General features: G+C 71.8%; 45 protein-coding genes. 26 read left to right on the top strand and 19 right to left on the bottom strand.

What is annotated here, in order from left to right; all coding sequences use genetic code 11:
• Positions 1-27 precede the first annotated feature (27 nt).
• Positions 28-1,368 carry a DUF4382 domain-containing protein gene (locus SM754_RS00225; protein ID WP_323674209.1) on the bottom strand — a complete coding sequence of 447 codons (1,341 nt, stop codon included), beginning with the start codon at positions 1,366-1,368 and terminating at the stop codon, positions 28-30.
• Between the two features lie 248 nt (positions 1,369-1,616).
• Here SM754_RS00225 and rnz point away from each other — a divergent pair, with 248 nt between their 5' ends.
• Both rnz and SM754_RS00215 read left to right on the top strand, forming a co-directional pair.
• A complete protein-coding gene (rnz, locus tag SM754_RS00220; RefSeq protein WP_323674208.1) occupies positions 1,617-2,552 on the top strand; it encodes a ribonuclease Z in 936 nt (311 codons plus the stop codon).
• Between the two features lie 76 nt (positions 2,553-2,628).
• Positions 2,629-4,644 (top strand): DUF460 domain-containing protein, encoded by a 2,016-nt coding sequence (locus SM754_RS00215; protein ID WP_323674207.1) that lies wholly within the window; start codon positions 2,629-2,631, stop codon positions 4,642-4,644.
• Positions 4,645-4,693: 49 nt separating this feature from the next.
• Here the strand turns inward: SM754_RS00215 and SM754_RS00210 are convergent, their stop codons facing one another.
• The 3 genes from SM754_RS00210 to SM754_RS00200 form a co-directional block, all read right to left on the bottom strand.
• Positions 4,694-5,023 carry a transcriptional regulator gene (locus SM754_RS00210; protein WP_323674206.1) on the bottom strand — a complete coding sequence of 110 codons (330 nt, stop codon included), beginning with the start codon at positions 5,021-5,023 and terminating at the stop codon, positions 4,694-4,696.
• A 109-nt stretch (positions 5,024-5,132) separates the two neighbouring features.
• A complete protein-coding gene (locus SM754_RS00205; protein ID WP_323674205.1) occupies positions 5,133-5,330 on the bottom strand; it encodes a hypothetical protein in 198 nt (65 codons plus the stop codon).
• A gap of 77 nt (positions 5,331-5,407) precedes the next feature.
• On the bottom strand, positions 5,408-5,626 hold the full coding sequence (locus tag SM754_RS00200; protein WP_323674204.1) for a DUF7470 family protein: 219 nt from the start codon (positions 5,624-5,626) through the stop codon (positions 5,408-5,410).
• 204 nt (positions 5,627-5,830) lie between these two features.
• On the opposite strand from SM754_RS00200, the gene eif1A reads away from it, so the two are divergent.
• Both eif1A and ligA read left to right on the top strand, forming a co-directional pair.
• On the top strand, positions 5,831-6,121 hold the full coding sequence (eif1A, locus tag SM754_RS00195; RefSeq protein ID WP_323674203.1) for a translation initiation factor eIF-1A: 291 nt from the start codon (positions 5,831-5,833) through the stop codon (positions 6,119-6,121).
• Positions 6,122-6,208: 87 nt separating this feature from the next.
• A complete protein-coding gene (gene ligA / locus SM754_RS00190) occupies positions 6,209-8,344 on the top strand; it encodes an NAD-dependent DNA ligase LigA (protein ID WP_323674202.1) in 2,136 nt (711 codons plus the stop codon).
• A gap of 60 nt (positions 8,345-8,404) precedes the next feature.
• On the opposite strand, the gene SM754_RS00185 is transcribed toward ligA, so the two are convergent.
• From SM754_RS00185 to SM754_RS00175, 3 genes are read right to left on the bottom strand one after another with little or no spacing between them, the layout of a single operon-like run.
• Positions 8,405-9,082: a hypothetical protein gene (locus tag SM754_RS00185; protein ID WP_323674201.1), complete on the bottom strand. Its 678-nt coding sequence runs from the start codon at positions 9,080-9,082 to the stop codon at positions 8,405-8,407.
• Positions 9,079-9,915 (bottom strand): ABC transporter permease, encoded by an 837-nt coding sequence (locus SM754_RS00180; RefSeq protein ID WP_323674200.1) that lies wholly within the window; start codon positions 9,913-9,915, stop codon positions 9,079-9,081. The genes SM754_RS00185 and SM754_RS00180 overlap by 4 nt, the downstream gene beginning before the upstream one ends.
• Positions 9,915-10,925, bottom strand: coding sequence for an ABC transporter ATP-binding protein (locus SM754_RS00175; protein WP_323674199.1), 1,011 nt, complete (start codon positions 10,923-10,925; stop codon positions 9,915-9,917). The genes SM754_RS00180 and SM754_RS00175 overlap by 1 nt, the downstream gene beginning before the upstream one ends.
• Positions 10,926-11,023: 98 nt before the next feature.
• On the opposite strand from SM754_RS00175, the gene SM754_RS00170 reads away from it, so the two are divergent.
• Positions 11,024-11,275, top strand: coding sequence for a hypothetical protein (locus tag SM754_RS00170; RefSeq protein ID WP_323674198.1), 252 nt, complete (start codon positions 11,024-11,026; stop codon positions 11,273-11,275).
• Here the strand turns inward: SM754_RS00170 and SM754_RS00165 are convergent, their stop codons facing one another.
• The 5 genes from SM754_RS00165 to SM754_RS00145 all read right to left on the bottom strand — a co-directional run bounded on the left by SM754_RS00165 (position 11,276) and on the right by SM754_RS00145 (position 15,502).
• Positions 11,276-11,491, bottom strand: coding sequence for a hypothetical protein (locus tag SM754_RS00165; protein WP_323674197.1), 216 nt, complete (start codon positions 11,489-11,491; stop codon positions 11,276-11,278). It abuts the gene before it with no gap.
• 130 nt (positions 11,492-11,621) lie between these two features.
• Entirely contained in the window at positions 11,622-12,464 is an 843-nt protein-coding gene (locus SM754_RS00160; protein ID WP_323674196.1) for an ABC transporter permease subunit, read from the bottom strand.
• Positions 12,461-13,510, bottom strand: a complete 1,050-nt coding sequence (locus SM754_RS00155; RefSeq protein WP_323674195.1) for an ABC transporter ATP-binding protein — start codon at positions 13,508-13,510, stop codon at positions 12,461-12,463. Before SM754_RS00155 ends, SM754_RS00160 begins: the two co-directional genes overlap by 4 nt.
• Before the next feature lie 272 nt (positions 13,511-13,782).
• Complete coding sequence (locus SM754_RS00150; RefSeq protein ID WP_323674194.1) at positions 13,783-14,094, bottom strand: DUF7967 family protein; 312 nt, start codon at positions 14,092-14,094, stop codon at positions 13,783-13,785.
• A gap of 127 nt (positions 14,095-14,221) precedes the next feature.
• Positions 14,222-15,502 (bottom strand): outer membrane protein assembly factor BamB family protein, encoded by a 1,281-nt coding sequence (locus SM754_RS00145; RefSeq protein WP_323674193.1) that lies wholly within the window; start codon positions 15,500-15,502, stop codon positions 14,222-14,224.
• 166 nt (positions 15,503-15,668) lie between these two features.
• Here SM754_RS00145 and SM754_RS00140 point away from each other — a divergent pair, with 166 nt between their 5' ends.
• The 14 genes from SM754_RS00140 to SM754_RS00075 all read left to right on the top strand — a co-directional run bounded on the left by SM754_RS00140 (position 15,669) and on the right by SM754_RS00075 (position 28,507).
• Positions 15,669-16,238: a hypothetical protein gene (locus SM754_RS00140; protein ID WP_323674192.1), complete on the top strand. Its 570-nt coding sequence runs from the start codon at positions 15,669-15,671 to the stop codon at positions 16,236-16,238.
• A 64-nt stretch (positions 16,239-16,302) separates the two neighbouring features.
• Complete coding sequence (locus SM754_RS00135; protein ID WP_323674191.1) at positions 16,303-18,078, top strand: excinuclease ABC subunit C; 1,776 nt, start codon at positions 16,303-16,305, stop codon at positions 18,076-18,078.
• Between the two features lie 116 nt (positions 18,079-18,194).
• The gene (locus tag SM754_RS00130; protein ID WP_323674190.1) at positions 18,195-18,689 is read left to right on the top strand and encodes an acyl-CoA thioesterase; all 495 of its coding nucleotides are present in this window, start codon (positions 18,195-18,197) and stop codon (positions 18,687-18,689) included.
• Positions 18,690-19,103: 414 nt separating this feature from the next.
• On the top strand, positions 19,104-19,691 hold the full coding sequence (gene cbiT / locus SM754_RS00125) for a precorrin-6Y C5,15-methyltransferase (decarboxylating) subunit CbiT (RefSeq protein WP_323674189.1): 588 nt from the start codon (positions 19,104-19,106) through the stop codon (positions 19,689-19,691).
• Complete coding sequence (locus SM754_RS00120) at positions 19,688-20,527, top strand: cobalt-factor II C(20)-methyltransferase (protein ID WP_323674188.1); 840 nt, start codon at positions 19,688-19,690, stop codon at positions 20,525-20,527. The genes cbiT and SM754_RS00120 overlap by 4 nt, the downstream gene beginning before the upstream one ends.
• Positions 20,524-21,456, top strand: coding sequence for a cobalt-precorrin-4/precorrin-4 C(11)-methyltransferase (locus SM754_RS00115; protein WP_323674187.1), 933 nt, complete (start codon positions 20,524-20,526; stop codon positions 21,454-21,456). Before SM754_RS00120 ends, SM754_RS00115 begins: the two co-directional genes overlap by 4 nt.
• A 3-nt stretch (positions 21,457-21,459) precedes the next feature.
• Complete coding sequence (cbiG, locus tag SM754_RS00110) at positions 21,460-22,461, top strand: cobalt-precorrin 5A hydrolase (RefSeq protein ID WP_323674186.1); 1,002 nt, start codon at positions 21,460-21,462, stop codon at positions 22,459-22,461.
• A gap of 1 nt (position 22,462) precedes the next feature.
• The gene (locus SM754_RS00105) at positions 22,463-23,485 is read left to right on the top strand and encodes a precorrin-3B C(17)-methyltransferase (protein WP_323674185.1); all 1,023 of its coding nucleotides are present in this window, start codon (positions 22,463-22,465) and stop codon (positions 23,483-23,485) included.
• Positions 23,486-23,487: 2 nt separating this feature from the next.
• A complete protein-coding gene (gene cobJ, locus SM754_RS00100; RefSeq protein ID WP_323674184.1) occupies positions 23,488-24,483 on the top strand; it encodes a precorrin-3B C(17)-methyltransferase in 996 nt (331 codons plus the stop codon).
• Entirely contained in the window at positions 24,473-24,778 is a 306-nt protein-coding gene (locus SM754_RS00095; RefSeq protein WP_323674183.1) for a ferredoxin, read from the top strand. The genes cobJ and SM754_RS00095 overlap by 11 nt, the downstream gene beginning before the upstream one ends.
• Positions 24,771-25,514, top strand: a complete 744-nt coding sequence (locus SM754_RS00090; protein WP_323674182.1) for a cobalamin biosynthesis protein — start codon at positions 24,771-24,773, stop codon at positions 25,512-25,514. Before SM754_RS00095 ends, SM754_RS00090 begins: the two co-directional genes overlap by 8 nt.
• Positions 25,511-26,761, top strand: coding sequence for a CbiX/SirB N-terminal domain-containing protein (locus SM754_RS00085; RefSeq protein WP_323674181.1), 1,251 nt, complete (start codon positions 25,511-25,513; stop codon positions 26,759-26,761). The genes SM754_RS00090 and SM754_RS00085 overlap by 4 nt, the downstream gene beginning before the upstream one ends.
• 29 nt (positions 26,762-26,790) lie before the next feature.
• A complete protein-coding gene (locus tag SM754_RS00080) occupies positions 26,791-27,162 on the top strand; it encodes a DUF3209 family protein (protein ID WP_323674180.1) in 372 nt (123 codons plus the stop codon).
• The gene (locus SM754_RS00075; RefSeq protein ID WP_323674179.1) at positions 27,155-28,507 is read left to right on the top strand and encodes an outer membrane protein assembly factor BamB family protein; all 1,353 of its coding nucleotides are present in this window, start codon (positions 27,155-27,157) and stop codon (positions 28,505-28,507) included. The genes SM754_RS00080 and SM754_RS00075 overlap by 8 nt, the downstream gene beginning before the upstream one ends.
• 18 nt (positions 28,508-28,525) lie before the next feature.
• Here SM754_RS00075 and SM754_RS00070 read toward each other — a convergent pair whose 3' ends face one another.
• The 4 genes from SM754_RS00070 to SM754_RS00055 all read right to left on the bottom strand — a co-directional run bounded on the left by SM754_RS00070 (position 28,526) and on the right by SM754_RS00055 (position 32,356).
• Positions 28,526-28,861 carry a (2Fe-2S) ferredoxin domain-containing protein gene (locus SM754_RS00070; RefSeq protein WP_323674178.1) on the bottom strand — a complete coding sequence of 112 codons (336 nt, stop codon included), beginning with the start codon at positions 28,859-28,861 and terminating at the stop codon, positions 28,526-28,528.
• A gap of 22 nt (positions 28,862-28,883) precedes the next feature.
• Positions 28,884-29,720 (bottom strand): CbtA family protein, encoded by an 837-nt coding sequence (locus SM754_RS00065; RefSeq protein WP_323674177.1) that lies wholly within the window; start codon positions 29,718-29,720, stop codon positions 28,884-28,886.
• 1 nt (position 29,721) lies between these two features.
• A complete protein-coding gene (locus SM754_RS00060; RefSeq protein ID WP_323674176.1) occupies positions 29,722-29,910 on the bottom strand; it encodes a CbtB domain-containing protein in 189 nt (62 codons plus the stop codon).
• Between the two features lie 148 nt (positions 29,911-30,058).
• Entirely contained in the window at positions 30,059-32,356 is a 2,298-nt protein-coding gene (locus SM754_RS00055) for a VWA domain-containing protein (RefSeq protein ID WP_323674175.1), read from the bottom strand.
• 34 nt (positions 32,357-32,390) lie between these two features.
• Between SM754_RS00055 and SM754_RS00050 the strand changes: the two genes are divergently transcribed.
• The 6 genes from SM754_RS00050 to SM754_RS00025 all read left to right on the top strand — a co-directional run bounded on the left by SM754_RS00050 (position 32,391) and on the right by SM754_RS00025 (position 40,722).
• Positions 32,391-36,332 carry a cobaltochelatase subunit CobN gene (locus SM754_RS00050; protein ID WP_323674174.1) on the top strand — a complete coding sequence of 1,314 codons (3,942 nt, stop codon included), beginning with the start codon at positions 32,391-32,393 and terminating at the stop codon, positions 36,330-36,332.
• Entirely contained in the window at positions 36,322-37,077 is a 756-nt protein-coding gene (locus SM754_RS00045; protein ID WP_323674173.1) for a precorrin-8X methylmutase, read from the top strand. Before SM754_RS00050 ends, SM754_RS00045 begins: the two co-directional genes overlap by 11 nt.
• Positions 37,074-37,904: a cobalt-precorrin-7 (C(5))-methyltransferase gene (locus tag SM754_RS00040; protein WP_323674172.1), complete on the top strand. Its 831-nt coding sequence runs from the start codon at positions 37,074-37,076 to the stop codon at positions 37,902-37,904. Before SM754_RS00045 ends, SM754_RS00040 begins: the two co-directional genes overlap by 4 nt.
• Positions 37,905-38,116: 212 nt before the next feature.
• On the top strand, positions 38,117-38,905 hold the full coding sequence (locus tag SM754_RS00035) for a sirohydrochlorin chelatase (protein ID WP_323674171.1): 789 nt from the start codon (positions 38,117-38,119) through the stop codon (positions 38,903-38,905).
• A gap of 70 nt (positions 38,906-38,975) precedes the next feature.
• Entirely contained in the window at positions 38,976-40,292 is a 1,317-nt protein-coding gene (locus tag SM754_RS00030) for a cobyrinic acid a,c-diamide synthase (RefSeq protein ID WP_323674170.1), read from the top strand.
• 277 nt (positions 40,293-40,569) lie between these two features.
• The gene (locus SM754_RS00025) at positions 40,570-40,722 is read left to right on the top strand and encodes a hypothetical protein (RefSeq protein WP_323674169.1); all 153 of its coding nucleotides are present in this window, start codon (positions 40,570-40,572) and stop codon (positions 40,720-40,722) included.
• 96 nt (positions 40,723-40,818) lie between these two features.
• Here the strand turns inward: SM754_RS00025 and SM754_RS00020 are convergent, their stop codons facing one another.
• The gene (locus SM754_RS00020) at positions 40,819-41,253 is read right to left on the bottom strand and encodes a universal stress protein (RefSeq protein WP_323674168.1); all 435 of its coding nucleotides are present in this window, start codon (positions 41,251-41,253) and stop codon (positions 40,819-40,821) included.
• The gene (locus tag SM754_RS00015) at positions 41,253-42,413 is read right to left on the bottom strand and encodes a TSUP family transporter (RefSeq protein WP_323674167.1); all 1,161 of its coding nucleotides are present in this window, start codon (positions 42,411-42,413) and stop codon (positions 41,253-41,255) included. Before SM754_RS00015 ends, SM754_RS00020 begins: the two co-directional genes overlap by 1 nt.
• Positions 42,414-42,849: 436 nt before the next feature.
• On the opposite strand from SM754_RS00015, the gene larE reads away from it, so the two are divergent.
• A complete protein-coding gene (gene larE, locus SM754_RS00010) occupies positions 42,850-43,740 on the top strand; it encodes an ATP-dependent sacrificial sulfur transferase LarE (RefSeq protein ID WP_323674166.1) in 891 nt (296 codons plus the stop codon).
• Positions 43,741-43,925: 185 nt separating this feature from the next.
• On the opposite strand, the gene SM754_RS00005 is transcribed toward larE, so the two are convergent.
• A complete protein-coding gene (locus SM754_RS00005; protein ID WP_008418277.1) occupies positions 43,926-44,132 on the bottom strand; it encodes a cold-shock protein in 207 nt (68 codons plus the stop codon).
• Between the last annotated feature and the right edge of the window lie 94 nt (positions 44,133-44,226).

Raw genomic sequence — 44,226 nt, 5'->3', positions numbered from 1 at the left:
CCCGCACGAACCGCCGCCGTCGGTCGGTCAGACTACCGCGTACCCGCCGACCAACTGGCCGTTCCCGTTCCCGTTCCCGTTACCGCCGCCGTTCCCGCCCTTGACCTTGCGTTCGAGTTCGACCTCGGCGTCGCCCGCGGTCACCTTGACCGCGAGCTCCTCGGTGTCGGGTACCTCGAACGCGAGCGTCCCGTCGGTACCGGTCTCGCCGACGGTCTCGCCGTTCACCGCGACGGTCGCGTTCGCGACGGAGCCGTTCGCGTCCGTCACGGAGAGCGTGACCGTCTCGCCGGCGCGGACCTTCCCGTCGAGCGTCGCCTCGAGGGCGCTCTCGGTCTCGGACTCGCTCTCGTTGGATTCGTCGTCGCCGTCATCCTCACCGTCGTCGGCCTTGTCCTTCCCCTTCGCGCCGCTGTTCCCGGGGTTCTCGGGCTTCCCGTTCTTGTCGACCTTCTCGATCTCGACCTGGTCGCCCGTCCCGGACTCGCTCACGATCGGACGGAGGATGTACTTCCCGGAGTTCCCCGCCTTGTGGACGTTGATGTCGAACACGAAATCCGGCGAGGAGTTCGCCGACAGCTCGAAGTTCTTGTTGAGCTGGAGCTTCTGGCTCGGGAGCTTGACGTTCACGCTCTCGCCGTTCGTGAGCGTCGCGTTGATGTCGCTCACGTACACGAACACCTTGTCGTACTCGCCGGCGGGCACCGACACGTTCGAGATGGCGGTCGCGTTCGCGGCCTGGAGCTTCGTCAGGTCGACGGTCGCGTTGTCGACGTCGTGCATGACCCAGCCGTCCTTCTCGGACGACTCGTCGCCCTCGGCGTCCTCGTCTTTGGACTCGTCGTCGGATTCGTCGGTCTCCTCGGAGTCCTCGGTCTCTTCAGGCTCTTCGGTCTCCTCGGTCTCTTCTGGCTCCTCCGTCTCCTCGGAGTCGTCGGTCTCGGTGTCGGTGTCGTTCATCTCGACGGTCGTCTCGTTCGGGTCGTCGACCGTCGTGGTCTCGACGTCGCCGAGGTCGGCGTTCGCGTCCGCTTCGGTCGTATCGTTCGCGGACGCACTGCCCTCGCTGTCCTCGTCCGCGTCGGTCGTCTCGTTCGCGGACTCGGCGTCGTCCGCGCCGTCGTCACCGCCGGCCTCGTGCAGGCCGATCTTCGTGATGGTGACGTTCAGGTGCTCGAAGTCCTCGATGGCGCCCGGGCGGTCGCTCACGTAGAACGTGAGGTCCGCCGAGTCGCTCGCGTCCATCGAGCCGGTATCGTCGGTCGTCGCCTGTGCTCCCGTGGTCGTCCCGGGTACCGCAGTGGAACAGCCCGCCAGCACGAGGAGGGCTGCCACGGCGATCGCGCCGATAGCGTTCTTCGTGGTCATCGTCGAGAGTACGTACACACTACTCGGTCATAACCGGGATAGAACGTTCGGCCTCGTTCAGTCGGCGTGAACGGTTTGAACGGACGCGAACCGTCGCCGGAACCGGCCCGCAGCGGCGACGTCCACGGTCGGTTCCGCATCGAGATTCGAGAGCGTGGGTTCGGACCGGTTCGGGCCCGGCGGCCGCGCCCGTCGACGCCGCCGTTCCGATACGGGTTTCCCGGTGGCCGCCCGAAAACCGGACGAGCATGTCCTTACGCGTGACGTTCCTCGGGACGAGTGGTGCCATCCCGACCACCGAGCGGAACCCGTCGGCGCTGTTCGTGTCCCGCGAGGGCGACGACCTCCTCTTCGACTGCGGCGAGGGCACGCAGCGCCAGATGATGCGGTACGGGACCGGCTTCGGCGTCGACCACCTGTTCGTCACGCACACGCACGGCGATCACGTCCTCGGAATCCCCGGGTTGACGCAGACGATGGACTTCAACGAGCGCGACCGACCGCTCGCCGTGCACGTCCCGGCGGGCGAACGCCAGACCGCGAAACGCCTCCTGAACGCGACCGGGAACGCTCCGGGGTTCCCCGTTCGCGTCAAAGAGGTGCGGGCGGGCGACGTCGCGCTCGACGGCGACGGGTACGAGGTCCGCGCGTTCGACGTGACCCATCGGACGAACGCGGTCGGGTACGCGGTCGTGGAGGACGACCGGAAGGGACGGTTCGACCGAGAGAAGGCCGAGACGGAGCTCGGTATCGAACCGGGTCCGAAGTACTCGAAGCTCCACCGCGGCGAGCCGGTCGAACTCGAGGACGGTACGGTCGTCGAGCCCGAGGAGGTCGTCGGCGACCCGCGGCCGGGGCGGACGGTCGTCTACACGGGCGATACGACGCCGACCGGGAGCACGGTCGACGCGGCAGCGGACGCGGACCTGCTCGTGCACGACGCGACGTTCACCGACGAGTGCGAGGACCGCGCCGAGTCGACCGCGCACTCGACGGCCGCGCAGGCCGGGAGTATCGCGCAGCAGGCGAACGCGAAGCGGCTCGCGCTCGTCCACATCTCCTCGCGGTACGCCGGCGACGCCTCCGCGCACGAGGTCGAAGCGGCCGAGGCGTTCGACGGCCACTCGTGGGTTCCCCGCGACGGCGAGACGTTCGACGTGCCGTTCCCCGACGCCGACGACTGATCGCCGGGAGCCGTCGGGTCCCGCGAAACCGGCACCCCCGCGGAGCTTTTACGCGTCTCGCCCCTACGACCGGGTAGTGAGTGCGAGAACCAGCGCACTGGACAGCGTCGTCTTCGGCGTGGACGTCCAGAGCGGGGACGTGCGCGGGGACGCGCCGTCGTACGCGCTCGTCGTCCTCGAGTCGAGCGCGGACGACGACGGGTACGACGTCGAGCGCGACGTCGTCACGCTGCGGAAGCTCCGGCGGCGCATCGCCGACGAGGAGCCGGGTATCGTCGCGACGGACAACATGTACGAGCTCGCCGCGGACAAGGACGCTCTGGTGCACTTCCTCGGCGAGCTGCCGGCGGGCACGAAGCTCGTGCAGGTGACGGGCGCGGAGCAGCCCGAGCCGCTGTCGCGCGTCGCGAAACGCCACGGTGTGCCCTACGGGAAGGACCCGATGCAGGAGGCCGAGGCCGCCGCGCGGCTGGCGGCGGGGAACGTCGGCGTGGAGGTGTCGGCGTTCACCGACGAGACGACCGTGAAGGTCGCTCGCGGCCGCTCCACGGGGAAGGGCGGCTGGTCGGAGGACCGGTTCACGCGCCGCATCCACGGGAGCGTGAAGACGCGCGCTCGCGAGGTCGGGAGCGAGCTCGACGACGCGGGCCTCGAGTACGAGCGCGAGGTGACCGAGAAGTACGGCGGGTTCTCGCAGGCGCTCTTCCACGTCGAGGGACGCCCGCAGGACATCCCCGTGAGCCGGCATCGGTCCGGGGACGTGCGCGTGGAGATCGAGCGCGAGCGCCGGGACGGCATCGAGTTCGAGCCGCTCGCGAAGCGCCGCGACCACGTCCTCGTCGGCGTCGACCCGGGGACGACGACCGCGGTCGCCATCGTCTCCCTCGACGGGAGCGTGCTGGACGTGCTGTCGACGCGGACCGCGGACACGGCGGCGGTCATCGAGTGGATCGTCGAACGCGGGCGACCCGTCCTCGTCGCGGCGGACGTGGAGCCGATGCCGAACACGGTCGAGAAGATACGGCGGAGCTTCGACGCCGCCGGCTGGATACCGGATAGCGACCTGCCGGTCGACGAGAAGCAGCATCGCACCCGCGAGGAGGGGTACGAGAACGACCACGAGCGGGACGCGTTGGCGGCGGCGTTGTTCGCGTTCGACGACCACGAGGACCAGTTCGAGCGCGTGGCGCGGAAGACGCCGCCGCGGCTCGACCGCGGCGAGGTGACGGCGCGCGTGGTCGCGGGCGAGGAGTCGGTGGAGGCGGTCGTCGAGGACCTCACGGCGAGCGACGGGGACGGCGGTGGGGACGACGACGGCAGCGAGCACGTCGAGCGCGAGCTGAGCGCGGAGGAGAAACGCATCAGGACCCTGGAGCGCCAGGTCGAGCGCCTCCAGGGACACGTCGAGGAGCTGGAGTCGGCGGTCGCAGAGAAGGACGACCGCATCGAGGAGTTGGAGGGCGAGCTGGAGGAGTCCCGGCGCGAGGAGCGTCGCGACGCCCGGGAGCGTCGGACCGTCTCCCGGTTGGAGCGCCGGAACGACGCGCTCGAACGGGACGTCGACGAGCGCGACGAACGCATCGAGGAGCTGGAGGGGAAGCTCGCGCGCCTGAAGGAGCTGTGGAAGCTCGATCACTCGAACTTCGCGGACGTCGAGGAGAAGAAGCAGGGGCTGGTGCCGGTCAAGCCCGTGGAGGAGTTCACGAAGGCGGCGATCGACGACGCGCACGAGGCGTACGGGCTCGCGACCGACGACGTCGTCTTTCTGCGGGACGCGGCGGGTGCGGGGCGGTCGACGGCGGAGAAGCTCGCGGCGTTCGAGCCGCGCGTGGTGCTCGTCGGCGACGGCGGCCTCTCGGAGATGGCCGACAGCGTGCTGTTCGACGCGGCGGTTCCGGTCGGGCCGGCCGACGACGTCGCGATGCAGGAGGTCGACGAGCTCGCGGTCGCGCGCGAGGACGACGTCGAGGCGGTCGTCGACGACTGGCACGACCGCGCCGCGGAACGCCGGAAGGAGCAGAAGGCCGAACAGCTCGACCAGCTCATCAGCGAGCATCGCGCGGAGACGAAGAAGGACCAGCGTCGGAGTTGAGCGCCGCGCAGAGACTATATCGACCGGTCCGTCCCGGGCGTGGAGCGTGCTACAGCCACCCGTCGGGGAGTTCGTCTTCGTGGTCGGCGACCAACTCCAGCAGCGGGCGTCTCTCCTCGAAGTGCCGGCCTTTCGACACCTCGTTGGTTTTCTGGTTCCAGACGATGAAGCCGTACTCCTCCAGTAGCGGAAGGTGGGCGTGCCGCATCTCGATGAGTCGCGTGAGTTCCTCGGCCGCCGATTGGTCCGCATCGACGACGACGGGCTCGTCGTCCTGTGGGTTGTGAATCAACGGTTCGCGCAGCAGTTTCCGGCGCTGGACGTGGGTGATGGCGTCGAGTAGGTCGTTGTGAGGCGGAACGGAGTGACAGCCGAGCACCGCAACGGCGCGGGGATGATGCCGACGCACGGAATCGGCGGGGCGCCCAGCGGACGGTCGGCATCGAACGGCGCACTCGGCCGGCCCGGACTGCGCGAGCGCCGGGTCGTCACTCCCAGACGGTCGGTGCGACGCCGAGCCGGACCACGGCGGGCCGGTACGCGAAGGCGATCGCCACGACGACCACCAGCTCCCCCCAGAACCCGAGGTCGCCGACCGCCGTCCGAACGACGGTGAGGACGGCGAAGACGAGGAGAATCATCGCGAGGTAGTGCGGGACGAGTTCCTTCAACTGGTCGGTATCCATACCGTCCCTTGGGCGAGGAACTGCATCAAACCACGTCTGCCGGCGGATACCGAGGGTGCCGTCGTGCTCGACCTCCCTCACATCATGCCGCCCATGCCCATCATCCCCATGAGGCCGGAGACGACGGCGCGGACGAAGAGCCCGAGGCCGGCGAGGACGAGCGCGACGCCGCCGCCGATGACGAGGTTCTGGCTGGCGATCGCTGCGATGCCGCCGAGGATGCACAGCAGGCCGAGGAATCCCGAGACGCCAAGCATCTTCGCCATGCGACCGAGACCGCCGCTTCGTTGACTCATGTCCCCGGCTTGGTCCGCGGGACGGCCTAAACCTGCCGGTCCACGGGCGGTCGTGGCGACCCGTGGAGCGCTCCGCGGGTGGTCGTGACGGAGGGCGGCGGAACCGGTCCGCGAGCGGTCGTGACGACAGAGAGCCCGGTCGGCGGCGACGCGGCGTCGGCCGCGAGGGAACCAGTTAAAAATGTCGCGTGAGAACCGGACGGTATGAGCGACAACGACGACGGGGGACGGAACGACCTCCGGATGCCCGACGACGACGAGGTGTTCGCTACCGTGACGGATATGCTCGGCGCGAACCGGGTGAAAGTCAGGTGCGCGGACGGCGTCGAGCGCACCGCTCGCATCCCCGGGAAGATGCAGAAGCGCGTCTGGATCCGCGAGGACGACGTCGTGCTCGTCGACCCGTGGGACTGGCAGGACGAGAAGGCCGACATCACGTACCGCTACGAGAAGCAGGACGCCGAACAGCTCCGCGAAGAAGGCCACATCGCCTGACTCGTTCTCGACGCTCGGTCGCGTGTCCGGGTGGGTAGCGAGCGGAACTGCGAGCGTTTTAGGCGGATGCGGGCGTAGCCGCGGGTAGTGACTTCGAGCGACGCGAGCGAGACGGCGAGGGATGGGTCGGGGAGCGACGCGGCCGAGGGCGAGCCGGCGGACAATCCGTTCGTTCGCGAGCCCGACACCGACTTCGAGCCCGTCGACGACCTCGACGAGGCGACCGCGCGCGAGCAGGCCGAAGCGCTCCGGGAGGCCCTGGAGTTCCACGATTACCGGTACTACGTCGACCACGACCCCGAGATAGCGGACCGCGCGTACGACGCGCTGTTCGCGCGGTTGCTGGACCTGGAGGACGCGTTCGACCTCGATATCGAGGGGTCGCCGTCGAACCGCGTCGGCGGGGAGCCCGTCGAGGCGTTCGAGACGGTCGAGCACGTCGCGCCGATGCTCTCCATCGACCACACCGACACGGCGGCGGGCGTCCGCGAGTTCGACGACCGGGTGCGCCGCGAGGTCGGCGACGTCGAGTACGTGCTGGAGCCGAAGTTCGACGGCGTGAGCCTCGAGGTGGTGTACGAGGACGGTGAACTGGTGCGGGCGACGACGCGCGGCGACGGCGACGAGGGCGACGACGTGACGCGGAACGCGCGGACGATCGCCGCCGTCCCGCAGCGGTTGCGCGGGAGTCCGCCGGCGTTCCTCGCGGTCCGCGGCGAGGTGTACATGCCTCGCGAGGCGTTCACGGAGTACAACACCGAGCGCGTGGAGCGCGGCGACGACCCGTTCGCGAACCCGCGGAACGCGACCGCGGGCACGGTCCGCCAGCAGGACCCGTCCGTGGTCGCGGAGCGCCCGCTCTCGATATTCTTCTTCGACGCGCTCGATTCGAGCGACCCCTGGGAGACGCACAGCGCGGCGCTCGACGCGTTCCGCGACCTCGGCCTGCCGGTCTGCGAGCGCGTGGAGACGGGCGCGAGCGTCGAGGACGCCATCCGGTATCGCGACGACCTGCTCGCCGAGCGCGACGACCTGGACTACGAGGTCGACGGCGTGGTCGTGAAGGTCGACTCCGCGGCGGCCCGCGAGGAGTTGGGGGCGACGGCGCGTGCGCCGCGGTGGGCGAAGGCGTACAAGTTCCCCGCCAGGGACGAGGAGACGCCGGTCGCGAACGTGACCGTGCAGGTTGGCCGCACCGGCCGGTTGACGCCCGTGGCGCTCCTGGAGCCCGTGGACGTCGGCGGGGTGACGGTCTCCAGGGCGAGCCTCCACAACTTCGACGAGGTCGAGGACCTGGGCGTCGGCGTCGGCGACGTGGTGCGCGTGCAGCGCGCCGGCGACGTCATCCCGTACGTCGACGCGGTCGTCGAACGGAACAGCGACGGCCCCTACGAGCTCCCGGAGACGTGCCCGGTCTGCGGGAGTCCCGTCGAGCGCGAGGGTCCGATGGCGTACTGCACGGGCGGCCTCGGGTGTCCCGCACAGCTCCGGCGGAGCGTCGAGTACTACGGGAGCGACAAGGGCCTGGACGTCGAGGGGCTCGGCGAGGAGACTGTGAGTCAGCTCGTGGACGCGGGCCTCGTCGAGGACGGCGTCGCCGACCTCTACGAGCTCACCGAGGGCGACCTGGCGGCGCTCGAGGGCTGGGGCGAGCGCAGCGCCGAGAAGCTCGTCGCGGAACTGGACGCGACCCGCGAGCCCGCGCTCGCGGACTTCGTCGCCGCGCTCGGCATCCAGGAGGTCGGCCCGGAGCTCGCCGACCGGCTCGCGCGACACTTCGGGACGTTCGACGCGCTCCGCGACGCCGCGGCGAGCGACGACCGCGAGGCGCTGACGGCGGTCGACGGCGTCGGCGACGCAGTCGCCACCCAGCTCGTGGACTTCTTCGAGAGCGAGGCGAACGCGGCGGTGCTCGACGACCTCCTCGTGCACGTGTCTCCACTGGAAGCGGAGGGGGTCGCGGGCGAGGAGCTCGACGGGGTGACGTTCGTCTTCACGGGCTCGCTCTCCGCCCCGCGGAGCGAGTTCGAGGCGGTCGTCGAGGACCACGGCGGGAGCGCGACGGGGAGCGTCTCCGGGAACACCGACTACCTCGTCACCGGGGACAATCCCGGCGCGAGCAAGACGAGCGACGCCGACGACGAGGGCGTCCCCACCCTCGACGAGAGCGAGCTCCACGAACTTCTCGAGGACCACGGCGTCGACGAGTGGCCCGGCGAGTAACCGACACCAGCACCTCCCAAACCGCCGGCCTGGCGGCCGTCGGATGCTGGAGCAGTCAGTTCAAACGACGTCGTGGTCGTCGGGTTCGTACGCGACCGGTGGTCTGCTCGTGCGGTCGGCGGCGAGGCTGGCGAGCCACGTCCAGTCCCCCTCCTCGAACGCGGCGGTGAGCGCGTCGTCGTCGAGGTCGGCGACGAGTTCGCGGACGCGCTCGCGGGGGTCGCCCCGTATCGCGGGGTCGCTGAGGACGACGTCGGGGTCGGCGGCGTCCGCGAGCTGCTGCGCGTAGAAGTGGAGTTCGTCGAGCGGCCGGTAGTCCGGGCCGTACTCGCGTTCGAGGCGCTCGCGGAGGCCGATCGGGTCGCGGGCGGCGTCCAGGCCGAACTGGCGCCTGATGGCGGCGTGCGCGTCGCTTCCGGCATCGCCACCATCCCCGAGTTCCGCGGCGAGGCGCTGGAGGCCGCCGTCGTCGCGACCCTGGTAGACGTAGCCGAGTTCGACGGACTCCCCGTCGCGGTCGGTCGCGACGATGGCCGCGGCGCGCTCTCCCGGTCCGAGGACGTGCCCGGCGAGGACGCGCGCGTTCGGCTCGGTACCCTCGGGGAGGTGAACGACGAGCCGGCCGTCGCCGTCGACGGCGACGACGCCCGGTCGCGGGCCGACGTAGGCGCGAGCGCGGAGGCGCGCAAACCGCCGACGGCGCTCGTCGTCGAGGAAGCACGTGACGGTCGCGGTCACAGGTCCGCCCCCTGGAAGCGTTCGAACGCGACGTACAGCGGCGCGGTCGCCCAGAGGACGAGGACGACGACGCCGACCGACGGTTCCGCGAGGAGCGTCAGGTCCGTCGGCGGCTGCGCGCCGAAGTACCCGAACGCCCCGGCGATGTCGGGGTAGACGCCGACGACGACGTTCCGGAGGGCGGTGAACGGCCCGAACTGGGCGACGGCCGGGAGGAGGGTCGCGGGCGCGTCCTGCGTGCCGTACACGCCGTTCACGAGGAGTCGCCAGAGGATGTCGTGGAGGCGGAACACGAAGAACAGGTAGGTGCCGACGGCGAGCACGGCGGCGCGCGTCGTCCCCGTGACCGCCGCCGATATCGCGGTGCCGAGCGCGGCGAAGACGCCGGCGAACGCGACGAGGACGGCGAGGGCGGCGAGGAGCCGCAGGAGCGGGATGGGGGCGAGCATGAGTCCGGCGACGGCGGTCGCGAACGCGAACAGGCACGTCACGACGGCGGCGGTGACCGCGAACCGGCCGGCGAGGCTCCCGAGGACGACGTCGCGGCGCGAGAACGGCATCCCGAGGAGGACGACGAGCTCGCCGCGGGTGCGTTTGTCGACGATGCGGCCCTGCGCGAGCATGATGGCGGCGATGGGCGCGAGGAACAGGGCGGCGCCGACGAGGACGCCGAGGAACCGGAGGCCGGGCCGGTCGACGTAGGTGGGGTCGTAGCTGCTCGCGTAGAGGTACCCAGCGATGGCACCGACGATCGCGAACAGGGCGACGCCGACGTGGAGTTGGCGTTCCCGGACGCTGTCGCGGACGTCCTTGCGCGCGACGAGCCGCCACATCACGACCCACCTCCGCGGGTGGTCGCGGACGCGTCCCTGGCCGCGGTCCCGTCGCCGGTTCTGGTCCCGCCGCTGGCACTGCTCGCGGTCGCGTCGTCGTTCGTGTACGCGACGAACAGCTCCTCGAGGCTGGCTTCGCGCGTGTCGACGTCGCGGACGTCCGCGCCGTCGTCGTAGCACGTCTTGACGACGCGGCCCTTCGCGGCGGCGGTGCAGGCGGCGTCGACGACCGGGCGCCCCTGGTCGTCGCGGTCGACGGTGACGTCGGTGACGCCGCGGAGGCCGGCGACGGCGTTCCGGAGCGTGTCGGGGCGTTCGTCGAGCGTGACGGTGACGCCGCCGGTCGCGCCCGCGGTCTCGCGGAGCGCGTCGATGGTGTCGACGGCGACGAGGTCGCCGCCGTAGAGGATGCCGACGCGGTCCGCGACCGCCTCGACCTGCCCGAGGATGTGACTGGAGAAGAACACGGTCCGGCCGTCGCTGACGGCGTCGTCGATGACGTCGCGCATCATGCGTGCGCCGGCGGGGTCGAGTCCGGTCGTCGGTTCGTCGAGCACGAGGAGGTCGGGGTCGCCGACGAGCGCCATCCCGAGCATCAGTCGCTGAGCCATCCCCTTGGAGTACGTGCGGACCTGACGGTCGCCGTCGTCGGCGAGGCCGACGCGCTCCAGTATCTCGTCGGGGTGCTCGCGGCCGCGTCGCGCCTCGATGGTGAACTCGAGCTGCTCGCGCCCGGTCATCCGGCCGAGCGAGCCGTAGCCGTCCGGGAGGATGCCGACGCGCTCGCGGACCGCCGTCGGCGCCGCCTGCGCGTCGTGCCCGAACACCGTCGCGGTCCCGCTCGTCGGCCGGACGTAGTCGAGCAGGATGTCGATGGTCGTGGACTTCCCCGCGCCGTTCGGGCCGAGGAACCCGAACACCTCGCCCTCGCGCACCTCGAGGTCGAGGCCGTCCAGGGCCGTGACCGTCCCGAAGCGCTTGGTCACGTCGCGGAGTTCGATAGCTGCCATACCCCGCACGTGTCGAGGAACGCACAAGAGGCTACCGGAGGGGCGGGGTGGTCGGTCGGACCGAAGAACACATGGCTCGACGGGGAAATCGAGCGGGTATGGAGATGGGACGCGGTTTCGCGACGCGGGCACGCGAGCATCTGCGGCCGGCGGCCGCCTTCTCGCTCGGTGCGGTGCTCGCGGGCTTCGCGGCGCTCACGTTCTGGCAGCACGCCTTCTTGAGCGTCCAGCGGGACGCCGCAACGAGTACGGACGCGGTCGGGGTTACGTTCGTCCTCGGGTACTTCGTCGCCGGCGTCGTCCTGATGTACGTGTCGACGATGGCGTCGCTCGAACGAACCCGTCGGTGACTACTCGCCGGCGACGCCGAGGCGTTCGAGGCCGCCGCGGTAGACGAGCCAGTAGCCGACCGTCCACGCGAAGATGGCGTTCACGCCGAGCAGGAGCGTCGCGAGCGCGCTCGCGTCCGGCGGCGTCGCCAGCGACAGGACGACCCCGGCGGGTGCGAACAGGAGGACGGATGCGACGGTCCAGCGGACCGCGTCGTTGTCGAGGAGCGAAGGCACGCGTCGACGTACCCGCGCCGGCGGATTGAATCGCTCGGTCGCGGGTCGACCCGGCTCGGTGGAGGGTAGACGCGGTCGCTCGGACGCGTCGGCGTCGAAAGAAACGAAGACCGAATCGGGTCGAGGCGACTCAGAGGTCGGCCCGGGTGAACTTGCCGTACGCGAGTGCGAGCGGGACGATCGCCCAGACGGCGAGCCAGACGAACCCGAACCAGGGGTCGAGGTAGACGGCGTCGCTGCCGGCGAGGCCGCCGCTGCTGCTGGCGTCGACGACCGCGGCGACCGCGGACTGGTAGGCCGCGGAGGGCGCGAAGCTCGTGATTCCGAAGTACCAGTCGGGGTACTGGGCGATGGTCGCGGGGAGCGCGAAGCCGTTCGCGAGGTAGACGGCGCCGGTGGCGACGAGCCCCCAGACGAGTTCGAGGACGACGAAGGTGCCGAACGCGAGCGCGCTGGCGCGACTCGTCGTCGAGACGCTCGCGGAGATGGCGACCATGAGGCTGACGTACGCGAACGCGAACAGGACGGTGACGCCGACGAACAGCGCGTAGTCCACGAGGCTCACGCTCCCGAGCAGCCAGAACGCGAGGCCGAACGCGAGCCCGAACCCGAGGAGGACGGGGATGGCCATGGTGAGGCTCCGGCCGAACACCTTCCCGAGGACGACGTCCCTGCGGGAGTGCGGGAGGCCGAGCAGGAGTTTGGCACTCCCGCTGTCGCGCTCGCCGGCGACGGCCTTGTACGCGACGACGAGCGCGGTGACGCTCACGAACAGCGCGGCGCTGGCGGCGAGGAAGTCGTAGAACCCGAGCGCGGCGAGGTCGGGGTCCGCGCCGACGCCGCCGGCTTCGAACTCGCTGAACGCCCACACCATGAACGCCGCGAACAGCACGAACAGCGCCGTGAGGAGCCAGAGCGCGCGCGAACCGCGGGCGTCCTGGAAGTCCTTCCGGGCGATGGCGGTGACGCTCATCGCGACACCTCCGAGGGCTCGGCCGCGTCAGTTTCGGCGTCGTCCTCGCTCCCGTCGGTCGTGGTCGCGTCCGTGGTCGGTGCGTCGGCCGCGGCGCGGTCGGTCTCGCTGCCGGCGGTCAGTTCGTCGTCGGTGTCGTGGCTGGTGTAGGTCATGAACAGGTCCTCGAGGCTGGTGCGGTCGGTGGCGAAGTCGCGGACGTCGACGCCCTGCGCTTCGATGGCGTCGAGGACGCGGGTCTTCACGCCGGGGTCGCACGCGACGGTGAGGGTCGAGTCGCTGGCGGTGACGGCGGTCACACCGGCGACGGCTTCGACGGCGTCGAGCACCGCGGGGGTGGGGACGGCGTCGAGTTCGACGGTCATGCGGGCGTCGGCGTCGACGCTCTCGCGGAGGTTCTCGATGGTGTCGACGGCGACGACGCGCCCGTCGTCGAGGATGCAGACGCGGTCGCAGACCGCCTCCACCTGTTCGAGGATGTGGCTCGAGAAGAACACGGTCGCGCCGCGCGCCGCTTCCTCGCGGATGATCTCGCGGATCTCGCGGGCGCCGTTCGGGTCGAGGCCCGTGGTGGGTTCGTCGAGGACGAGGATGTCGGGGTCGCCGACGAGCGCCATCGCGAGCACGAGGCGTTGCTTCATCCCCTTCGAGTAGCCGCCGGCCTTGCGGTCGGCGGCGTCGAGGATGTCGACGCGGTCGAGGAGGGCGTCCACGTCCTCGTCGACGCGCTTGGAGTCGACCGCGAACTGGACGTGCTGGCGGCCGGTGAGGCGGTCGTAGACGTGGAAGCCGTCGGGGAGGACGCCGACGCGCTGGCGGAGCGCGACGCCCTCGCGCTGGGGGTTCATCCCGAGGACGCTGACGGTCCCGGAGGTGGGGCGCACGAAGTCCAGGAGGACGTTGATGGTCGTGGACTTCCCGGCGCCGTTCGGCCCGAGGAACCCGAATATCTCGCCCTCGTGAACCTCGAGGTCGACGTTCTCGAGCGCGAGGACGTCACCCGGGAATCGCTTCGTGAGACCGGCGATGCTGATGGCTGAAGTCATATACCTAGTAGACGACCGCAGAGTACTTATAGATAGACTGAAACTTCGTGTCACGTTTTGAACACGGTATACACACCAGTCTAACCACCGTTTATCGAAAGAAACCAACGTAATCAGACACTTACCGGTGGCGGACGTCACCGCCAGCCGTCGCTGACAGGTACCGAAGAGACGGTGCCAGCCCGAGACGCCGAACCGTGCCGGCGACGCCACCGCGTCGGCTACACTCCCGCGCCAGCCACACTACCACGGCGGCCACACCACCGCGCCGGCTACAGCGCGTCGTCGGGCGCGTGGCTCTCGCTGGTGCGTTCGACCTCGGTCGCGTACCGGTCGCGGACGTCGGGGTCGTCGACGGGTTCGAGCTCGTCGCGGTCGACGTCGCGGGCGGCGGTGACGTCCGTCCGCGCGAGCATGTTCGAGGAGCGCTGCATGGTCGCGGCGCGCTCCCCGCCGGGTTCGGCGTACACGAGCGTCACGAGGCCCTTGTCGGTGTACTCGCGCTCCACGAGCCAGCAGCGCACGTCCCCGTCGGTCGCGTCGCCCTCGTCCGCGTTCTCGTCGGCGGCTGCGTCGTCGGTCATACCGCTTCGTTCCCGCACCGCGGGCTTGTATCCTCGGGAACGCGACGACGCCGACGCGACCGTTCCGACGGCGTGGTCGTCCGCGACGACGGTGCCCGGACCGACCCGGTCGCCCGCTCTGGCGCGACTACGCGCCGTCGGCGAGCTTGTAAAGTCCGCCGGTCTTCCCGCTCTCGTCGTCGAGGTACGTGTCGCTGGCGCGGTCGGTGAAGTACACCGCGCCGTCGACGACGCGGGGCGTGCTCGTGACGCGCCCGACGCCCTCGGCGTGCCAGACGGCGTCACCGGACGCGGCGTCGACGGCGTGCAGGCGCGCGCCGTACGACCCGACGAGGACGCGGTCGCCGGCGACCGTCGGACACCCGATTATCGCGTCGCCCGCGTCGTACGACCATCGTTCCTTCCCCGAGGCCGCTTCGAGCGCGTACAGCCGTCCGTCCTTGCTCCCGACGTACGCGACGCCGCGCTCGGGTGCGACCGCGGGCCCGGACATGACGATGGCGCTCGTGCGTTCCGACCACGTCTCCGTGCCGTCGGCGAGCGCGACGCGGTAGACGTCGCGGTCCCACGACCCGAAGAACGCGCCGCCGTCGTGCGTCGCCACCGGTCCCTTGATCGGTCGGTCGGTCTCGAACCGCCACTGGAACGCGAGGTCGGGATAGCTCCACGCGTAGAGGAACCCGTCGTTCGACCCGACGACGAGCCGGCCCGCGTCCCGGTCGATGGCGCACGTCGAGTGCGGGTGGTCCGTGATCCGCTGGTCCTCCCAGACGACGTCGCCGGACTCGGCGTCGATACCGAACATCGCACCGCTCGGTTCGGCGTACTCGACGGCGATGAACACCGTGCCGTCGTGGTACGCGGGACTGGAGCCGATGGCGTCCCCGAGGTCGGCGCGCCACGCCAGGTCGCCGGTCTCGACGTCGAGCGCGCTCAGGATGCCGTCGTACGCGCCGACGAACGCGTACCCGTCGACGACCGCGGGCGTCCCGTGCATCCCGCGGGAGGCGTCCGTCACCTCGGTCCGCCAGACGACGTCGCCGCCGGGGGTCACGCGCCACAGGAACCCCGAGTCGCCGGGACAGAGGAGGTCGCCGCCCGGGAGCGGGACCGCGCTCGCCTTCGCCGCGGTGTGCTCGGCCGTGTTCACGTCCCGGAGCGCCCACTCGCGGCCGGGGTCCTGCGGGACCGTGGCGTCCGGGTAGACGCCCTGTCGGCGGAGGCCGCCGCGGAACTGCGCGAACGCGGTCGTCGACGTCACGCTCGCACCGCCGCCACCGAGAGCGTCGGTCAGGCAGCCCGCGGTCGCTGCGCTCGTCGCCACCGTCCCGAGTGCGGCGAGCGCGTCGCGGCGGGAGAATCGACTGCTCGGTGGAGGGCCGTCGCGGCGGGAGAGTCGCTTCGTCACGCCTAGCCGACGCGACGCGGACCCACATACCGCTTGCCCTCCCCGCCGGTGGCGGCGGTCGCGAACGCCACGGCGCTGGCAGTGGTGGCGCGTCCGTGTCGGCATCGCGAGTCCGGCGACTCCGAGCCCGAAGGGATATGCTCGCGGCCGCGGAACCCTCGGCGTGATGTCGTGGCGCGACCGCGTGAACGACCTCCTGTACGACGGCGAGACCGTCCACGAGACGGTGGACGTCGGCGCGAACCGCGTGTACGTGACGAGCCATCGCGTCCTCGCGTTCCGGGACGCCGGCGACGACGCGGCGAACTACCGGCACGTCGACCACCCGAACGTCGAGGGCGTCACCGCCGGGCGCGAGAGCGACGGGCGTCGGCTCGCGCGAGCGGTCGTCTGGGGCGTGCTCGGGGCGGCCTGCGTCGCGGGCGGGCTCCTCGTAGAGGTCGGGTCGTTCGTGTCGACGCCCGAGAGCCTGGAGGCGGGCGCGGTCGGCGGTACCGGCGGTATCGTGTCGCTGTTCTCGGACGTCGTCGCCGCGCTCGCGCTCGTCGACGAGGCGGTCGCCGTCGTCGGCGCGCTGTGCTGCGTCGTCGCCGCGTACCACGGCTACCGGTACGTCGACTCGCGCGAGCGGGTCGTCTCCGTCGGCGTCGCCGGCGACGACGACGTCCGCCTCCGCGTCACCGGCGACCCCGGGGCGTCAGCCGCCGAGCTCCGGCGGGCCCTTCAGGCAGTGTGACGCGTCGCGGATCGTCGCAATCGGGACGTCACGCCTATGTCCGCGAGACCGCTAGGGACTGGCGATGGACGCGGCGACGGTCCGCGAGCGCGCGAGCGACCTCCCCACCGAGCCGGGCGTCTACCAGTTCCACGCCGACGACGCCGTGCTGTACGTCGGGAAGGCGGTGGACCTGCGTGCTCGGGTGCGGTCGTACGCGGACCCGCGGTCGGCGCGCATCCGACGGATGGTCGAGCGCGCGGACGCGCTGGAGGTCGCGGAGACCGACACCGAGACGCAGGCGCTGCTGTTGGAGGCGAACCTCATCAAGCGCCATCAGCCGCGGTACAACGTCCGCCTGAAGGACGACAAGTCGTACCCGCTCGTGCAGTTCACCGACCACGCGGTCCCGCGTATCGAGGTGACGCGGGACCCGGACGACGACGCGACCGTGTTCGGGCCGTACACGGACAAGGGCGACGTGGAGACGGTCGTGAAGGCGTTACGGGAGACGTTCGGCGTCCGTGGCTGTTCGGACCACAAGTTCGCGAACCGCGAGCGCCCGTGCCTGGACCACGAGGTCGGGCTCTGTACCGCGCCCTGTACGGGCGAGATATCGACGGGCGAGTACCTCGACGACGTCGAGTCCGCGAAGCGGTTCTGCAGGGGCGAGACGGGCGTGCTCGCGGACCCGTTGCGGCGCGAGATGGAGGCCGCGGCCGCCGACCAGGCGTTCGAGCGCGCGGCGAACCTCCGGGACCGCCTGGCGGTCGTCGAGTCGTTCCACGGCGCTGGCGGCGAGGCGGTGTCGGCCGCGGGCGGCGACGGCGACGACTACGAGCGCCACGTCGACGTGCTCGGGGTCGCCATCGACGGCGACCGGGCGACGGTCGCCAGACTCCACGCGGAAGGCGGGCAGCTCGTCGAGCGCGACCGGCATCGCATCGACGTCCCCGGCGAGAGCGAGGGTGCCGGTGGGACCGTCGACGCCGCGGAGCCGGTGCCGGCGGTGCTGGCGGCGTTCCTCGTCCAGTACTACGCGGAGCGCGAGCTCCCGGACGCCGTCCTCCTCCCGGAGCCCCATGGCGACGACGAGGTCGCGGCGTGGCTGGACGCGGCGGGCGTCGCGACCCGCGTCCCGGGCGCGGGCCGGGAGGCGAAGCTCGTCGACCTGGCGTTGAAGAACGCGCGGACGGCGACCGGCACTAGGGACGCGTCGCGCGAGCTGGCGGTCGCACTCGACCTGGACGCGGCCGACCGCATCGAGGGGTTCGACGTGAGTCACGCGGGCGGGACGGCGGTCGTCGGGTCGAACGTGACGTTCGTCGACGGGAGCGCCGAGAAGCCGGATTACCGACGGAAGAAGCTCGCGGAGGGGAACGACGACTACGCGCGGATGCGCGAGCTCGTCGCGTGGCGCGCCGAGCGCGCGGTCGCGGGCCGGGACGACCGGCCGGACCCGGACCTGCTCCTGATAGACGGTGGGCGCGGCCAGCTCGATGCCGCGATGACGGCGCTCGACGACGCGGGCTGGGACGTGCCAGCGGTCGCGCTCGCGAAGCGCGAGGAGACGGTGGTGACGCCGCGACGCGAGCACGACTGGGACGGCGACGCGAAGCTCCAGCTCCTGCGGCGCGTGCGCGACGAGGCGCATCGGTTCGCGGTCCAGTACCATCAGAGCGTCCGCGACGACGTGTCGACGGTCCTCGACGACGTCCCCGGCGTCGGCCCGGAGACGCGAAAGCGCCTGCTGGGGCGGTTCGGGAGCGTGGAGAACGTGCGTGCGGCGAGCGTCGACGAGCTCGAGGGCGTCGACGGCGTCGGCGAGCGGACCGCGCGAGCGATCAGCGAGCGCCTCTGAGGCCGAGGTCGGGGCGCGTGCGTCGGCGCGCCAGGGCCGCGGCCGAGTGGAATCAACTCGACTTGTCCTAAGTTAATTCGAGTGGTTTTATCGGGATGGATGGGGTGAGTTCGTGCATGTACGACCACGACTCTGAGACCACCAGCCTCGCGGAGTCCTACACCGAGCTCTCCGAGATATTGATGCCCGACGACACGAACAACCTCGGGCGTGCGCTCGGCGGGGCGGTCCTCCACTGGATGGACATCTGCGCCGCGGTCGCCGGTCGCCGGTTCGCGCGCGAGCAGGTGGTGACCGCCGCGATGGACCACGTCGACTTCCGCGCACCGATCGACCTCGGCGACATCGTCACCGTGCAGGGATACGTGTTCGCGACCGGCGAGACGAGCGTGGACGTCAAGGTCGACGTTCACGCGGAACGACCGGAGACCGGCCACTACGAGGCGACCGCGACGTCGTTCTTCACGATGGTCGCCGTCGACCAAGACGGCGGGAGCGCGCCCGTCCCCGCCCTCGAGTGCCCGACGGAGGCCGAGGTCGCGCTCCGCGAGGCCGCGCTCGACCACCGCCAGGACCGCCGCCGCGAAGTCCGCGACCGCGCCACCGCCTGAACCACCGATACGACCGCCGCCGCGAAGTCCGCGACCGCGCCACCGCTGAAACCGCCGCCACGGCTCTTCTACTCGGCCCGCGACCGCGTCACTGCCGGCGGTCGAGTGCGCCGGTCGTCGCCGCAGCGCGTCGACTCAACCAGAGTTGTCCGCGCGTTCGACCGGCCTGGAGCGCCAGCAGTGCCGGGGTCGGCTGTGACTGGGTGCCTCGGGGGTCGACGTCGCGGTTTCGACCGCGGAACCGGTCTCGTTCTCGGCGGTCGGAGCGGCCGGGGTCCAAGCTCGCGGCTGCAAGTCGGGTTTCGGAGGTGCGTCCTGGCTTGTTCGGAACCGGTTCACGGCGGCGCTTCGACAATCAAACTTTCCCTAATTCAACCAAAATTGTTTTGTGGGTCACGTTGGTTGTGTTCCGCGATGGCATCAGTATCGCTCCCCCACGACGCGAAGGCCGGGCCGACGAAGGCCGAGGTCAGGGCGATCGTCCTCGACAAGCTCTCGCTCGAGCCGACCGACCACCTCGCCGAGGTCGGCTCGTGCACGGGCGCCGTCACGATCGCCGCCGCGCGACGCGCCGGCCGCGTCACCGCGCTCGAACGCAAACCCGGTCGGCTCGAGACCACCAGACGCAACCTCGACGCGAACGACGTCGACGCGGACGTCGTCCTCCGCGACGCGGAGGCGCCAGACGGGCTCCCGGCCGACGCGGACGCGCTGTTCCTCGGCGGCAGCCGGAACTACCAGGCCGTGCTCGACCACGCCGTCGAGACCGGCGTCGACCGCGTCGTCATGAACGTCTCGCGGCTCGAGGTCGCCGGCGACGCGACGCGCGCGTTCCGCGACCGCGGGCTCCTCGACGAGATCCTCCAGGTGCAGGTGAGCCGCGGCTACGAGCTCGCCGGCGCGACGAGCTTCGACGCGAACAACCCCGTCTACGTCCTCGTCGGCGGCACCAGCAGCGCCGGCGGCGACGACGCTGCCGAGGCCGGCGGAGGCGAGCGATGACGCTGTACGGCGTCGGCCTCGGACCGGGCGACGCGGACCTCCTGACGGTCCGCGGTCGCCGCGTCCTCGCGGACGCGGACGTCGTGTACTCGCCGGGGCGGCTGTCGCGGTCGGTCGCGACCGAGCACGTCCCCGAGTCGCGGATCGGCGACGTCGACTTCCCGATGACCCGGGACGAGGACGAACTCCGGCGCGCCTGGAAGCGGGCGGCGGCGGAGATCGCGCCGCGCGCTCGCGACGGCACCGCGGCGTTCGTGACGCTCGGCGACCCGAACGTGTACTCGACGTTCGGGCACCTCCGGCGGACGCTCGACGCGTTCCACGCGGACGTCGACGTGGAGACCGTTCCGGGCGTGAGCGCCGTGACCGCGTTCACGACCGCGCTCGGCGTCGAGGTTCGCGCCGGGGCGAACGTCGCGCTCCGCGAGGCCGCACGCGGCGCCGCGCCCACCGGCCCCGACCGGTTGCTCCTGTTCAAGGTCACGGACGTCCCGGCGACCCACGAGGGGCTCGTCGACGCCGGCTACGACGTCGTCTACGGCCGTCGGCTCTACATGGACCAGGGCGAGACGGTCGTGACCGACGACCCCGACGCGCTCGCCGACCGCGACTACTACACGCTGGCGTACGCCGAGCGCGGCGACGTCGACGACGAGCCCGCGACTGCGGCGTTCGAGCGCGCGACCGAAGCGACCGACGGCGGCACGGACGCCGCGTCGTCGACCGACAGCGGGGACGTCGACGACGAGCCCGCGACCGAACCCGACGTCGCGGCCGCGGAACGCGCGGTCGGCGAGGCGTGCGGCGACGAGGTCTCGGGGGTGGGGTCGCGATGACGGACCCGCAGCAGTCGTCGACCGCGCCGGACGACGCGTCGACGGAACCCCAGGACGCGATCGACGCCGAGACCGCGACGCGAGCGACCGAACGCGATCCGCGCGTCGCGGCGCGGACCGCGGGCGAGGTCCAGGACGGCATCCCGTTCGTCGGCGCGGGACCGGGGGACCCCGGGCTCCTGACGGTCACCGGGAAGGCGCTCGTCGAGGACGCGGACCTCGTCGTGCACGCCGGGTCGCTCGTGAACAGCGACCTCCTGGAGGCCTACTGCGCGGACGCCGAGCAGGTGTCGAGCGTCGGCAAGGACCTCGAGGAGCTGGTCCCGCTGATGCGCGACGCCTACGAGGACGGCCGCGAGGTCGTCCGGTTGCACAGCGGCGACCCAGCGATCTACGGCGCGGCCGTCGAGCAGATGGACGCGCTCGAACACGAGGGCGTGCCGACGTACGTCGTCCCGGGCGTGACGTCCGCGTTCGCGGCGAGCGCGACGCTCCGCACGCAGCTCACGCTGAACGGCGTCGCGAACCACGTCGCGTTCACGCGCCCGCAGGGGAAGACGCTCGACCCCGACGAGGACCACATCAGCGAGTTCCTCGAGATGGGGGACGTGACGACGTGCATCTACCTCGGGACGCACGCGGTCGCCGACACCATGCAGCGACTGCTCGACGACGGCCACGACCCCGACACCCCAGTGACCGTCGTCTATCACGCGTCGTGGCCGGACGAGGACGTCGTCGAAGGCACGATCGCGACGATCGGCGAGAAGGTGGACGAAGCGGGTTATCGGGCGTCCGCGCTCGTCCTGATCGGCGACGCGCCGCGGAAGACCGGTTACGAGCGCTCGTACCTCTACGGCGACTGGGCGAACCGCGACGAGACCGATAGTCGAGCCGGCGACGGCGCGGAGACGGAGGCTGACGACTGACTCATGAGTACTGATTCGGACGACGCGACCGCTGACGAGGAAGCGACGAACGACGACGCGTCGAGCGGGCACTGTTCGACGCCGGATTCGGACGGCGAGGTGGCCGATGAGATCGCGATAATCAGCTTCGAGCGCAAGCTCGACGTCGCGCGGGAGATACGCGACGGCATCGGCGACGGGTACGAGACCGTGGATATCGTCGAGTACCACGGCGACGTGTTCGCCGAGCACTGGGGCGAGTACGACTGCTTCGTCGGTCTGATGGCATCTGGAATCGCGATGCGGAAGACCGCTCCGTTGCTCGACGACAAGTGGGACGACCCCGCCATCGTCGTCGTCGACGAGCAGTTGACGTGGGCCATCCCGATCACGGGCGGGCATCACGGCGCGAACCAGGTCGCTCACGACCTCTCGAAGCTCGGTGCGGTGCCGGCGATGACGACCGCGAGCGAGGCCGCGGGCAAGCAGGGCGTCGAGAGCAAGGCGAAGGCGCTGGACGCGCACGTCGTGAACGGCGATTCGACGGTCGCGACGAACCTCGCGGTCCTGAACGAGGAGCTCGGGCCGGTCGCGCGCCTGGACGGGCCGCGGGCGGTCCTCGTCGACGACGACGTCACGGTCCTGAAGCGCAACGGCGAGGACGGCGTCGTCCTCGGGACCGGCACCGTCTCGGGCGTCGAGAAGGCCCAGGTCCTGGACGCGTGGGAGCACGCGCTCGACGCCCTCGACCGCGGGTTCGCGGACGTCGACTTCGTCGCGACCGCCACCCGGAAGGAAGGCGAGGATGGCCTGTACGCGGCCGCCCGGGAAATCGACGCGGGCGTCGTGCTGTTCGAGAAGGACGTGCTCCTCGAGTTCGAGGGGCCGTCGCCGTCGCGCTCTATGGAACTCATCGGGTGGCCGGGGATCGCGGAAGCCGCCGCGCTCGCCGGCGGCCGCGAGCACGACCTCGCTCGGGAGAAGGAGCGGTTCGACGACGCCGTGACCGTCGCGGTGGGGCGATAGGATGCCGGATTCGACCGCCGCACCCGCAGACGCCGACGGTTCGGAGACGGGTGACGACGTGAACACGACCGCCGACGGCGACGACCGCGGGACGCTGTACGTCGTCGGTATCGGCCCGGGGCTCCCGCACGCGATGACCCAGCGCGCGACGGACGTGGTCGCGACCGCGGACTGCGTGGTCGCGTCGAACCTCTACCAGGAGTTCCTGCGGCGCGACGGCACGCTCCCGCCGGACTCCGCCGCGGTCGAGGCGGCGACCGACGACGAGCCGGCGACCGACGGCGGGGCGACAGGTGCGTCGGCGAGTGGGGGCGACGCGCCCGACGACGTCGACGCGACCCCGGAGGCGTGGTCGGACGGGACGGTCCTGGAGCGTCCGGACGGGAGCCGGCAGACGCTCGTCCGGTCGTCGATGGGGCGACAGGTCGAGCTCGCCAAGGAGGCGTTCTCGCGCGTTCGCGCCGGCCAGGACGTCGCGCACGTCTCCGGCGGCGACCCGAACGTGTACGGGAAGAGCGACCTCCTGTTCACGATGGCGGACGCCGAGGACGCGACCGACGTCCCGATCGAGGTCGTCCCGGGCGTCACGGCGGCGCTCGGCGGCGCGGCGAACCTCGGCGCGCCGCTCTCGAACGACTTCTGCACGATCTCGCTCTCTGACAAGTGGCGCGGCTGGGCGGAGATCGAGGAGAAGCTGCGTGCGGCCGCGATCAGCGGGTTCGTCGTCGTCCTCTACAACTGCTGGCGGGACTACGAGCGCGCGATCGACGTCCTCCGCGAGGAACGCAGCGACGACGTCCCGGTCGCGATCTTCAACGACGCCGGGCGCGGCGACGCCGGCCGGAACCTCGCGGACGAGACGCACACCATCACGACGCTCGGCGCGGCGACCGAGCACGACGACGAGGTCGGCGGGATGGGGACGTCCATCCTCGTCGGCACGCACGAGACCGAGGTCTGGGAGAACGACCACGGCGAGCACCTCGTCACCCCGCGCGGCGGGCGTGACGTCGACGACTTCTGACAATGACCACCGACGACGACACCACCGACACGACTGCGGACGGGAGCACAGACACCGAATCGAGCTGCGGCGCGAGCACCGGCACCGACGAGGCCGAGGAGCGCACCTCGAAGTGCGGGGCGTCGGACTCGGACGGTTCGTCGAGTTCGTCCTCGGGGTGCGAGAGCACGAAGGGCGAGGCGACCGACGAGAAGATCTCCGCGACCGTCGACGACTTCCAGAGCGACCCCGGGCGGCTCGTCGCGGTCGGCCTCGGCCCCGGCCAGCCAGAGGGGATGACCGGACGGGCGCGGTCGACGCTCATGGACGCCGAGCACATCGTCGGGTACACGACGTACGTCGAACTGCTCCCCGACGAGGTCACCGAGGCCGCCGACGAACTCTACGACACCCCGATGTGCGGCGAGGTGTCCCGAACCGAGGAAGCTATCGACCGCGCACTCGCCGGGAAGGACGTCGCTATCATCGGGAGCGGCGACCCGAACGTGTACGCGCTCGCCGGGCTCGCGCTGGAGATACTCGAGTCGAAGGGTGCGACCGCCAGCATGGTCGACTTCGAGGTCGTACCGGGCGTCCCCGCGGCGCAGTCCTGCGGCGCGCGCCTCGGCGCCCCGCTCGTGAACGACACCGTCAGCATCTCGCTCTCGGACCACCTGACGGACATGCCGACGATCGAGTCGCGGCTGCACGCCGCCGCGAAGGAAGGGTTCACGATCACGATATACAACCCGTGGAGTCGGAAGCGCCGCGAGAACTACGCGAAGTGCTGCGAGATCCTCGAAGAGCACCGCGCGCCGGACACGCCGGTCGGCGTCGTCCACGGCGCCGGCCGCGACGACGAGCGCGTCGAGGTCGTCGAGCTCCGCGAGCTCGCGGACCTCGGCGAGACCGACCTCGTCGACATGACGACGACGCTCGTCGTCGGGAACGAGGAGACGTACGTCTGGGACGACCGGATGGTGACCCCGCGCGGCTACGAGTCCAAGTATGACTACTGAGTACCGCGTGCGTCTCGACCGCGGTGCGTGCGACGGCGTGTTCGCGTGCCTCGTCCGCGACGACCGGTTCGTCGAGGCCGACGACGGGCTCGCGAGCATGGACGCGAGCGAGGTCGACGCGGGTGTGGTCGACGCCACGGGCGACGTCGAGGTCGCGTCGTTCGCGGACGACCGGCTCGGTGACGTCCGGCAGGCCGCACGCGCCTGCCCGGTCGACGCGATCGAGGTCGTGCCTGAGAGCGACGGCGAGGACGACGCACCTGGCGTCGCGGCGACGGAGGGCGGCGATGCCTGAGTCCCGCGACGCCGAGGCGACGGCGGACCGGGAGTCGGCGGCGTCGACGCCGGAGCCGGTCGACGACCTGCTCGCGGCGACCCCGGGGACGGCGTACCTCTGGGGGCGCGTGGCGGGCGACGGCGACGTGACCGAGGACTGCGTCGTCGTGCGGACGGCGGACGAGTCGGCCGCGGACGCGCTCGCGGCGGTCGCCGGCGCCGACCGGACCGCGCACGACCACGATGTCGTGGCGCGCGAGTCCGCGCACGACGCCTCAGTCGTGCGGTTCGAGGATGCGTACGAGCTCCGCGTGTTCGGGACGGCAGCGGACCGCGCGAGCGCCGCGCTCGGCCTGCCGGTCGACGACCACCCCGGCGGGTATCGGTTCGACGCGTTCGACGCGTACCGCCCACAGCTCCTGCGCGGCCTCCTCGAAGCCTGTGGGACGGTCTGCTTCCGCGAGTCCACGGGGTCGGTCGGCGTGTCGTTCGTGCACGACGACCCCGCGCTCCTGGAGACGACCCGGGGGCTGCTCGACGCCGCCGACCCGCACCTCCCCGTCGGCGAGCGCGCCGAGACGTCCGACGGCGGGTACTGGTTCGGGCTCGCCGACGACGCGGACGCCGCCGCGTTCGCCGAGTGGGTGTATGCGGGCAGCGACGACACCGGGCTGTACTCGGCTGCGCGACGCCGGAAGCTCCGGCGGAGCGTCGAGCGCGCGACCGGCCAAGCCGTCGGCGACCTCGAACCATGACCGCGAACGCGAGCGGTGGTGCGGGAGCGAGCGCCGCCCCGGCACGCGCGGGACTGGACGACGAGGCGGTGCTGCTCGTCGGGCACGGCTCGCGACGCGAGAAGTCCAACGAGCAGGTCCGGACCCTCGCCGCGAACCTCGAGGACCGCCTCGGCGTCCCCGTCGACGCCGGCTTCCTCGAGCTCGCCAGTCCCTCGATTCCCGAGGCGATCTCCGGGCTGGCGTCGAGCGTCTCGCGACTATCGGTCGTCCAGCTGTCGCTGTTCGCGGCGAGTCACGTGAAGAACGACGTGCCGCTCGCGGTCCGCGACGCCAGGGCGGAGCACGACGACCTCGCGATCGACGCCGGCGGCCACCTGGGCGTGCATCCGGCGCTCGTCGACCTGCTCGACGACCGCGCCGCCCGCGTCGAGGACGGCCTCGGCGTCGACCGCGAGCGCGCGGACGTCGCGGTCGTCGTCTGCGCGCGCGGCTCCAGCGACCCGGACGCGAACGGCGACGCGCACAAGCTCGCACGACTCCTGTACGAGGGTCGCGCGTTCGAGCGCGTGACCGCGTCGTTCGTCGGCGTCACCGAGCCCCAGCTCGAGTCGACGCTTCACGCGGTCGCGAAGCACCGCCCGGACGCGGTCGTCGTCCTCCCCTACATGCTCGGCGACGGCGTCCTCACGGAGCGCGTCCGCGAGCGGACCCGCGAGTTCGACGACGCGACGCCGTACGTCGACGCGGCCGCCGGCGACCCGCTCGGGACCGACGACCGCCTCCTGGACGTCCTCGGCGACCGCTGGCAGGAGGCCCGCACGGGGAGCGTGGAGATGTCCTGCGACACGTGCAAGTACAAGGTCGAGCTCGACGGCTACGAGGCGGACGTCGGCGGGGCGCGAGCGATGCTGCGCGCGCTCACGCATCAGGCGTCCCACGCCGACCGCGACGACGTCGACGACGACCCGCACGTGCACGACGCGCCCGAGAAGCACGTCGCGGTCTGCACGAACCAGACGTGCGCCGCGGACGGCGCGCCCGCCGTCCTCGAGCGTCTCCGGCAGGCCGCGCGCGATTCCGACGCGTGCGACGCTCGCATCACGCGGTCGTCGTGCCTCGGCCGCTGCGGCGACGGCCCGATGGTCGCCGTCTACCCGGACGGCGTCTGGTACGGCGACGTCGACGCCGAGGACGCCGACCGCGTCGTCGCCTCGCACCTCGACCGGGACCGCATCGTCTCCGAACTCGTCGACCAGACCCTCTGACCGACCCATATTCACGTACCTGATTCACCATGAGCTGCTACGAAATCGAAGCACTACGACTCGGACTGATGAACGTCCTCGGGACGAGCGACCGGAGCGCCCGAGAGCACGCGATGACCGAACTCGACGGCCACCTCGACGGCCCGATAGAGGGCCTGGCGACCGCGACGTCGCTCGCCGAGGTCGAACGCCACCTGGACGCGGCGCTCGTCGACCTGGAAGAGGAGGTCGCCGCAACCGACCCCGACGATCCGGCGTACGACTACAAGCGCGGGCGTCTCGTCGCGGTCCGCGACGCCGAGCGCGCCGTGAAGCGCCTCACGAACCAGGGCGAGCACGTCCTCGACGGCCTCGGGGACGCGCACGACGTCCTCCACGAGACGTTCCCCGTCGATGACTGACGCGCCGCGAGATGCGACCCCACAAGATGCGCCGCGGGACGCGAGCCCACGAGATGCCGAAGCGGCCGGCGTGGCGCCGGGGTTCCGCGCGGTCGCGCTCGGTGACGTGCGGCCGGCGCGCTCGCGGCACGCGGGCCGTCGGTCCGCGGTCGCGCTCGCCGACGACCTGGTCGTTGTCGGGATGACCGACGGCGACGTGGTCGCGTACGACCGGGACTCGCTCGACGAGCGCTGGCGCGCCGAACGACCCGGTGCGGGCGAGGCGACTGCGGTGGTGGCCGCGGCCGCGTTCGGGGGCGATGCGGTCGCGGTCGGCGAGCGCGGCCCGGCCGGTCGCGTCCGCGTGTACGACCGCGAGACCGGCGAGCGTCGCTGGGAGTACGCGACCGCGGCGGACGTCGGGCGCCCGCAACGCGAGACGCGATTCTTCCGGCCGTTCGTCGCGGCGCTCGCGACCGACGGCGACCGGCTGTACGCGGCGAGCCGGCGCTACGAGCGCGAAAGCAGCGAGCAGGGTTCCGCCGAGCGCGCGTTCGAGAGCGTCGTGTACGCGTTCGACGCCGGCGGCGAGGTCGCGTGGTCGTTCGCGGCCGACGCGTCGCCGATCGCGCTCGACGTCGCGGACGACCGGGTCGCGGTCGCGTACAACCGCTGTCCGGGCGCGCACCAGGACGGCCTGGTCGTCCTGGACGCCGCGTCGGGCGTGGAGCGGTGGCGGTGGGACCCCGGAACCGACGGGGGGCGTCGCGTCGGCGACGTGTCGCTCGTCGGCGACGGCGCGGTCGTCGCGAGCCACGGCGACCACTGCGCGTACCGCCTGCGCGGCGACGGCGCCGAGGCGTGGTGCGCGGACGTCGCCGGCGAGCGCCGTGTCGACGGCGAGACGCTGTACGCGTACCCGAACCACGTGCACGCGACGAGCGACGGCGCGGTCGTCGTCACGGGGAACACGTACTCGACGAGCGACGACCGGGAGACCGGGGCGCTGCATCCGCGCGAGCACGCCGCGGTCGGCCTCACCGGCGACGGCGAGGTCGCGTGGACCGCCGACGTCGGCGGGTTCGCGAGCGAGCTCGGCGCCGTCGGGACGGCCGTCGTGGTGCCGGGCGCACAGCACTTCCGGACGCGCGACGCAGACGTGCACGGCCTCCGCGCGTTCGACGTCGCGGACGGTCACGCGTGGACGCTGGAGACGCCCGGTATCGTCGCCGCGGTCGACGCCGACGACGGCGCGGTCACCGACGGCGAGGCTGCGGTCGCGGCAGTCACGGAACCGGTCGCGTACCACGACGACGACCGCGAGCGCGGCAGCTACAGACTCGTTCTCGGCGACCGGAACGCGTAGTCGGGCGGCGAGTCGCGGCTACGCGGTGTCCGCGACCCGCTCGGCGTCGGGGCCGAACGCGGCCGCGAGGAGGTCGGGGACGTCCGCGGGCCGGACGTCCGAGTACCACTCGTTCCGGGGCTGTATCGCGACCGCGGTCCCGTTCTCACTGCAGAGGCCGAGGCAGCTCGTCTCGGCGACGTGGACGCGCGACCAGAAGACGCCGCGGTCGCGGAGCCACGCCCGGACGGCGTCGGCGACCGCGTCGCCGCTGGCGTCGGCGCAGCACGCGTAGTCGCCGTCGCGGTCGGTCGTGCAGACGAGGACGTGCGCGGCGAATCCGTTCTCCATGACGTCCGTGGTGCGTTCGCGCATCAGTCTGGCGTTGGCTCGTCCATCAGTCCGCGGCGAGCGCGCCGTCGGTCGTGCCTGGCGCGTGTGCGTTCTCGGTTTCGTCGCTGGTCGACCCACCGGTGGCGTCGCGGTCGCGCTGCCGGAGGAGGGCGTGTACAGTCGCGAGGAGCAGCCAGAGGAGCGCCTGGCCGACCACGACGAGGCCGGTGAGGCCGGTCGCGAGGGCGCCCGGGAGCGAGTGCGAGACGCCGACCGAGGGCGCGAGCAGGGCTGGGACGGCGAGGACGCCGAGCGAGAGTGCCGCGCCCGTGGTCGCGACGACGCGGCCGCGCCGAGCGCGGAGTCGCCGGTACGTGCCGCCGGCGAGGAGGCACGCGAGCGCGCCGGCGACCATCATGGCCGCGTAGAGCGCGATGCGCGCGTCGGTGGCGAGCGCGTGCTCGACGCCCGGCGGCTGCGGGGGCAGGACGAGCCAGGGGGCGCCCGAGACCGTCACGAATCCGGCGGCGGCGAGGACGTAGCTCCGCGTCGCTCCCGAGCCGGGAATCGCGGGTTCGAGGAGCGCGAACGCGGCGCCGAAGACGACGCCGCCGAGGAGAACGCCCCAGAGGACGCCCGCGAGGACGCTCACGGCGTTCGTCGTGGGCATCGAGACCGCGCTCTCGTGGTGGTCGCTCTGGTGCGTCGTATCGCCGTCGGCGTGCGCGGCTTCGGCGTCGTCGCGGTGCGCGTCGTTCGCTTCCGCGTGGCCGCCGTCGGCGTGGGCGAGCTCGTCGGCGTACCCGACGAGCGGGTTCGCGACGAGGGCGACGAGGAGGCCGAACGCGAGGCCGGCGAGCGCGCCCGCCTGGAGGCCGCGTCGGACGTGAACGCCGAACATCTCAGTGGCAGGTGACGCCGGCGGCGTGCCGGAAGTTGTGCATGGCGTCGTGGAGCGTCGGTTCCTGCACGAACAGCAGCGCGAAGCCGAGGGCGGCGGCGAGCGCGAGGCCGGTGGCGACCTGCGTCGGCTTGAGTTCGGTGCGGGCCTGTTCGAGTCGGGCGTCGACGGTGTCGTTGGCAGTCGCCATTCTAAACTACACTTGCAAAAGACCAAGTCAGATTGTAAAACTTCCGGAGGGCCGCAAGCTCGCTTTCTCGGGAGCCAGCGGGGACGCGAGGTGCGGAGACACGAGCGAGGAGACGCGACCGAGAGCGAGCGAGACGCGGCGGCGCCCGTCAGCGCTCGTCGAGCGCGTCGCCGACGGCCGCGTCGACGCGCTCGGCGGTCAACGCGTCGAGCGGAACGCGCTCCCCGTCGGTCTCCTCGGCGATTGCGGTCGTCAAGGCGGCGCGTTCGCCGTCGCTGCCCGCGTCGACGACGACGACGTGCGAGCCGGCCGCGCGGAGCCGAGCGGCGGCGTCGCGCGTCTCCCGCGTCGGACTGCCGTCGGCGACGTTCGCGCGACCGTCGCTCACGAGCACCACCACGCTCGCGGCCGGAGCCGCGCGCTCGAGGACGTCGCCGGCGGTCCGGAGCCCGGCCGGGAGGGGCGTGCGGTCGCCCGTCGGGAGGTCCTTCAGGTGCCGGGCGGCGAGCGTGACGCTGTCCGTCGGCGGCAGGAGCACGCTCGCGTCGTCGCCGGCGAAAGCCACGAACGCGACCTCGTCGCGCGCCTGGTACGCGTCCTGGAGGAGCTCCAGGACGGTGCCCTTCGCGGCGCGCATCGCCGGGCGCATCGACGCGCTCGCGTCCACGACGAACACGACGAGCGCGCTCGCGTCGCTCGACCGGACCGACGCCCGGAGGTCGCGGGACTCGACGCCGTCCGCGCCGCGGGCGGCTGCCGCCCGGACCGACGCCGCCGCGTCGACGCCGGTCGTCCCGTCGGCGGGACGACTCCGGACGCGCGCACCGTCACCGTCCGTGGACGACCGCGACGACGAACGCGACCCCGACCGCGACCCTGACCCCGGCCGCGAGGGGTCTCCCGCGTCCGGGACGTCGAGCTCCGGTGCGCGAGCGGCCCCGACGTCGGCGCTCGCCTGCCCGAGCATCGCCGGCACCCCGTCCTGGTCGGAGTCGTCGCTCGCACCGGGGGTCGCGCCCGCCGCCGGCGCGCCATCGATGCGCTCCGCGGCGTCCCCGCCACCACCGTCGCCGTCCGCATCGTCGCCGCTCCCGTCGTCGGCGTCCCCGTCGTCGCCGGTCTCGGCATCCGGAGCCTCGCCGCCTTCGCCGTCCGCGGTCGCGCCGGCCGCGTCCGTCGTTCCGGAGTCGCCCACGCTCTCGCTTCCGGCGGGCTCGCTCTCGCTCCCTCCCGCTTCGTCGCCAGCGTCGTCCGCGCCGCGTTCGCCGTCGCCGCCGCGCTCACCATCGCTGCGGTCCCCGGGTCCGCCGTCGCCATCGTCTCCCCGGTCGCCGTCGTCGTCTCCGCGTTGGCCATCGCCGTCGCCGTCGTCCGCGTCGTCGGCGAAGTGCTCGTCGAGGAGGTCGTCGGGGTCCGGTGCGTCCTCGAAGGGGCGCGACTGGAGGCGATGGGGGAGTGCGAGCGCCGCGGCGCGTTCGAGGTCGGGTTCGGCGACGGTGGTGCGCTCGTCGAGCGCCGCGACGGTGCGTGCGGCTCGCGCGGTCGCGATGTCGCCGCGGTGCCCGTCGACGCCCGCGTCCCGGCAGAGTGCGGCGACGTCGCGGGCGTACTCGGTCGGGAGCTCGACGCGCGGGAGGCGCTCGCGGGCGTCGCGGAGGCGTTCGCGGACGGTCGCGGTCGACGCCGTCGCGAGGTCTAACGTGTCGGCATCGGGAGCGGGCGCCGTCGTGGACGCGTCGCGCGTCGGGCGGTCGAGCGCGCGGTCGATGACGGCGACGCGGTCGTCGAGGTCCTGGCAGCCCTCGACGGTGGCCTGGAGCGCGAAGCGGTCGCGGAGCTGGGGGCGGAGCTCGCCCTCCTCGGGGTTCATCGTGCCGACGAGCGTGAACCGCGCGGGGTGCGCGACGCTGACGCCGTCGCGCTCCACGCGGTTCGTGCCGCTCGCGGCGGCGTCGAGGAGGACGTCGACGAGGTGGTCGTCGAGGAGGTTCACCTCGTCGACGTAGAGGATGCCGCGGTTCGCGCGGGCGAGCAGGCCGGGGTCGAACTCGTGGTCGCCGGCGAGCGCGTCCGCGACGGAGAGCGTGCCGACGACGCGCTCGCGGGACGCGCCGAGGGGGAGCGTGACGAGCGGGACCGACCGCGTCTCGGTCGGCGGGTCGTCGCGGCCGCGGCAGGTCTCGCACTGCGCTCGCGGGTCGTCGGGCGGGCAGCCGTACGGGCAGTCGGCGACGGCGTGCTGTTCGGGGAGGAGGGCTGCGAGCGCGCGGACCGCGGTGGACTTCGCGGTGCCCTTCTCGCCGCGGACGAGGAGGCCGTCGAGCGCGTCGTTCGCCGCGACCGCGAGTAACGCCTGCTTGAGGTCGGCCTGCCCGACGATCTCGCCGAACGAGAGCGCCCGCCGAGGGTCGGGCGACACCTTTTTGCCGCCACCGTAATCAACCATATTTGGATTAGCACAATCGAGGTTTAACAACGTTATGCCACACATCGGCCTGTACACCGCGACCGACAACGAACTCGGCGCCGTCCAGCGCGCCGCCGCCCAGACCGACGTCGACCTCGTCGTCCGCTCCGAGAGCGACCTCGACGACCAGGCCGACGTCGACGCCTTCCTCGACAACCTCGAGGACGCCACAGCCGCCGTCTTCTGGCTGCACGGCGCCGAGGACAGCATGCCCGGCTACGAGCACGCCGTCTCCCGCCTCGGCGACGCCGGCGTCCCGCTCGTCGTCGAATCGACCGGCGACGCGTACGCCGTCGAGGACACCACCGTCCACGCCGCCGCCCGCGACCGCGTCTGCGAGTACCTCCAGAAGGGCGGTGCGAGCAACGTCGCGAACTGCGTGCGCTATCTCGCCGACGAGTACGGCCCGGACCCGGTCGCGTACGACGACCCCGTGACCCTGCCCACGGAGGGCGTCTACCACCCCGACCATCCCGGCGCCGCCTACGACGACCTCCGAGCGTCGTTCGACCCCGAGATTCCGACGGTCGCGATCTGGTTCTACGAGTCCCACTGGACGCACGAGAACACGCGGTACGTCGACGCGCAGGTCCGCGCGCTCGAAGCGCAGGGCGTCGACGCCCTCCCGGTCTTCTGCAACCCCGCGACCGACACCGACGAGCAGTGGAACGCCGAGCGCGTCACCGAGGAATGGCTGCTCGACGACGACGGCGACCCGGTCGTCGACGCCGTCCTCTCCTCGTTCATGTTCTCGCTCTCCATGGACGAACGCGGCCGCGACGCCGACGACGAGGGCACCGACGCCGCGGACGTGTTCCTCGACCGCCTCGGCGTGCCGGTCATCCAGACCGTGACGACGATGCGCTCGCGCTCCCGGTACGCGGGGAGCGACACCGGCGTCATGGGGTTCGAGCTCGCGCTCTCCGTCGCCCTCCCCGAGTTCGACGGGAACGTCATCACGCACCCGATCAGCGGGAAGGAGCGCACCGAGGACGCGGCCGACATCGGGAGCGCGCCCAAGCAGCACTTCCCGATCGACGACCGCGTCGACCACGCCGCCCGCCTCGCCGCGAACTGGGCGCGCCTCCGGCACGTCCCGAACGACGAGAAGCGCGTCGCGGTCGTCCTCCACAACTACCCGCCGAGCGACGACGGCATCGGGACCGCGTTCGGCCTCGACAGTCCCGCGAGCACCGTGAACCTCCTCGCGGAGCTCGACGACCGCGGGTACGACCTTGCTGGGAAGACGCCGGATTCCGGCCAGGCGCTCGTCGAGCGGCTCACGGCGCAGTTGACGCTCGACGACCGCTGGGTCGCCCCCCAGGACGTCCGCGACCTGAGCGTCGACGTCGTCTCCACGACCCAGTACCGCGAGTGGTTCGCCGACCTCGACGAGGGGTTCCGGGCGAACGTCCGCGAGGAGTGGGGCGACGTCCCCGACCGGCCGTTCGCCATCCCGGGCGTCGAGTTCGGGAACGTCCTCGTCACCGTCCAGCCCCCGCGCGGGTTCGGGATGGACCCCTCGAAGGTGTACCACGACTCGGCGCTCCAGCCGCCCCACGACTACGTCGCGTTCTACGCGTGGCTCCGCGAGGCGTTCGCGGCGGACGCAGTTGTCCACCTCGGCACACACGGGAGCCTCGAGTGGCTCCCCGGGAAGACCGTCGGGCTGGACGGCGAGAGCGCGCCCGACCAGCTCGTCGACGACCTCCCGAACGTCTACCCCTACATCGTGAACAACCCCGGCGAGGGCACGCAGGCCAAGCGCCGGTCGTACGCCGCCGTCGTTGACTACCTGACGCCGGTGATGCGGAACGCGGGGACGTACGACGAGCTCGCGGAGCTCGAGGAACACGCGGACCGGTACCGCGAGGCGGGCATGGAAGACGCCCGGAGCGACGACGGCGAGGCGCTCGCCGACCGCCTCCGCGAACTCGTCGACGATCTCGACCTCGCGGTCGAACTCGGTATCGCGGGCGAGATAGACGAGACGGTCGACGTCCGCGGGCCGGACGAAGCCGGCAGTACGCTCGCGGAGGGCGAGGTCGCCGGCGATAGCGTGGCGTGGAACGCCACGGATAACGCGAGCGAGGAGCGAAGCGACTCGCGAGCGAGCGTCGACGTCGACGAGCTCGTCGAGCGCGTGCACGAGTACGTCACGGACGTGAAGACAACGCAGATCCGGATGGGCCTGCACACGATGAGTGAACCGCCCGATGGCGACCGGCTCGTCGAGTACCTGGTCGCGCTCACGCGCCTGGAGAACCCGGGCGGGCCGAGCCTCCGCGAGAGCGTCGCGGGCGTGCTCGGCGTCGACCACCAGCGCATGCTCGATGACCCGGGCGCGTACGACGACGCGCTCGGGATGACGTACGCCGAGGCGGCGGACGAGGTGTACGAGACGAGCGTCGAACTCGTCGAGACGCTCGCCGAGAACGGGTTCGACGTCCCGGCGAGCGAGCGCGAGGGCGGGCCGGACGACGAGGTGAACGCGAACCTCCTCGTCGTCGACCTCGAACCGCTCGGGGACGCGCGCGCCGACCCCGGCGCGCACGAGGCCCTCCGGGACGCGCTCGCGTTCGTCTGCGAGGAGGTGGCGCCGCGCGTCCGCGGGGCGAGCGACGAGGTGCCCCGTACTGCGGACGCGCTCGCCGGCGAGTACGTCCCACCGGGTGGCAGCGGTGCGCCGACGCGCGGCGGCGTCGACCTGCTGCCGACGGCGCGGAACTTCTACACGCTCGACCCGCGGAAGGTCCCGGCTCGGTCCGCGTGGCACGTCGGCAGGCAGGTCGCCGACGACGTCGCGGACCGCCACCGGGCGGACGAGGGCGCGTACCCCGAGGAGGTCGGGGTGGTCGCGTGGGGGACGCCGACGGTCCGCACCAGGGGCGAGACGATCGCGCAGGTGCTCGCGCTCATGGGCGTCGAACCGGAGTGGACCGACGCGGGCCGCGTCGACGACGTCGAACCGATCCCGCTCGAGGAGCTCGGTCGGCCGCGGATCGACGTGACGACGCGCGTCTCCGGGCTGTTCCGGGACGCGTTCCCGCAGGCCGCGAGCGTCGTCCACGACGCGGTGGACGCGGTCGTCGAACTGGACGAGTCCCACGACGAGAACTACGTGAAGAAGCACGTCGAGGCGGAACGCGAGCGCCTCGAAGCCGAGGGCGTCGACGACCCGGACGCGGCCGCGCGCCATCGCGTGTTCACGACGCGCCCCGGCGGGTACGGCGCCGGCACGAACAAGGCGGTCGACGAGGGGAACTGGGAGGACCGCGGCGACCTCGCGGACGTCTACGTCGAGTGGGGCGGGTACGCGCTCGGGTCGCGCGGGACGACCACCGAGGCCCGCGACGCGTTCGAGCGTCGCCTCGGGAACGTCGACGCCACCGTGAAGATCGAGGACACCGCCGAGCAGGACGAGTTCGACAGCTCCGACTGGTACGCGTTCCACGGCGGGTTCATCACCGCGGTCTCGGAGATCGCGGGCGAGGAGCCCGCGAGCTACGTCGGGGACTCCAGCGACCCGGACAACGTCGACGTCTACACGAACGAGGAGAAGGTCCGGAAGGCGATGCGCGCCCGCGTCCTCAATCCCGAGTGGCTCGACTCGATGACCGAGCACGACTACAAGGGCGCGGGCGACCTGTCGTCGACGGTCGACGTCGTCCTCGGGTGGGACGCGACGACGGGCGTCGTGAGCGACGGGCTCTGGCGGGACGTCGCGGAGAAGTACGCGTTCGACGCGGACCGCCAGGAGTGGCTGCGGGACGTGAACCCGTGGGCGCTCGAGTCCATCACGGACACGCTCCTCGAGGCGATCGACCGCGGGCTCTGGGACGCCGACGACGCGACCGCGGACCGCCTCCGGGACGTGAACCTCCGCGTCGACGGCGACATCGAGGCGCGCGACGCCGCCGCGGCCCAGGCGGAGGTGCGTGGCGATGACGACTGACGGTACCGGGCAGCCGAACGGCAGCGGCGCTGGTGCGGACGCCGAGCACGACGGCGAGGCGTACGCGGACCTCGGTGCGACGACCGCGGACGCGATGGCGATCGCGGAGACGAGCATGGACCGCGTCCGCGAGCTCGTGCCGGACGAGACGCTCGCGGACCGCGTCCGCCAGAAGAGCGTGCACGCGACCGGCGACCCGGAGTTCCAGCATCTCGTGCGGTTCACGGGCGAGCGCGACGACGGCGAGCCCGACGACTCGGTTCCGGTCCGGGCCGGTGCGCGAGCCGTCCTCGACGAGCGCGATATCGTCACCGACATCACGATGGTCGAGGCCGGGATCACGGGACGCGGGCACGACTGCGCGGTCCGGAAGGCGATCGGGAACGGTCGCGAGCTCGCGGAGCGGACGGGGATGACGCGCACCGCGGCGTCCGTGCTCGAGCTCGACGCCGAGGGCGCGTACGAGGACGCGATCGCGGTGGTCGGGAACGCGCCGACCGCGGCGCTCGCGCTCGCGGACTGCATCGCCGACGGCACGCGGCCCGCGGTCGTCGTCGCGACGCCGGTCGGGTTCGTGAAGGCCGCTGAGAGCCGCGAGCGCCTCCGCGAGGTCGCCGCGACGCACGGCGTGCCGGCGATCACGACCGTCGGGCGTCGCGGCGGGAGCGGGCTCGCCGCCGGGTTGACGAACGAGCTCGTGCACGTCGCGAGCGACGTCCGCGACGGCGAGGTGGAGCTCTCGTGACCGACGAGTACGACCTCGACGCCGGCCCGGACCCGGCGGCGTTCGCCGCGAGCGCGCCCGAGGCGCCGGCGACAGGGTCGCGGTCGGCGGCCGTCGACGCCGCCGCCGACGAGACGCCGCCCGTCCACGCGGTCGGGGTCGGGCCGGGGAACCCCGAGTTCCTGACGCCGCGCGGCGAGCGCGCGATCCGCGAGGCGGACGTCGTCGTCGGGTTCGAGACGGTCGTCGAGTTCGTCGCCGAGCACGCGACCGGCGAGGTGCTCGCGTGCGGGTACCGGGACGAGGGCGAGACGCTCGCGGCGTTCGCCGACCGCGTCGCCGACGGCGCGCGCGGGACGGCGGTCCTGATGGGTGACCCGAACCACTCCGGGTACCAGTTCGTCGGGAAGGTCGAGCGCGCGGTCGACGCGCCGGTCCGGGTCGTGCCGGGGATCTCGTCGCTCCAGGTGGCGGCGAGTCGTGCGCGGGCGCCGATGGAGGCGTCGACGTTCGTGACGCTGCACAAGAGCGGCGACGTCGAGCCGGACCTGGAGCGGTTGCGCGCCGACGTGGGCGACCGCCACCTGCTCGTGCTCCCGCGGCCGTTCGACCTGATGCCCGAGGCCGTCGCCGCCGACCTCGTCGACGCCGGCGCCGACCCGGCCCTGTCCGCGCTCGTCCTGGAGCGGTTGACGCACGCCGAGGAGACGGTGACGCGGTCGACGCTCGGCGAGCTCGCCGCGGACAGCACCGGACCGGGCGACGACGCCGCACCGGCGGCGGACGCCGGGAGCGACTCGTCGTTCTCGGACCTCTCAGTGCTGGTCGTTCGCGCCGATGCCGGATAGCCGTCGCAGCGTGTTCGGATAGCGGATGTAACGCGTCGGGTAGCGGGTGCAACGCGGCGGATAGCGGCCCAATACGCCGGTACCGGGGTGGCGGCGTCCGTCGGGACCGTCGCCGTGTTACTCGTTCACCGCAACGTATTTGTCGGAGCCACCCGACGCTAAAGACAAGCAAGTTTGAGCTACCTAAAGTTTAGTTGCTCAACTGGCGATCCATGACAACAGACGCAATCCTCCTCATCGGCCGCGGTACGAGAAACGCCTCCGACGTGCTCGACGTGCACGCCGAGCGACTGGACCGCCGCGTCGACGACGTCGACGTACACGTCGCCACGTACGAGCACGACCCCGTCCGCGACCTCGCGGACGACCTCGAACGCGTCGACGCCGAGACCACGTACGCCGTCCCGATGTGCGCCGCACACAGCCACGACACCGTCTCGCGCATCCCGACCGCGCTCGCCACCGTCCCCGGCGACGTCACGTACTGCGAGCCCCTCGGCCAGAGCCCCGCGCTCACCGAGGTCGTCGCGGACCGCGCCACCGCGCGCGTCCCCGCCGACGACGACGCCACGCTCATCCTCGTCGCGTTCGGCTCCAGCTCGCTCCCCTACCAGCGCCAGACCGCCGACCACCACGCCGCGCGCCTCCGCGAACGCTCCGGATACGGCGAGGTGCTCACGTGCTACCTCCTCCAGAACCCCGCCGTCGAGTGCGTGCGCTACACCGCCACGAACCCGCGCGCGGTCGCCGTCCCCCTGTTCGTCACGCGAACCGAGGTCACGGAACGACGCATCCCCGACGAGCTCGAACTCGACCGCGGCGGCATCGCGTACGCCGACCCGCTCGGCGCCCACCCCCGCATCACGGACGCCGTGCACGCCGAGGTCGAACGCCAGCGCGCCCTCGCCGGCACCGACGCCACCGCCGCCGGCGCGTTCGACGGCCGAGCTGGGGCGACGGAACGCCCGATCGCGACCGACGGCGAGGGCGCCCCACGATGACGGCGACGCCCGCGACGCAGCCCACGTCGACGGCGACGCTGACAAGGGCGCCGAGAGCGACGATGCCTGCATGAACGGCGTCGTCCTCGGCGGAACGCGCTCCGGCGTCGGGAAGACCGTCGCCACGCTCGCCGTCGTCCACGCGCTCCAGCGCGACGGCGCGACCGTCCAGCCCGCGAAGGCCGGCCCCGACTTCGTCGACCCGAGTCACCACGCGCAGGTCGCCGAACGGCCGTCGCGGACGCTCGACGCGTGGCTCCAGGGCGACGACGGCCTCCGCCGGAACTACCATCGCGGCGACGGCGACGTCTGCGTCGTCGAGGGCGTGATGGGGCTCTACGACGGCGACTGCTCGAGCACCGCCGCCGTCGCCAGCGCGCTCGACCTCCCCGTCGTCCTCGTCGTCGACGCGAAGGCCGGGATGGAGAGCGTCGCCGCGACCGCACTCGGCTTCCGGCGGTACGCCGAGCACGCCGGCGCGGGCGAAGACGTCGACGTCGCCGGCGTGCTCGCCCAGCGCGCGCACGGCGGCCGTCACGAGGCCGGCATCCGCGACGCGCTCCCCGACGACCTCGCGTACCTCGGGCGGATTCCACCGCTCGAATCGCTCGAGATACCCGACCGACACCTCGGCCTCCACATGGGCGACGAGTCGCCGCTCGACGGCGACGCGCTCGACGACGCCGCCGAGCACGTCCGCGTCGACCGCATCCGGGACCTCGCACGCGCTCCGCCGCGGCCGGACGCCGAACCGCCCGCCGGAGCGAGCACGGCGCCGACGGACGCGACGGTCGCGGTCGCGCGCGACGACGCGTTCCGGTTCGCGTACCCCGCGACGATCGAGCGGCTCCGCGAGCGCGCGACCGTCGAGCCGTTCGCGCCGACCGCGGGGGACGACCTCCCCGCGTGCGACGCCGTCTACCTCCCCGGCGGCTACCCCGAGCTGCACGCGGACGCACTCGCCGCGTCGCCCGCGCTCGACCAGCTCGCCGCCGCCGCGGCCGACGGCCGGCCCGTCCTCGGCGAGTGCGGCGGCCTCATGGCGCTCTCGCGGTCGCTCGCCACGACCGACGGCGACGTCCACGAGATGGCGGGCGTCCTCCCCGCCGACGTCCGGATGTGCGACCGCTATCAGGCGCTCGACCACGTCGAACTCCGCGCGCGAGACCGCACCCTCACCGCCGACGTCGGCGAGACGCGTCGCGGCCACGAGTTCCACTACTCGACCGCCGACGTCGACGACGACGCGCGGTTCGCGTTCGACGTCGACCGCGGCACCGGCATCCACGACCAGCAGGACGGCCTCACCGAGTACCGCACCCTCGGCACGTACTGCCACCTCCACGCCGACAGCGGCGCGTTCGACGCCTTCCTCGACCACCTCTGACGGCGCGGCGCGACCGCCTCGACCAGTCCCGCCTCGACCCGGGCGCGACCAGCAACCGGCCCTCCAGCGCGACCAACAGACCCCTACCGTGGCACGCCGCCTTCGAGAATCCGGTAGCGATTACTCTGACAAATACGCGTCTCGGGCCGTGAAGGCCGGGAATCCTGCAACTCGAAGCGGCGCTGTATGCCCGGTACAGGCCCCCGAGGCACCCACGTTCCGAGGATGGCACCAACGTTTATGACGTTACACACTCCATGGCACACACGTCCTTCGTATGAGTCACGAGAATGACCCGGCCGGGGTGCGTGGACGAGACGACGACCGTGCGAACCGAGGGCCGCTTCGCGCGCTCGTCGACCGGTTGCGGCGCCACGACCGCGAGTGGGCCGACCGCTACGTCCAGATGCGGTTCGACGCCGGCCGCTGACCGGGGTCAGGCGTCGCGCGACGCCGAGAGAACGGGTCCGCTTTCGCCATCACTCGCCCGCGACCGACCAGCCGAAGCGCCGTCGGTCGAACGGGACTACTCGTCGAGGCGAACCGACAGCACGGGCGCCGACGACTGCCTGACGACCTTCTCCGTGACGCTCCCGATGAGGTAGTGGTCGAGGCCGGTGCGGCCGTGGGTCCCCATCACGACGACGTCGACGTCGGCGTCGTCGACGTACGCGACGACCTCCTCGTGCGGGACGCCCTCGCGGAGGACGCGGTGGACGTCGACGCCGTCGCCGAGCGCGTCGACGGTCGCGTCGATCGCGGCCTCCGCGCGGTTCCGCTGCTCCTCGTCCCACGCCTCCGGCGCGATACCCGACGTCGGGCTCTCGAACCGGTTGCGGGAGTCCGCGACCGACAGCACGTGCACCGTCGCGTCGTACGTGCTCGCGAGCTCGGCGGCGTGCGTCGTCGCCGCGGTCGTCCCCTCGCTCCCGTCCGTCGGCAGCAGGATGTCGTCGTACATCACAGGCCCCCCATGGCCATCCCGAACAGCGCGAGCGAGATGACGCCGAACAGGCCCGCGACGCCCTTCTTTATCGTACTCGTCTCCAGTGCGTTCGAGACGTACGGCGCGATCTGGCCGCCCGTCACCGTCGCCGGGACGGTGAACACGACCATGTTCCACGGCGTCGACGCGAGACTCAGCGAGTGCACGGTGCCCTCCAGGCTCGGGACGAGGTCGACGAGGACGCCGCCGCCGAAGACGTGCACGAGCGACGCGAGGATGGCCGTGGTCGCGACGACGATGTGGTTCGTGCCGATGGCGACCCGCACGGGCACCTTCGTCCCGAGCATCGACACGATACCGAGTTCGCCGGACCCGAAGCCGGCGAGCCCCTGGAACGTCCCGCCGACGCTGTAGTTCGCGAACCGACGCAGGTAGCCGCCGCGCGTGTACTCGTAGTCGTCGCCCTCGCGGTCGACGCGCGTCACGGTCCCGTCGGCGTCCGTGCGGACGCCGGCCGGCCCGAGCTTGTCGTCGTCGTCCGGCAGGTCGCGGTCCGCGACCCCGCCGTCGGCCGCGGCCGCGGTCTCGCCCGCATCGGCGTCGTCCTCACCGGGTTCCTCGTGCTCGAGGTCCGCGCGCATCAGGAGGTACGCGGCCGCCGTGAGCGCGACGCCGAGCAGGAGATGGAACACCCACGCCGGGATGAGGAAGGAGATGACGGCGCCCGCGACGACGAACGGGACGCTCCCCGCGACGATGGTGAGCGCGAGCTTCCGGTCGACGAGCCCGTACTGGATGAACGCGACGCTCGACGACGAGAGCCCGAACGCCTCGCTGATGAGCCCGACCTTCACGAGCGTCTCCGGTTCGAGCGCGACCGCCGCCCACATGCCCGGGTCGAGGCTCCCGGACTCGAAGATCGGGAACAGGAAGATGAAGAACGGCACGAACAGCGCGCTCCCGCTGATACCGACGGTGTTCACGACGGTCGCGCCCGTGAGGAAGACGGGGAACAGCCACCAGTACTGGAGCCAGTAGCTCGTCCCGGTCGCACCGTCCGTGGGTGCGAACAGGAGGACGCTCGCGACGAACAGCACCGGCGCGGTGAACACGAACAGGTGCTGGTACTTGAGGAAGCGCTTCTGGACGCGACTGGCCGTCGACGATGAACTCATCGACGTCAGGCCTCCGTTCGGGCCGCGGCCACCAGGGTCGGTGTCGCGTCCGGGAACGCGGTTGCTGGACGGTCGAGGTCGAGTTCGGGAGAACGAGCGGGGCGGGGAACAGCACGGGTTCGACGGCAGCGGGTCATCCTAGGAGGACCCTCCGGGTGGTTCGCTGTGGAGCAGTTGCGCCGCTGGCTCGTCGTGAGTCACGAAACGGGTCATGGTGAGCGTGGCATAACGAAGATTCGGGTAAAAGACTTCAGGTTCGAGAGTCGCTTGCCACGCCGCCACATCCACGAGCCGCGGCGACGGGGCGTGTACCGGCTAGCAACCGCGACCCGGAGGAACGGCGACCGTCGCCCGGACGGGACGGCAACCGCGACCCGGACGAGACGGCAGCCGCGACCCACGGCGCTTTTGCGTGCGCGGCGACTACGAGCGTGCCATGACCGACATCGGGGCGAAGGTCGAGGCGATGCGCGCGGACCTCCGCGAGCGCGACGGCGTCCTCGTCGCGTTCAGCGGTGGCGTGGATTCGAGCGTGGTCGCGGCCGTCGCCCACGACGCGCTCGGCGACGACGCCGTCGCCTGTACCGCCAAGAGCGAGACGCTTCCCGACGCCGAGCTCGACGACGCGGCACGGGTCGCCGACGAGATCGGTATCGAGCACGACGTCGTCGAGTTCAGCGAACTGGACTCGCCGGACTTCGTCGCGAACGACGGCGACCGCTGCTATCACTGCCGGACGATGCGCCTCGGGCGGATGTTCGAGCGCGCCAAGGAGCGCGGCATCGACGTCGTCTGCGACGGGACGAACGCGAGCGACGCCGACGGCGGCCACCGCCCCGGCCTGCAGGCCGTCGACGAACTCGACGCGTACTCGCCGCTGCTCGAACACGGCCTCGACAAGGACGACGTCCGAGCGGTCGCCGACGAGTACGACCTGTCGGTGGCGGACAAGCCGTCGATGGCGTGCCTCTCGTCGCGCATCCCGACCGGCATCGAGGTCACCGAGGAGCGCCTCTCCCGGGTCGAGCAAGCGGAGGCAGCGCTGCGCGAGTGGGGGTTCTCGCAGTTCCGCGTCCGCGACCACGACGGCCTCGCCCGCATCGAGGTCGCCCCCGACGAACTCGACGTCGCACTCGACCGCGACTTCGCCCAGGCCGTCCGCGAGCGCCTCACCGAGATCGGGTTCGAGCACGTCACGCTCGACCTCCACGGCTACCGCACCGGGAGCGTCAGCCCCGGGAGCGACGACGACGCCGCCACGAGCGAGGGAGCGGACGACGACGAGCCCGTGGTCGCGAACGTCTTCGAGCAGGAGTACCCGCAGTAGCGAGCGACGGTTCCCGCTCGCCCCCGAAACCTGCAGACAGAGCGTCCGGACGGCTCACTCGCGACCGCACCCAGAACACCGGTTCGTTCGGGACAACGTGTACAGATAGCGTCAGCTTGGGCGTGTGACCGTTTGAAAAATCGAGAGTGGTGTCTGTCGCCGTGAACGACAGTTCTGTCCCGGTATTACTGCCGGACGACGTTCGCCGCGCGAGGCCCCTTGGGCGAGGACTCGATGTCGAATTCGACCTCAGTACCTTCCGTGAGGTCTTCGCCGCCGACATCCTCCATGTGGAAGAACACGTCTTCGTCGTCGTCGAGGTCGCCGTCGTCAGTCGAAATGAAACCGTAGCCGCCTGTGTCGTTGAAGAAGTCAACCTTACCGTTTGCCATTACGAACATACAGAGGAGGGGCGTGTTTAGACGCTAGTAAGAGCGGCTAAATGTCTAACTTACTAGGAAGTGAAGCGGGAAGACGGGTTTGTGT

Origin of the sequence: Halorubellus amylolyticus (assembly GCF_034808145.1) — an archaeon.
Classification (GTDB): domain Archaea; phylum Halobacteriota; class Halobacteria; order Halobacteriales; family Natrialbaceae; genus Halorubellus.
Note: the sequence above shows the minus strand (reverse complement) of the source record. Positions and strands in the feature narration are given on the sequence as shown.

Excerpts from the sequence above, each read along its gene's own strand:
- SM754_RS00225 (WP_323674209.1), bottom strand. The coding sequence starts at position 1,368 with ATGACCACGAAGAACGCTATCGGCGCGATCGCCGTGGCAGCCCTCCTC.
- rnz (WP_323674208.1), top strand. The coding sequence starts at position 1,617 with ATGTCCTTACGCGTGACGTTCCTCGGGACGAGTGGTGCCATCCCGACC.
- SM754_RS00205 (WP_323674205.1), bottom strand. The coding sequence starts at position 5,330 with ATGGATACCGACCAGTTGAAGGAACTCGTCCCGCACTACCTCGCGATG.
- SM754_RS00200 (WP_323674204.1), bottom strand. The coding sequence starts at position 5,626 with ATGAGTCAACGAAGCGGCGGTCTCGGTCGCATGGCGAAGATGCTTGGC.
- eif1A (WP_323674203.1), top strand. The coding sequence starts at position 5,831 with ATGAGCGACAACGACGACGGGGGACGGAACGACCTCCGGATGCCCGAC.
- SM754_RS00180 (WP_323674200.1), bottom strand. The coding sequence starts at position 9,915 with ATGTGGCGGCTCGTCGCGCGCAAGGACGTCCGCGACAGCGTCCGGGAA.
- SM754_RS00175 (WP_323674199.1), bottom strand. The coding sequence starts at position 10,925 with ATGGCAGCTATCGAACTCCGCGACGTGACCAAGCGCTTCGGGACGGTC.
- SM754_RS00170 (WP_323674198.1), top strand. The coding sequence starts at position 11,024 with ATGGAGATGGGACGCGGTTTCGCGACGCGGGCACGCGAGCATCTGCGG.
- SM754_RS00160 (WP_323674196.1), bottom strand. The coding sequence starts at position 12,464 with ATGAGCGTCACCGCCATCGCCCGGAAGGACTTCCAGGACGCCCGCGGT.
- SM754_RS00155 (WP_323674195.1), bottom strand. The coding sequence starts at position 13,510 with ATGACTTCAGCCATCAGCATCGCCGGTCTCACGAAGCGATTCCCGGGT.
- SM754_RS00150 (WP_323674194.1), bottom strand. The coding sequence starts at position 14,094 with ATGACCGACGACGCAGCCGCCGACGAGAACGCGGACGAGGGCGACGCG.
- SM754_RS00140 (WP_323674192.1), top strand. The coding sequence starts at position 15,669 with ATGTCGTGGCGCGACCGCGTGAACGACCTCCTGTACGACGGCGAGACC.
- SM754_RS00135 (WP_323674191.1), top strand. The coding sequence starts at position 16,303 with ATGGACGCGGCGACGGTCCGCGAGCGCGCGAGCGACCTCCCCACCGAG.
- SM754_RS00130 (WP_323674190.1), top strand. The coding sequence starts at position 18,195 with ATGTACGACCACGACTCTGAGACCACCAGCCTCGCGGAGTCCTACACC.
- cbiT (WP_323674189.1), top strand. The coding sequence starts at position 19,104 with ATGGCATCAGTATCGCTCCCCCACGACGCGAAGGCCGGGCCGACGAAG.
- SM754_RS00120 (WP_323674188.1), top strand. The coding sequence starts at position 19,688 with ATGACGCTGTACGGCGTCGGCCTCGGACCGGGCGACGCGGACCTCCTG.
- SM754_RS00115 (WP_323674187.1), top strand. The coding sequence starts at position 20,524 with ATGACGGACCCGCAGCAGTCGTCGACCGCGCCGGACGACGCGTCGACG.
- cbiG (WP_323674186.1), top strand. The coding sequence starts at position 21,460 with ATGAGTACTGATTCGGACGACGCGACCGCTGACGAGGAAGCGACGAAC.
- SM754_RS00105 (WP_323674185.1), top strand. The coding sequence starts at position 22,463 with ATGCCGGATTCGACCGCCGCACCCGCAGACGCCGACGGTTCGGAGACG.
- cobJ (WP_323674184.1), top strand. The coding sequence starts at position 23,488 with ATGACCACCGACGACGACACCACCGACACGACTGCGGACGGGAGCACA.
- SM754_RS00095 (WP_323674183.1), top strand. The coding sequence starts at position 24,473 with ATGACTACTGAGTACCGCGTGCGTCTCGACCGCGGTGCGTGCGACGGC.
- SM754_RS00090 (WP_323674182.1), top strand. The coding sequence starts at position 24,771 with ATGCCTGAGTCCCGCGACGCCGAGGCGACGGCGGACCGGGAGTCGGCG.
- SM754_RS00085 (WP_323674181.1), top strand. The coding sequence starts at position 25,511 with ATGACCGCGAACGCGAGCGGTGGTGCGGGAGCGAGCGCCGCCCCGGCA.
- SM754_RS00080 (WP_323674180.1), top strand. The coding sequence starts at position 26,791 with ATGAGCTGCTACGAAATCGAAGCACTACGACTCGGACTGATGAACGTC.
- SM754_RS00075 (WP_323674179.1), top strand. The coding sequence starts at position 27,155 with ATGACTGACGCGCCGCGAGATGCGACCCCACAAGATGCGCCGCGGGAC.
- SM754_RS00070 (WP_323674178.1), bottom strand. The coding sequence starts at position 28,861 with ATGCGCGAACGCACCACGGACGTCATGGAGAACGGATTCGCCGCGCAC.
- SM754_RS00065 (WP_323674177.1), bottom strand. The coding sequence starts at position 29,720 with ATGTTCGGCGTTCACGTCCGACGCGGCCTCCAGGCGGGCGCGCTCGCC.
- SM754_RS00060 (WP_323674176.1), bottom strand. The coding sequence starts at position 29,910 with ATGGCGACTGCCAACGACACCGTCGACGCCCGACTCGAACAGGCCCGC.
- SM754_RS00055 (WP_323674175.1), bottom strand. The coding sequence starts at position 32,356 with ATGGTTGATTACGGTGGCGGCAAAAAGGTGTCGCCCGACCCTCGGCGG.
- SM754_RS00050 (WP_323674174.1), top strand. The coding sequence starts at position 32,391 with ATGCCACACATCGGCCTGTACACCGCGACCGACAACGAACTCGGCGCC.
- SM754_RS00045 (WP_323674173.1), top strand. The coding sequence starts at position 36,322 with ATGACGACTGACGGTACCGGGCAGCCGAACGGCAGCGGCGCTGGTGCG.
- SM754_RS00035 (WP_323674171.1), top strand. The coding sequence starts at position 38,117 with ATGACAACAGACGCAATCCTCCTCATCGGCCGCGGTACGAGAAACGCC.
- SM754_RS00030 (WP_323674170.1), top strand. The coding sequence starts at position 38,976 with ATGAACGGCGTCGTCCTCGGCGGAACGCGCTCCGGCGTCGGGAAGACC.
- SM754_RS00025 (WP_323674169.1), top strand. The coding sequence starts at position 40,570 with ATGAGTCACGAGAATGACCCGGCCGGGGTGCGTGGACGAGACGACGAC.
- SM754_RS00020 (WP_323674168.1), bottom strand. The coding sequence starts at position 41,253 with ATGTACGACGACATCCTGCTGCCGACGGACGGGAGCGAGGGGACGACC.
- SM754_RS00015 (WP_323674167.1), bottom strand. The coding sequence starts at position 42,413 with ATGAGTTCATCGTCGACGGCCAGTCGCGTCCAGAAGCGCTTCCTCAAG.
- larE (WP_323674166.1), top strand. The coding sequence starts at position 42,850 with ATGACCGACATCGGGGCGAAGGTCGAGGCGATGCGCGCGGACCTCCGC.
- SM754_RS00005 (WP_008418277.1), bottom strand. The coding sequence starts at position 44,132 with ATGGCAAACGGTAAGGTTGACTTCTTCAACGACACAGGCGGCTACGGT.